We start from the raw sequence: 57671 nt of genomic DNA on the forward strand, positions 1-57671 counted from the left end.
GGGATTCCTGTTACTAACATAAGAATAGTGATAACTAATGGAGAAAAATTGTAGGGAGGAGATTGAACATATGCCAGAAGAAGAAAATCGGGAATGCTCATTAAAATGGTAGTAAAAATCCCTTCAATAAAGGCGATTATATTGGTTGGAGCCATAATTGTTTTTTTGACCATTTCCTTTGTCAATACATAGTTGTATTCTGCATTATTGGATTGTAAAACTTCTTTTAACTCATTTTGAGTGGCACCTCGTTTGGGTTCTAGCGCTTTAAAATATACAACTAATCCAATTACCATATTTATTCCACCAACAATCCAGAAATATTCACGCCAGTAATTATTTTGGAGAACTACAGCAGAAATAAGGCTTCCGAAAATTTGAAAAATTTGAAAGGAAGCATTAATAGCCCCGTAATACTGAGAACGCTCATCCTCTTCAGTAGCATCATTGGCATAAGAGGTGACTATTGGAAAAATACCTCCACTAAAGAAACTTCGAACAGCTAGGCATGTAAAGAAATAGTAATAAGTGGTCATACCTAATCCAGCAGGGACAAATCCATTTAATAAATATCCAAGCCCATAGAAGAAAGCAACAATCGCCAGCAAATTTTTGCGAGAAAAGCGATCGGCAAAGGCACCAAATAAAACTCCAGAAATACCCATAATCCAAGTGGAAATCCCGAGCATCAACCCAAATTCTTTAGCTCGAAAGGGTTCATTTGGGAACATAATCGTCGAAATGATGATGATATTTATCATTAAAACAGCAAAAGTAAAGGCAAAAGCATTTTGAACTAAAAAAGAAGGCCACATTTTCTTAAAAATTTTCGATTTCGTTTTGACCAATGGGTTAGATTCACTAGAAAGTGAATCATCAGAGTTTGAATCGTTTGTTGTCATGGTTATCACGTTTTTAACTATTTGGAATATTATGCAAAATTATAATTCATTCGGTATTTATTAATTTTTCCGAAGACTAATATACTTTGGATATTAAGAATATTTAAATGTTTGGAATTTTTTAGTAATACCGAAGACATACGGTATTTCTATCAATAAAGGAATGATCCCAATTTATGCCTAAAAAATCGATCAGCAATACTGAGCCGAGAAATCGGACAAAACTAGATAAAAATTCACATTCAATAGTAAATATATTAAAAAGTAAGTCAAAATTTCAAATTTATAGTCTTTTAGAGATGTATCCAGAGATCAGCCTAAATCATCTTTGCTTGCTTTTAAAAAAAAAAAAGCCTACTGTCCACGGCCATTTAAAAACTTTAATTGATGTGGGATTAGTTGCGGAACCCCATTTTAAGTCGGTTGAAAGTGATCCTTCACTAGGAAAATCCAAAAAAAATGTTCAAGCATTTTACAGTCTTGTTGAAAACTATCAGGATTTATTGAAAGAAGTTGATCCCAATCCAGAAATCTTAGATGACCTATCCTCCACCGTTATCTTGGATCAAATTGCAACATCTAAAGCGATTTCCAATATCAATATTATGAATTTAACTCGAGTTACTGAGTTTTTTAATAAGGTTGAAAAAAAAATCTTAAAAGAGGGAAAAGTATCTGAAGAATTAGAAACTCTATTTAAATCCATGGTAGGAGTTGAAACGGATAGAAAAGGAATCGATCGGATATATTCTGAATTTACAAATTCCTTTTATTACTTCACTGAAGAACAATTTCACAAATATCGTCTTGCTTATAATACTTTCATGGAAAATTTCTTGAATACAATAGAGTTCAATAAAACTGATTCAAAACGGGCCAAACCGAATTATATTATGTCGGTATCGATACCTATGAAAAAGATAATCGAATTTCTAAATCAATAATCTCTTAAATATTAATTACTGTAGTTGGATAGTAATTATTCAAGATGGTTAGTAAAACTCCAGCAATAATTGATCCTAAAAAAATAAACATTATTATTACTGATTTCAATATGCCGGATTTAAACAGAATTGAATTAGCAAGTGCAATTAAAAAGATTGATGCATCTGTTCCAATAATTCTAATTTCAGGGTCAGAATATTGTTTAAACCGATTGATCTGAAGAAATTAACTAAGGTTTTTTTAGTAATTTGCAAAAAAAAGGCGAATCTTTAGTAGCGAGTTATCATTAAAACAAGAATCACGGATGAAAAAAGAAGGTAAAAATTAGCTCTACAAACTTTTAACACTTTTAAATAAGATAATGAAGCAATTATGATGAATACCGGAATAAATATATATATATAAACATGAAAAAATGCTTGATCTAATACGTTAGGAACTAAATTTTCACCACATTCAATACAGATTTCCGCTTCTCTTTGATAGTTTGCTTCTTTTAATGGAAGAAAAATACTCGCTCTAATCAATCGATTCTTTATTGTTTCTTATAATTTTTTTTAATTGTTGAATTTGAAAGGAAAATTTTTCCTGACCTTTAGGAGTTATTCGCAAAATTTTCAATGGGCGTGGAGAAAATGTAATACGATCTTCAATCCACCCGGCTAAAATAAGCTTTTTCAAATGGTGATCCAAATTTCCAGGTGTACACTTAAGCAACTTCTTCAATTCGGTAAAACCCATTTGGGAATAATTAAATAATAAAAACATGATATTGAAGCGAAGAGGGACTTTCAATAATTCATTAGGAGTAAATAAAGGTAATGGGGGAGGAATTTCTTGTTCTTCCTTTGGTTTTTCTGGGATATTTTTTTTTGTCTTTTCCATGAGTTATTTTTCCCCTGTTGAAGTATCGAGTTCATCATCATGAAAAAGAGCCCCTAACCAACCAAAACCCCCCAATATTAGAAAGCTCCAGAATACAAATTTTCGAGTAAATTCAACTTCATCGGGATGGCTCGACCTAATTATATTTGGATCAATTAGTTTTCGTATAATACAATACGCAATAATTAAACCGATTCCCAAGATCCCGATTACAAACCATATTTTTTGATCCTTCTTATAAATTTTGAGGAGTAGATTCCAAAGAAAGAGCAAAGTAAATATCATCCCTAAAATTAATAGAATCCTTTCATAAGATCCAAAATAGACAAGTAGAAGCATAAGAATTTCGATTACAAGTAGACCTCCCATTCCAACCCAGATTACTTGTTTTTCCTTTGTATGGAGATTCATAGGAGAATCTTGAAGAATGGGAGGAGTTTGCTGGAGTTTTCGTAGCTTCCTATAAAAAAAACTTGTGAGGACTATACCAATGATCAAGATTTCAAGATTCACAAGAAAATGACGTAAAGGGACATCAGAATAATATTCATTATTCAGGAATAATCCAAGCATAATACGAACAAGTTGGCCATTGTAGAATAATTCTGAATAAACAAATGAGAAAAACAGTCCAAATAGTATTAGAAATTGGAAAGATACTATTTGAGTTATATTAGATTCATGTTTTTGCATAAGGGTGATAGCTTTTGCACCCGGAATTTCCTCATCCTCAATTGTATGATTCCGGTTTTTCTGGAGATTTAGGTTCAGGAATTTGAGTTTTTGTTTTTTTTTTCGTTGAATTATTAAAAATTTGATAAATATACCTCCAGAAACCAAACTAAATACCAAGAAGAAATAATGACCTACATGAAAAAATATAAAATTTCCTTGAAATTGGATGTTCGAGAGATTCTCTTTGAATATCCCTCTTCCAATCAAAATAATTGTATTACCTTTGATAACTTCTTCGTGAAAATTGGGATTATCAAACCAAATAGGCTCATAATCGTGATCATCTTCTTCTTCAAGATAGTAAATGTCGAAGATATACTCAGAAATAAAACGAAATGTATTTCCTTCTATCAGAAAGTTGTAGGAATTAAGAAATTTAATCCCAGTATTTGAATCTCGTATTATATTATCTAAAATTGTGGAGTTAATACCAAATAAAAAAGAAATACCCCCATCTATATCATTCTCTGTGAGATTTATGTTATTCGTAATATAGAATTTTAATCGGGGCAAGATATTTTGAACAAACGAGATATCCTGAGAAGAATAAAACTCAATCTCGGTATACTCCGCTGACACTTCATTACTTTTTAGAAAGCATTGAGAAACATTCCACCCCGTTATAGCTTCAACACCGAAATTGCTCGAAATGTAAGTATGAATTAAGTTATTGTTTTCTAAGATAATGTTATGCACATTTCGGAATTGAATATGTTCATATTTTTGATTCCACATTTCATTATGTGTGATGAAGAAATCGTTGCTATCGACGGCTATAATCCCATAATAATAAGCGGTAATATAATTATCTGTGATATTAATTTGACTTGAATATTCAAGACGTACAGCATTAGAATCACTTCCTGAATAAGAATTGAAGTAGCATGACATTATTTTAATATTTTGAGAGCGATTAAATAAAATGGAATAACTTTCTTCTCGATAACCGGGATAAAGATTTCGAAAAGCGCAATTTTTTATAATTAAATATTCGGAAAAATTTGTAAAGTTTAATCCAGCAACACTGGCATTTTGTTCCACAATATAATTTTCTAATATTAAAGGCGAAGTCCAGGAAGTGCCATCTCCAGATTCTGGACTAGTATAATTTTGAAGATCATCCTTAGAAGAAAAAGATTGAGAGGAAAGAGGAATTAAATTGTTCCAATCAATGGACTGAGAAAGAGGGACATAGTTACTTCTTCGACCTTTATCTTCAAATGAAATTTCCGCGAATGATGCAGCCAGACCACTCAATGTGCTGATAAAAATAATAGATAGCAAGAAAGTAAGGATTAATTGATGAGAGTCGGTTTTAGCTTGATGATCCATATTTTTCATTGGTTGTAGAAGCTTTTAAATCCCCAATATATTCTGTGTGACAGATTTCAAAGGTGAATTATAAAAAAATCTAATTGATGTTCTTTCGGATAGTAAACAGAGTTTCCACAGCATCGTCTTTTTCGAGAATTAGAGTTTGGATCAATTCTTCATCTTCAAAACGATTTTCTCTTAAGGAAATGATCTTACGGATGCATTCTTCAATTTTTAAATACAATGTGTAAGAAGGGTTTTGTGAATTTGAAAAATCAATCTTGGGAATAGGTAATGCCAAGACATTGGCTTGGATTAAATGGGGGAATGTTTTTTTCTTAGGATTAGCAAAATTATTATGATAATAGAGCTCGATTAGCTTAGATGAAATGATCCCGAATAAAAATTCAATGGAATACTTGCGAAGCAGTTCAGGGGAATAATCATTCACATTTCCTTTTTCATAGTTAATGGTGGAAGCAGAGTCTGAAACTTGCAAAGAAGAAGAAGAAAGAGTATATTTAAGAGAAAACTGATATATCACTTGAAGAGTATAAAAATTATTGTAATCCAGAGCACCGATAATTCCTTTTCCAGTTTTCCTTAGGAGAATTTTGGGGGAACGAAATTTATCAGGATGTTTATATTTAATTCCATCATACCCAAGCTTAATGGAAAATTCAGACTTCAATTTATAGCGATGGATATCTTCACCTCTTAATAAAGGTACCCACTTTGATTTATTGTCGGTTATAGGGATGTTATTTGTCGGCCGGATGATCATCGCTTGTTCAATCATTTGCTTCTTATATACAAATTCTTTGCATTGATTACATTTTGCACCCACTGCACTATTTAATTTGATAGATTTTTTAAAATGGGAAATCGGATTCCACTTTTTACAAAAAGGACATTGATAGATTTTTCCCACTTTCCCAATCTCAACTCCACGGCTATTAGATACAAAATCGCCAAAAACATAATGAGGGGTGTCTTCAACTTGTTGAACAATGTTAAGAGTCGCTTGAGCAGTGAAAATTGTAAAATTGCAAAAGGGATGTTGAAGAAATGTTTGTTGTGGTATTTCATCCGAGCTCCATTGTGGAAAATAATCTGAATCCATTTGAGAACCAGGTTTTTGGTCCAGTAAGTGGGAGATAATGACATTGTGGTTTGAGGCAGCGGGTATTTTTTTCAAGAAGAGAATAATCGAGGGAACATTTACATCCACAAACACATTTTCACCTAAGTATGATATTTGGAGAATTGTTGTGGTCTTAAGTAAAAATCTACGAAGGGGTTCATAAACCGGATTGAATAAAATGGTACTTGGAATGATTAAAGCAAGAAGCCCTCCCTTCTTTAATATCTTGAGATTTCGCACTACAAAAAGGGAATAAATATCTAATTGGTCTCGAATCTTATAGGGACGTTTCATCGGAGAAGTCGGACTTTTTCCCCCAATGAATTCTTGAGACTCTGTGACTGAACGAATCAACGCATGATAATGGGTTTTTAACAATTTCTGATATGAATCAATTGTAGTCCCCCATGGAGGATTTCCACAAACAATATTGAAAGGTGAATTTGGAACAGTGGACCTTAAACTATCCCGCGCATAAAAATGGTTAGTAAAAGGGGATTTAGATTTCTGAACTTTAGCAGAAAAGAGTTTAAGATTCAGATAGGCAATTTCAAGGGCTAAGGGATCAATATCAACCCCTGAAATATTTGCCTCTGAAAAAAAAGCAGGTATTTTTTGAAGAAAATTACCCGTCCCACAGCTGATATCCGCAATCGAAGGAGAAGATAAAGAGTCAGTTTTAGCTTGCTTGTTCCATTTTTGAGAAAGAATAGTTAAAATATAATCAATCATCCATGGGGGAGTGTAAAATGTGCCTCGTTGATGTTTAAAACTCACATAGGATTCATAGAGACGGGATAAAAAAGTGGAATCATTGACACATGGGCGAAGATGATCAATCAAGTTCTTCAATAATTTGCTAGAATACTCTGAAAAGGATTCAATGCCATTAACAAAGGATATTTTAGCCGATTGAATTGAAAATTGCTGTAGTACGTTATGGCGTAAGGCTGATAAAGGACTAATGGAGGGAGGATCATTCTGAATGTGAGAGCCTCCATCCAAACTTCGCACCAGATATTCGCGCGATTTTGATTCTTTAAGAACCATGAAAATATTTAGCATTAATCGCAATTGTTCTTGTTTACTTACTCGACTTTTTGAGTCAGAAGAACTTTGAAAAATAGCCCATAACGATTCCAGCATATATATTTAAATTCTCGAACCGTTTACATTTAAATGATGCTATTTTTCTCGGATCTGGCAAAAATTTGTAAGAAATTAAAACGGGAATTAGAATTAATCTCAGAAGAGAAATGGCAACTTCAAAATCATACCCTTATCCCATTCCCAGAAATCGAACGTGTTCCAATGAAGCATATCGCAGAGATATATGCTCAGTGTTGCGTGATTTTTTGTGTCCGTCAGAAAATCCTTCCTGATTTACAAAGCAAAATTATAGCAAATTTCTTAGATCTATTTTGGCAAAGGATGGAAATGTGCTCAAAAAAAAAAACCTTAGAAATCAGGAGAGAATTAGCCTCACTTATCGAGGAGGCACTGAATCATGGGAAATTACGGCGGAATAGTATGTTGTCGGAAACGGTGTTTTTAGAAAAAATATATACGGAATTTATCCGATATTATAATAAGAACCAACAAAAATTGCATGGCATAGTGTATACTCCGGATTATATCATCAATTTTATGATGCGACTCCTTCACACAAAGATTCAACAGCACTTTGATCTTCCTCGTGGCCTTAGTTCCCCAGAATTGATTTTGTATGATCCTGCAATCGGATCCCTATCCTTTGAATTGGGAATTCACAATATAGTTAAAAACCCGGATTGGATCAAGACTCAATTTCCGATTCAGTTTTATGGGAATGAATTAAATTATGCTGCATATTTCATCGGGCGGTTCCTTTTAGCTGACAGCATGAATTTTTCTTCCAAAGAGAAGGAAATTTCACTTCAAATTTCTTTTCAATCGGCTTTAACTCCTGAATTTTATGAAACAATTGAAAAACTTCCACACACGAGAACTAAACCGATTATCATCTTTGGTAACCCACCCTATGCGGTTTCCAGTACCAATAAAGATGCTTGGATATATCAGTTAATGACAGCATACGCAGTGAAGGAGCCCAATCTCACCCGTTTGTATGACGATTATGTGAAATTTATTCGCTATGGACAATGGATACTGGAGAAACAAGCTCAAGGCATCTTGGTTTTCATCACCAATCGGAAATATCTGGATGGAAAAGTATTCTATGGCATGCGACAATCCTTGTTGAAATCAATGTCGGACATCTATATCATAGATTTATTTGGGGATGCTCGCAATATAAAAGGAGTTTCGACAGGAACTAATGTTTTTGGAATTCAAACAGGAGTGGCCATCAGCTTATTTTTTAAGAAAAAAAATCTCGATCAAAAAACCGCTACACTTCACTATCTTGGGATTAGGAATGGAGAAGAAGAACTAAAAGAAGTATTGGCACATGAAATACAAAATTTAGGATTTGTGGAACTAACCCCTCAAGCACCTAAGTTTCTTTTTGTTCCAATTACCGTGGAACCAAAATATCAACAAATATGGGACATTCACTGCATTTCCCTTCCAAAATGTTTCATAAAAACAAGTCGAGCCATGATAAGCTCTCGTGACCGATTTATGATCCATGTAGATTCGGATCCATTAAAGGAAAATATCACCTTATTAGAAAAACGTGATTACATTACACTCCGAAAACAGGGTCGAATCAAACAAAATATCGATGCGCTATTTGAAAATGAACAAGTTCTATCACATTTTGATTTTAAAGAGATGAAACGATCAATTACCGCCGTAAATTACCGTCCATTTGATTTACGGCATACAATCTTTTATACCATTAATAGACGATGTGGTAAATCCATCATTTTAGATCATTTGAATCAATCCCCGCTGATTATTGAAGAAATCCTGAAAGGGAAAGAAAATCGAAATCTAAAAAACTCAAATTTAGCATTCAATTTTGTGCAATCAATGCAAAAGCCTCCCTTCACCCATATTTTATGCACTCAAGGGATTGTAGACTCGGGGATCTTCGGATATTCAACTTCTAAAGTCGCTCCGATATGGATAGACGGAAATTTGAATCTTTCGGAGATATATATTTCAAAATTAAAATATGTGTATCCTTCCATCACCGAGAATCAGTTGATTGGATATCTTTACGGAATTTTAAATTCCACAACATTAGCAAGTATCTTTGAACCCATGTTATTCCATGAATTTCCCCGTGTCTTTATTTCTGACAAGGCTGAGTTCATCCAAAAAATTGCTGATCTTGGATTTGAATTAATTCTTCTTCACACCTATAATTTTTCTAGGTTTCAACAACACAAGTATGAGGATTTCTATAAATCGTGGAAGGAATCACTCTCCCATGATATCCAATTAAAATCATGGAGATTCGAAAAAAATTCAATATGTTTCACTTCATTCCAAAATAAAGCCCAAAAATCAGGAAAAACGTATTATAATATTCCTTGTTCTGCAAAAGTTTGGAATTTCAGGATTGGGAGTATTCAAATAGTAGATCATTGGCTAAAAGCGAGAAAATTTAGTTCTTTACAAAGAGGATTAACTCCACCAGATTGGCATCAGTTCTTTCTCATGGTTTTTATTATTCAAGAAACCTTGCTACTTAAAAAGTTAATAGACATGGAACTCCAAAAAAACCCAATAACTATGGGATTTGCATCGAAGATGAATTAAACTTAAATGCTTGGATATAGATAGAAGCTTATGCAAGAAATCTCATTTTGTGGAATAAATTGTTTGAAATGCCCCGCATATATCGCCAAACGAACGAATGATAATGAATTACGGAAAAGAACCGCAATGGAATGGGGATCTGTGGGATTCGTCATTGATCCAGAGAAAATCAGTTGTGACGGTTGCCATTCCAATGGAGAATTACTCATGCATTGTTCAGATTGCAAAGTTCGAAATTGTGGATTGAAAAAAGGAGTTAAGACTTGTGCCGAGTGTCCAGATTATGCTTGTAATGATTTAGAAGAACTGTGGACGAATTTGCATGCCCCTGAAGCGAAAGTGCAATTAGATAACTTGCGTTAATTAATCTATTTTTTTCGATACCAATAACGATATTGCTCTTGAAATCCTAATTTTTCATAAAGGTGGAGAGCTGCGGGATTATTTAACATAACTTGCAAGTAGGCCTTTTGAGCACCATTATTTTTTCCTAATTCAAGCAAATATTGAATGAGCTGCGTCCCGATGCCTTGATTTCGATGATTTTTTGCTACAACAATATCAAACAAACCAATAAATATACCATCTTGAACCCCTAAACCGCATGCAACACACTCATTCTTGTTGTATAATAGTACATAGAATGCTGGAGTCACAATATTGGTTAAAATTCCTTTCAAATTCAACTGATTCTGTTCTGATACTCGATTCATGTGACAATAATGTTTCAACCAGGTCTCATTCACTGCTGTAAAATAATCCATTTTCAATCTCGATTTGGAGTTAAAATCATTAAGTAGGGAAACTTCTTGGACACTGGTTTCATCAATCTTAGAATAACCCCGTTTATCCAAAAACTCTTCAAGATTAAAGGGGGACGCAATTTTAGTTAGCTTAAAAACGCAAGGTAACCCTAGTTGGGAATACTGTGTCTCACACCGAAATATTTTTTCCGATATATTGTCGGTTGAAGGAAATATGGGATTCACTGAATTTGCTCGTTTAGTATAGCCTTTTGCGAAACGTAAGACCCATCCATCATCAATAATAGTCTGAAAACTCGGCCAAGCCCCCATGGTTCGCGATTCCATGTTTCGAATATAGAGTTGTTTTTCAGGAGAAATCATCACTTTGCTTTAGCTTGGAACTCATAAATTTTTTGGGAATTTTTTTTTATAAGTCTAATAATTGAAAAGTAGTACGTATATTCCATTTTCTTTTGATAGCATTTAAGGAAAAATTGCTAAAAACTGTCTACCCTCAACTATAAATATTAAAAAAATTTCATATTATTTAGTAATAATTTGAATACACTGATAGGTATTTAAAATGAATCGAATCGAAACCCGTTTACATTCCAATAATGGAATCCACTGCGCACTTATAATGCGCGCTACTATTGATAATCACAAGGATTATCCGATTGTGGCATTTAAGTGGTGCTAAAACGGCTTCCGAATCGGTTAAAAACTCTTCTTTTCCAAGTTTTTCCGGAATAGCTCTTAAAGTTTGTTGAGCGATTCGGAACTGTTGCTAACACCTTTGAAGCTACAATAGTGCGCAAAAGTTATAAAATGACAAACCCCAAAAAAGTGGATCCATCATTTACAAGGGGTACACACCAATAGGAGTAGCAACCGCACTCAAATTTTTTATATTAGGAATATATCATCCCCAACAATCATTTACTAAAAATCGAACAACGACAACTTTAAATAGGGAAATTTCCTATATAATATTAGAAGAAAACAACTCTTCTAAACATGCTAAAAAAAACCAATCCTGAATAACTAACCTGAACCGTTTGTGAAAAATATGATGTTTACCGAAAAGCTTACCGATTCCTATGATGGAATAAATAATGGTGCACTTGTATATATGCCCGCAGAATCTACTGTGAAGCATTTACGCATTTGTGACATTATTAATTGGTAAGTGTGTCTCGGCAAGCATCAAGAATTGCAACGCGTTCCAGAACCATTTCATGAAAAATGGCGGGATGGAAATGCATGGCTTCTTTTCCTCTGGTGCTTGGCACCGAGACTACCTTAAACTATAATAATTTCATTAAACACTAGAAAGAATTTCTTTCAGTCAGTGAATTTAACTCAGCCCCTTTTTTTCAGCATCATCTACCCAACAAAAACCTACAATACAGACACCAAAAAACCAACCAAAATCTATCCCACACTGAGGAAAAAAACGAAATGAGCGTATTAGAAAAAATCAAACCCCTAGACGACCAGGAATCATTTACCTACTTTGATTCTTTAGAAGCGGAACTCGAAGCCCTATCCTTATTGGATACAGAAAGCATAAGTACCTTCGAATTTAATAAGAATGAAGTGTTACAAGCAGACTTACGCTCTCGCGGATATCGTATTCCGACTTTAAGCGTCGAACGCTCATCACCGCTTCCTATGGGAATAGAAAAAGAGTTTCACTTACCAACCACAACCCATGACATCTACGAAGAAACTTCTTTCACGGAGCTATGCGGACTTTTGTCCAAACTTGAACCTGGGGAAGAAGTTTCTTTTCAATTACAATTGGATTATAAAAGTATCTGGAGGGGATTAACCGGCAAAGAAATGTAAATATACTAACACTTTCAGTCATATAAAAAAAATTCCTTGACCAAAAAAAAAATTAACATGAGGTGACCAGACGAGACCTGTAAAAGAAAAAAAAAAGAAAAACTGAAAAACATGATGTATCTCCTTGGTGGGATATAAAACTAATCAAGAATTCACCAAATAATCACAACAACAACCGCAAAAAAAAAACAATATGAGGTGACTCGACAAAACTAAAAAGGAAAAAAAACATAAAAAAAACGGATTAACTAACCAACTGTAATGGGATGGAGCAAAAACCAAATTTTATTCAATTCCATCCCATTACGCCAATCATTATCTTTATTTTTACTGAATTTTGCCATAAATTACTAACAATTCCTCTCTAGAAAGAATAATATAATCATCTCGCGATACCGATTGTGTCCGATTTACATAAAAATTCTTAATCCAAACCGCTTCACTATCGCGAATTTCATAACATTGGATATAAAGGTTCAATTCCAGTACTTTTAAAATGAGTGGTATCATCAAAATTTCTTCTTTGGTTAAAGGTTTTAGTCTAAAATATCCAGAAAGTAGAGGAACAACAAATTTTTGGATGATTTCGTCGTTTGATTTTAGGGTCATTATCGCATAATCTAAAATTAGAACGCTCAAATCCATAACAGGATGACCAAGAATCATATCATCAAAATCGATAAAGCCAATCTCTTGAGGATCTTTTTGGAGGACAATGTTTGCAAAATGCATATCACCATGAATCAACTGACATTGCATAGGTTCGTGGGACAATTTGTTGAAAAAAGAGTGGTATCGATCAACTATTGAATTATCAACTTGTCCAAAGTCGAACTGAGTAAAGAGATTTTCCTGCTGATTCCAAAGCTTATAATGGGAGTCAAATCCACCTTTAGATAATTCATTATGAAATCGAGCTAAGTTTTCTCCAAGGATTTCAACAACATTTGAAGTTAACAATGACATATGTTCCTCAATTACGTGCCCTTGGATTTTTTGGAAAACGGTTATTTGATAATTATTACCCTCAAATTGACAGAAGGTGTTACAATTTCCGTGAATATTCGGAATGGGGTTGCGCACTATAATATTTTTAGAAGCTAAATAAAATAATATTTGAGTTTGGATCTCTTCGGTTGGAGAAGATCGGGTTGTTTCAAGGATTTTTACAATTAATGAGCCTTGATTAGATTCAACATCAAATGTATTTGCCCAATTTCCTCCATTTAATTGAAGAATTGAAAGTGCATTAATATGGTAAGATTGTTCTAACCAAGAAATGATTGAAGATTCCATTTTCTGTAAAATATTGAATATTTCTTCTTCCTTATTTCTTCGTATTATATTTATAGTTTTAAACAAGTATACATTTTATTAAACTTAGAATTATGAGAAAAAAGATTGAAGATCTTTAAATTAGAGAGTAAAAATCTATGAGCTTTGATTTGGAAAATTAGTTCGAATTAAATGCTGAACCTTTCTCAACTTTAAACCCAACGATTCGTATTCCTCATAGTACTCTTTTGGAGAAATTTGATGACGCATGAATTTAGATTTTAATTCAGCAATTTCTCTTTCATACTTTATTTGTTTGGTATAAAGGGGCTTAAACTCATTAATTCTGATAACTTCTTCAATCATTTGATTGCTTTTTTTTTTCTTACGCATATAATTCATTTCCTTGAAATGTTTATTTTTCTAATATTTTTGCTTTTTTTAGTAGAGATTCATCAATTTGCATCAACCGACGTGAAATTTGCTCAAATTCGCTATAACATGCTTTATCAGAGAGGTCTTTATCAAAATAAGCATCCTTTAATTCATTGCACCGGAGTCGTAAAGTTTGTTTTTCATGTAATAATTCCAAATATTGGTGTTCGACCTGTTGCACGTCCAATTTTTCAGATGCAGTATCATTTGGTACGTTAAGCACTCTTACATAAACCTCTTTAATTTTTACTTTGTTGAATTGTTTTAGAAATGAGTAATTAAGTTAATAAAAAAAACTCGAATATTTAATAATATGGGAATAGAAATATTCCCAAGAAAGAAAGAATACAATTGGAAAATACGAAATTATTCAAAAAATATGATGATAAAATGGGATGAATTATTTTTGGAGTTGAACTGATTCGAGTAGTTTTGCATATTGTTCGGCTAAATTATCATAGGCTTCTTGCAATTCATTAATATGATTCGTTAGAAAGGTGATCATAGTTTGAGCATCATCTCGATTCATGATATTGGCATTAGGATCTTCCAATGCAACTTCTGTTCCTCGAATGGTCAGATTTTTGTCAATATAGAGAGTGGTAATTATATCTGCTCCAATTTTTTCGAAGTGTTTCTCAGGCTCTCCTTGAAATTTATGGATAAAGAAATGAACGAAGGGATAATGAGTTTTTCCCTCTGCAAAATCTATAGGAAGATCTATGGAATGGCGTTTCTTACAAATTGCGCAGAAGTACATTTTGGTCACAGTTTCAGTCATTGAGATCAATGATGTTCATCGCACCAATAAATGCTTTTTTTTTAAGAAAGAAAAAATTTGAACTTAATTGTGAAAAGAAATTTAAAAAAAAGGGTAGTTTAGAATTGGTTTACATTTTAACAATAACGGCTTCACCCATTCCGCCCCCAATACAAAGGGTAGCAAGACCATAGGTAGATTTGCGTTTCATCATTTCATAAAGAAGGGTGACGAAAATACGAGCACCACTAGCGCCAATAGGATGACCGATCGCAATTGCACCACCATTTACATTAACTATTTCAGTATTTAACCCAAGTTCTTTCACAACAGCAAGAGATTGAGAGGCAAAAGCTTCATTGGCTTCAATTAAATCAAGATCGTCAACTTTTAAATTTGCTTTGGCTAAGGCTTTACGGGTGGCAGGAATTGGGCCAGTCCCCATAATTTTTGGATCCACTCCAGCAGAAGCATGAGACACAATGGTTGCCATAGGAGTAAGGCCTAATTCATCAGCTTTTTCTTTGGACATTAATACGATTGCTGCAGCCCCATCATTGATTCCGGAAGCATTTCCTGCAGTGACGGTCCCATCTTTCTTAAAAGCTGGGCGTAGTTTGGCCAATTTTTCTGCAGTAGTGCCATCACGGATAAATTCATCAGTATCAAAAATAATCGGATCTTTGCGACGTTGTGGAATTTCAACAGGGACAATTTCATCTTTGAATCGGCCTTCATTTTTGGCTTTAGAAGCTCTTTGTTGACTAGTAGCAGCAAATTGATCTTGTTCTTCACGAGTTAATTTCCATTGAGCAGCAATATTTTCAGCCGTAATACCCATATGGTAATCATTAAAAACTTCCCACAATCCATCCTTTACCATACTATCATAAAGTTCACCCGGTCCCATTCGATATCCCCATCGTGCATTTTTCACAAGATATGGTGCCATACTCATGCTTTCAGTCCCACCAGCAACTACAATATCATTATCACCCGCGATAATCGATTGAACACCAAGGGAAACGGTTTTTAATCCCGATCCACAAATCATGTTAATGGTAGAAGCAGGTACTTCTTGGGGAATTCCAGCTCCCATCGAGGCTTGACGACCAACACCTTGACCATATCCGGCTTGAAGAACACAGCCCATAAACACTTCATCCACTTTATCACCAGGAATATTGGCGCGTTTTAACGCTTCCTTTATTACCAAAGATCCTAAAGTAACAGCAGAGGTCTGTTTTAAAGCCCCTCCAAAGGATCCAACAGCAGTTCGCACTGCACTTATGACTACAACTTCTTTCATTTTGATTTCCTCAAAATTTGATTGATTTTTTTAGAATAAGAGATATTCTTACTAAAAAATCATGAATTTCAAACAATACAAATCCCTTAAATGAATGAAAAAATATAAAGTTAGGAATATTTTAATGCGGGGATCAAAAAGGTGTTAAAAAAAAATTAGAGATAGTTTTCGCATTTAATACAAAAAGTCACGCCTTCTTTAATACTAGCTCCACAATGAGGGCAAGTTTTGGTCGGTTTTCCGTCAGATGACTGGGCACCATAGGTAAAGGACATATCACTAAATTCATCATTAGTTTTTTTTGATTTTTTAGAGGATTTTACCTTTTTCGGCTTCATTTCGTAATCTTGTTTGGTAGGATCAAATTTCAAAGCCCCAATCAAAGCCCCAAAAGCTCCCCCTATCAAACAACCTTCTAAACATGCCAAAATCAAAGAAAGAATTGGATGCAAATCTGTCAATCCCGCAAAAATACCATTGATAACTCCCGATCCAACGTTACCTGCACCAGCAGCACCTAATATATAGGTTAAACCAATATAAATGAGGGAGCCAAACACAATGTAACCAATAGCCAAGCGAACTCCAATCATGATGCCATCTTTAGCTTTTTTGGCAAAAAGCAGAGAGGTAATCCCAATACATAGGATCCATGGAATAAGTAACGCAATTGCCATTCCCGGTTCATCGGGTCGATAATAGAGCATCCAGTGGATCGGAAACATCAATACAGATCCAATTCCCATAAATCCACCAACCAAAAGAGAAATAAACGTGCCAGCCCCACTACCTGTCACAGTTTCAAGCAACCCTCTGATAGCGGCCCCTAAATTCACAAATAAACTTCCCGAAATCGCATTTCCAAGATCAAAGAAAACGAATGAAACCCCTGACATTAAAATTAAGCAACAAGAGGCAAGACAATTCACACAACAGTTTTTAAAACATCCCATCGTTTTTCATATTTCCAAGTTTTTTTTTATATATCACAATCAAATTGACCAATTTTATACTTTTGTCTTTGTATCATGACCAACTTATTTTGCTGAAAGAAATTTATAAATAGGTATATAGTCATGTCAGTCACGAGTACTTTCTATAAAGATACTAACGAAATTTGAATGTGATAAATTTGAATAAATCAAAATCAATTGATGGAAAACCCATCTTTATTATAAGCCTATTTCTTCTCTCCGTCTTGAGCAGCTCAACTATCAGTCTTCAAGCAGCTAGCGCAACAACAGAACCGCAAGGAGAAATATCGGCAGACCAGGCAAAAGAGGTCACCAATGCATTGGAGCAAACTTTTGGAATGTTTCGAGAATTTGGAGCCAGCGGGGAAGCCTTTGCCACGGTCTTTGAAATGATGTTTGAGAACTTCGCGAATATGTCGGCCACACAAGAAATGGCTGGTACATACGTGTTAAATGCCTCATATATTAGTGATCAAGAATCAGGTTCCTATGAATATGGAAGTGGTGATAGTTGGGAATATACACCTTGGGGCGTATATGATTTGGAAAACGCAACCGAAACTTCGGATCAAGATGAATATCCGTATTTGTTGGTAAATGAAACGGGAGTAATAAATTATAACCGAACTGAAGGAGCATCGGTAACTTTCATTATTTGGGATCAAGATGATTCCTTCATTAATGCAATTGATAAACTGCTTTCTACTTTTCAAGAATTTCTTCGATTGGATGAGCAACAAAGATCAGGAGAACTCGAAGATGATGAAGCTTTGGCTCAAGCGATCAGCACGTTAATTTCTGCTGTGAGTTATTTCTTGATCCATATAAATGATATCATTACTGGAGATGAAGTTATCATTTTCAATGCTATTGGGTTTACCAATTACGAAGCGGATTTCAATGGAACAATCCTTGCAGAATGGTATATAACTGAAGATTATGAAATGACAAATAATCGAACTTTGGATGAAGCCTATCCGGCATGGGAAGAGAATTATCGCAGTATTGCTCATGAATATAACGATGATTACATGCTATATATGATGGATATGCAAAATAATATCACCGAGGGAAAATTTGAACAACGTTATCAGAATTACACCACCTTTAGTTTTGATATTATTGAAATTTGGCTCAAAGAATTTCAAGTATCGATTGATGCTGAAGCAATTATGGGAGCAATCACCCAAAATGAAGAAGCTTTCGCAGGAAAAACAGCAACTGATATATTCCAAGAACTTTCTATTGAATTCTATATCTTCACTCATCATTTCTCGAACTTCTACCTTTTTGATGATACAAAGTATGAAAACCATCCAGATACCACAATTGCTGCGAATGCAGGGAATGGGGTCCCAGATGTATTATTTGAAGATGTTGGTGTTTTTGAAGGAGAAACAGTGCAACGTATTTCCGATACCGAAGTTGAAGATTACATCTTGTTACGGGGGGCAACCAAATGGACGTTTAATGAACCAACTTATGAAGGAGGAAAAATGAAATGGGGTATTCGCGCCGATGGGGTAGCTTTCAGAGTTATTCCGCTAGGCATGAAAGATGATGAAGTCAATGAAACCGTTGCTCCAACCGAACATATGGATTATTTAGAGCTTGGATTTAGTTTTGAGCCATCCAAACGATTGGATGTTAATACTGGGGAGTATTTCAATGCCCAAGGGGAACAAACAATGGGTCGTGCACAAGTAAAGCTTCTTCAAAGTTTTGGAGCTTGGGATTTAGACACTGATAATAAACCTTTCACTCCAAAGCTGAAAGACACTGAAATGGATCTGGCAGTAGTGTATATGAGCGCTATTTTACACTTTAAATTGCTCATTCAGAACAAAGAAATTGCTTCGGGATATGAAGAACCAGATCAGGCATTATTGAACGAATCAAATTATAACTCAGAAACCCATAAAGTGAATGTAGGAGATATCGACCAAGAATTACCTTTAGCAGAAATCGACATTGCTGGTCCAGCCTACGATCAAACTCCAGCAACAGGTGGAACATCGGTGGAACATCCTGCCAAAACTACAACAATCCCAACCGTCTTTGCTGAATGGGAAGGCCAAAATAGTGAAACTTACGTGCAAGAGGATAATTCTACTGGAAGAATAAATAGTACGGTCAACGTGGATCTTTCATTACTAATGTATGCAGTTAGTTATGATACCTTCGGTCAGAATGGATTTACATCAGGAGATGAAATTGTGCATGATCCGACCTTTTCAATTTTCATTACCAGAGAAATCACTGTCCCTTGGGCAGTTATCATCGTTGTTGCGGGAGTTGGAATGGTAGGAATTGCCGCTTTCATGCTTAACAAGAAAAAAATGAGTAAATTTTAGTCTTGAAGTATTATTTTTTTAGCTTTTTTTTAACTATTTTTTATTCCCCATTTATCCACTACACATTTTTCTCATGGATTAAAAAAATAAATTCTCCTTCTATCTACAGAAGACCAATCAATTAAGAAAATCAGTGCTTTGTGGATTCATTATTTGGGAGTTTTTTGTTCAATTCTGGATTCATTTAAAATTGTTGGAAGAAAATCTTTAATTGGACATTTACTAGAATCCTCTTTCCATTCACATTGATCACATTGTTTTTCCATAGAGCGGAATCGAATAAACGCAACTGGAATTATCAATACTGCGCAAATTCCCCAAATTAAAAAAATTATTTGGAAAAATGACTTAATCTCAAAGAAATTCAAAAAAAAACTAACAATTATTCCAATTCCAGTTCCATTGGTAATTTTTTGTCCAATTTTAATTACTTTGATTTCAGTTAATCTTGTAATACTTAAACCCAAAGTTCCAAAAAGAAGAAAACCTATAACTAAAAGCCAAATGTGAAGATTTTTATCAGTTATCGGAAATATTAAAAAATTGCTTATTAAAAATGATAATAAAATAGATGGATAACCAACAAAACAACCAATACAAAATCGATTTCTTCCTATATGAAGAACATGATCATGAAATTTCTCACAATCTGGATGATGACTTAATAATAATGGTTTAATTCTTCTAAAGACGATTTTTAACTCTTCTTTTGTAGTTAACTTATTGATATCCATTTAATGGATAAATCTATTATTATTTCTATATTCTTTTATTTTCTACAGTATTTTTGAAGTAAAGGTTTGGGTCAAATCTTTTAAATAAAAGAAGGCTAGATTTTTAAGCGAGGCAAAACCTCAAAGTGATTAAATAATGGAAATAGCAGATTTTCTTATCACCTTGTTTTTAGGTGTTCTAGGTATTCATAGATTCATGAAAGGGTATACAAAATCAGGAATTCTATATTTATGCACCGGTGGACTTTTAGGCGTTGGTTGGTTAATTGACATCATCTTTACCGTAACTGACAAAGAATTAATTATTGCAAAGTAGGATATTCAATCTATTACTGGATTTTTTTTTGTTTTTTTCATGAATTTTAGAAAGCACCATACTAAACCTTCCGAGTCTATATTTTGCAAGGTCAAGCGAAAATGTCAAAGCGATAGATAATCATCAAAGATAATGAATAAACTTGGTTAGAAGTCCAATCTTATGTTGTGCATCCCCACTAAATAACCTATCCCATTAGAATTTTTATAAAAATTGCTCAAGAACTTCGTAACTGAGCACACCAAAAGGAAGTATATCTAATAAAAAATATTTAAATTTGCAAATCACGAAGAATTTTGGCATTTTGTTCCGGAAGGGCATCACTAATAAACGTATTGGCACCTAATTCCACCCCAGCGAGAAACTTCCATTTATCTTTGCCCCGAAAAGGGGTGTAAAACTCAATATGGAAATGCCATCGGTCACGATCATCAACATTAACAGGAGCATTATACATGGCCATCACATAAGGCATTATACCACCATCACCAAACAATGTATCGTATCTTCGAACTACATTCTGCATAATGACCGCTAAATTGGATCGTTCAGATGGTGACAAGTCAGCAATAGATGTTACATGACGTTTGGCAGTGATTTGTACTTCAAACGCCCAATGAGCGTAGAAAGGAATTTCGGCAATGAAATCTTCATTTTGTTCGATAATGCGGGAAGAATCCTGCAATTCTTCTTGCAAAATATCGCACATTAAGCATGATTGGTTGGTTGAATAATAATCTTTGAAGGCGATAAATTTTCGCTCCATTTTAGGGGGAAGGTAGGGGAACGAATAGATTTGCCCATGGGGATGAGTCATGGAATTACCGATTTCTTTCCCTCGATTTTCCATAATAAATGGATACCGCATTTCGGGCATATTTTGGAGAGCAATATAGCGTTCTGCCCACAGATCAATCAGGGCAACAATATTGGCCATAGCCAAAGTGCCAAAAGATGTATCATGATCTTGGGAATAAAGAATTACCTCACATTTGCCATAATTTGATGCGGTTTGATAGTTATATAAATTTCCAACAGATTTCTGTACAAATTCAGGAGCGATCTCATTTAAAGATGCAAATCGATTGGGTAATTGTTTCACGGTCCAAATTCCAGCCCCTTCAGGAGCATCGGGACAAAATGGACAGGTCCAAGTTTTTTTTGGTTCATTTTTTGCAAATTCTTTCCCCTGAAATGGGCGCTTACTACGAGCAGGTGCATAAATCACCCATTCTTTTAAGAAAGGATCCCAACGCTGTTGAGGAGAAGGGGCAGAATTTTCATTCGTTTTTTCCATATTATTTTCATGAAATTTCAAGAATCCATTTAATTTATTGTTAATTTTTCTTTTTTTCTGAAAAACATCTTGAGGGAGATATACGACGATATGATCCCAATATCAAGTGTGTTGATTATCACTTATTCCAATATGATCATCATACGATGATCTTCGATTTTATTGTACTCAAAAATGGATTACCTATTGTCACCATTAATCTTCATCCGAACCGAGGAGTTTGCCAAGATAATCAAAAATTCACATTAGTTTCGGGTTTCTTCCAAGCAATAACCTCCTTCGCCGATTCAATCGAAAGTTTAGGCACGGTGAATGAATTACAAATGACAGACATAATGTTCTCCTTCCAACGCAAGATCATAGGTGAAAAAGAAGAAATCTTATTTATTCTGAGTTCGACAAATGATGTGTCTAAACCACTCCGAAAGGTAATTATTGAAGAATCTTCTTCAACATTTTTGCATATGTTCCGTCAAAATCTCACTAAAAAATGGAACGGCAATGTTACGCCTTTTAAAACATATGAACCCGTGTTTAAAGAAATATTAGAAGCAATTATGAACTTAGAAAAAACTCAATTCGAGGAACCAGATCTATCTGGTGAGACTCGAATCATTTCAAAAGAAAAACTCTCACAATTATATCACAATTTACCTATAGAGCCAATAGTGCCATCAGTTTTGGTGAATAAGACAAAAACCACTACAATCCCTACAGTTTCTAATCGATTCCAACGATATCAAACTTTACAACAGATACAAACTCAATCCAATCAAGCCCATAATATTTATTCCAGTTATCTTACCTCGAAGCCAAAACAAAAATTTGTCGGCACTTTCCACCCTTCCAGAAGAGAGCCTGTGCCCTCAAGTTCCGATGCACCAAAACAGATTCAACCAATGGTCAGTTTAGTTGCTCCAACGATTGATTCTGGAATAATAGGTCAAAATTTGGGTGGAAGCTCAATTTCTACAATCCCAGCAGTTCCAGCCAGAAGACAGATCACTCAAGAAGAATTTTTGAAACCAGCTAATTATATGTCTTATATCCAGCCGCAAATTCAATCCGAAGCCATGTATATGAATCGTGAAGATACTCCAAATGCAAATCTTTTGCATACTTCTATATTTGATTTAACTCCCACCAAGTTACGAATCACCGCAGGAACTTTTAGGGATCAAAGTACCGAAGAATGGATGAAAATTCTCATCGTGGCCATTGATGGACGAAAATCCATTTCTCAATTGGCTCAACAATTGGATGCTGCCCCGATGGATATTTTACAAGCCTGTCAAATTTTAGTCAAAAAAAATCTCATCCAATTTAAAAAATAATTTCAAAGTCATAGGTTAGTTTTTTTTCTCATTATCTTTTGAATCAATTTCTTTGAACATCTTTTCCATGCAATCTGGACATAATCCATGCGTGAATTCAACATCACTATGATCATGAAGATAACGTTCAATTTGGACATAATATCCTTCATCATCCCGAATTTTTTTACAGCTTGCACAAATGGGTAACAATCCTTGCAAGGTTTTCTTTTCTTGCTCCGCAAGTTTCCGTTCGGTGATATCTTCAAAAATGATTTGTAGAACAGGCTCTTTATATTGGATGATTGGAATGGTTATTTGTTTCACCCACTTAACTTCATTATCAGAACAAAGATATCGAAGTTCATAAAAATTATGAGGGATTTTATCCAAATTTTGAAAATCATAGTATTTTTTAACTTGGGGTAAATCTTGAGGGTGAATATGTGAAAAGAGGGTTTCTATATCCCACAAGTTTTGATTTTTTAGAGTCATTTTCATACATTTCTTCATTAAAGCATTAATATAAATAATTCGATTTCCTTTGATCAAATACATGGCCAGAAATTCTTCTTCGACTAATTTTTTGAAATTAAACATCCCAATTTTATTATAGTCATCGTCAATTTTAGGACTAACATCGATCGGTTTCTGAAAACCAAAATAAATGAAAATCGGGGAAAGTGTCCAAATGAAATGGCCTAGATAAGTAAAAAAAAACCGATTGGAAGTCCCGTGGAATAGTAAGGGAACCGCCCCTTCTAAAATTCCAAGAAAAAGCCAATATAAATTTCCAATTCCCATTATCAGCACACCCAAGATTAATGCGAGAATATGGTGTTTCATTTTATTAGAAGACTGAGCAAGAATTTCTTTCCTCAAGCTTGAGATTAATAATACAACGCCCCCAAAATAAATACAAATAAATAAGCCAATAACAAATCCCCCCAATCCTTGATATTCAGCATTAACTATGGGCAATCCATCAAGAATTTCAACTTTAATTTGGTCAAAGGCAAGAACTATGAGGGAAATAACTAATACTGTCATGCGAACGACCCAATTTCGGAAAATTTTGGATGCTTGTGCTTCCCCAAGAAGAATTGTCAGAGAAGCAAAGAAATACGACCATAACTGAATTAAAGCACCAGTAAATGCAATATCCCGTATCAAATTGACAAGGGTGAGCGAGAGATAATTTGAAAGATATCCTTTATAAATTCCATCAGGAGCCAAGCTCATACTCACGGGAGCGAACAAAAAAATGAATATATCAAGAAAAATATAAATAAACCATCCAATTAATCCGATGAAAAAGAGGCGTTCTACTAATGGACGGTCGTTCCAATTGTGTTCAGAGTATTTTTTATACGCCAAAATAATATTGAGGAAAAATAACGATGATTCAATCGCCTTCGGGATGATTAGTATTAATTGTAAGTATTCGAAATAAATAAGGGTCACCATTATTATTGTAATTCCTTTTGTTCACGTGACTTTAAAAAATAATGGGATAATTCACCCATGGTTAAAAATCTATCATTGTTCCTTCGAATGCATATTCAAGCAACTTTTGAATTTCATCATCGGATGCATCCCGTGGGCTCATAGTAATGCTGGCACTCTCATTCGTAAGATCTACCAGTCGACCCATTTGTGAATCAAGTTGTTCACGCGTAATCCCACATTCACTTAATTTAGTAGGAAAATTTAATTGTTTTTGGAGAGAAACAATATACTCAATTAATTTATGAGCTGCTTGCTTATTATCATCATTCCATTGGGCAATTCCAGTCTTTTTTGCTGCGATACCTAAAATTATTGTTGCACTATCATCGTCGGAATTGTTTAGGTAAAACTGAAGAATATAGGGGAGAACAACACCCACGCTAATTCCATGAGTTATATGAAACACTGCACCCAATGAATGTCCTAAGGAGTGTCCAATGGTGACTTGGGAATTTCCAAAACCTAAACCCGCAATCGTTGCTGCATTCGCCATCTTTTCCCGAGCAAGTTGATTTTTTCCATCTTCAACAACCAATGGGAGATATTGCTTAACAAGACTAATTGCATGTAAACACATCCCATCGGCAAGATCATTTTTCCATTCTGAAACCAAACCTTCGCAAGAATGGGCTAAGGCATCAAATCCAGTGGCAACAGTTAGAGATTGCGGTAAGTTGGTTGTAAAAATTGGATCCACAATCGCATAGGTGGGTAACACATCAAAATGTGCTTGCTCCAATTTTGATTGCAAGCCATCTTCATCGGTGCGTGTCACAATGACGGCCCAAGTTGCTTCTGCGCCTGTTCCAGAAGTGGTCGGAATCGCAACGCACTTGGCTTTGATTCCCATATGTAAATCTTCAAAGGGATTTAAATCATCGATTCCAAAATCATCATGTTCATAGAGAAACCAAACTGCTTTGGCTGCATCCAAGGAAGAACCCCCACCAAGACCAATGATTAAGTCAGGTTCAAATTTTGCACATAACTCTTTTGCTTTAAGAATAGTGTCTTCATGAGGATCTGGTTCCACTCCATCAAATATTTCCCAGGATTTCTCAAATTCTTGCAATTTATCGGTTAAAATTTTAACAATCCCCAATTTAACCAATATTTTATCTGTTACAATAAAACACTTTTGACCTTTAATACTTTCAAACTGATCAAGAGCATCTTCACCGAAGTAAACTGTTTTTGGACTAACAAATGTAGGCATTTTTTTACACCAACTAAAGGATAGATAATCAAAAAAAAAGAGGTTCCAAGAATTTAAGTTAAAATTTTTCGGTATCAACCATTCCAATCGTTTTAACGAGGTTTTTTGCGGCTTTCACAGCCCGCATTACCTTTTTCATGTCCCCTTTTAATTTAAACTTCTTTGACATCAATCCTTTGATAGGATCAAGTTTTCCATCGATTAATTTCGACCAATTTTCCCATTTTCCAGAAAACACAAAGGCAGCATCGACTTCTTCACCCTCAGGAATTGTTCGCATACTTCGTGCCTTTCCATGCCACAGATCTGCATAAAAGCGAATTTCATGATCTAAATTTCCTTCTGGTTGGACAATGAAGACAAAATCGCCTTCCCAAGTTTTAGCACTCTCTTCATAGGCCGCATTATTATTTAATGTCTCCATATAGGAGGAGACCCATTCTTGACTTCCAAATTTTAAACCCATATTATATTCACCAAATGATATTCGAATTCAATTCTGTCCTTAAGTCTAATATATTTTTGCTTAAAATTGCAAATCATAAATTTTGACCATTGAAAGGTCAATAAAAATACAATTTTAGATAAAGTATAATTTCAAAAAATTTAGAAATGAAAGAAAAAAGAATATTTTTATTATGAATTCGAATTGATTATGGATATGACATCTTCCACAGGATTTAGAGAGGATTTCTTATATTTAAGCTTGATTTTATCTTGAATTAAAGGGATGTAGATTTTTCCTTCTTTCAAAGCGGATTTATTGTTAATAACAAGAGATGATAATTCCAGTAACAATGCAAATCCTTCAGAATAAGTTTTCCGATACGATTCAATCTCAAATTCCATATAACCATAAAGATTTAATCCAATCGTATGCAAATAGTAAGTTCCATCATCATTTTTATGCCCTGTTGTTTTAATCCAAAGCATTAAAGGAAGTTTATTTGATGAGAGAAGGTTAGATTGTTCAATGAATAGTGAGTCTTGAATGACCTGGGATGAAGCCCCCCAAAATACACCAATAGAATCTGAAATTTTACATACAGAAGCCGTAACCCGAGTTAACTGTTTTGAAATTTCAATTGGATCTACTTCACCTCGGGTAAAGATTAGTATATGACTACTATGACTAGAAACTTCCGCTTCAGCTTCTTTCCAATGATATGCAGTCTTACTTGGCAGCTCAAGATCCTTAGAAGGAAAAGGTGTGGGGATTTCAGATATAATAAATTGGATCTTGTTCCAATCAAAAGAAAAAGCTTGACTTGTTCGCTCAAACTCAGAAATTTCTAAGCCACTTCCCCAATCATTCGCAATTTGTTCCACAAGTTTGGTTTCATTGATGTCCGACTTCGACTTCAACAAAATCATCGCCATTTGGATGTGAACCATGATATAGATTATATATTACATTATCTTCTCTTTAACTGTTTTGCTAAAAAAAAAATAAAGCATTAAGAAGATAAACAGCAAACTATATTCATAACTTTCACATACGAAGGGTAAAACCATGAAGGGATTTACAAAAACAATTCTTGAAATAAATCTATCTAAAAATTCCGTTAAAAAAACTCCGCTTAATGAAGACATTGCGCGTAAATTTTTGGGAGGGGCAGGATATGCATGTGCCACATTGTTTCCACTACTTTCAAAAGAGACTGATCCTTTGGGACCAGATAATAAACTATTTTTTATGACTGGACCACTCACAGGAACAACTGCCACATCTTCTGGGAGGATGGTTGTTTGTGCAAAATCACCCTTAACCGGAATTTGGGGAGAATCTAATTCAGGAAGTGATGCCTGCATCCAGCTCAAAAAGGCAGGATATGATGGAATATTAATCCATGGAAAAGCTAAAGCACCTGTTTATCTCGAAATATTAGATGAGCAAGTAGTGATTAAACCAGCTGACCATCTTTGGGGAAAGGGAATTTATGAAACTACCAGCCATCTGAAAAACTTAGAGAAGTTTAAAAAGCCTCGTGTTATGGCTATCGGCCCAGCGGGGGAAAATTTAGTCAATTTTGCCATTATTGGAAGTGAAGAACGCGCCTTTGGGCGAACTGGGATGGGGGCGGTCATGGGGTCCAAAAATTTGAAAGCGATCGTGATTCAAGGTAGTGGTAAAATTGAAATTACCCATCCCGATGAATTTAAGGAATTAACCAAGACAACTAATTCGGAAATGATGGAAATCTTTACCTATGAAATGATGCAAGAATTGGGTACCAGCGGATCTTTAGATATGTATTCAGTTTCTGGAGAACTCCCGATTAAGTATTATCGGGGCTCAGAATTTGAAAACACCGATGAAATTTCTGGATCAACCTTAGCAGAAAAATATTTGAAGAAGAACCATCATTGTTTTGCATGCCCAATTGGTTGTGGTAGAATAGTGGAACTTGGAGAAAATGGCCAAAAACTCCCAACTATTCCGTTTGAAGGTCCTGAATATGAGACCATGGCCGGTTTTGGATCTCTTATGATGAATGAGGACCTTGAAGCCATTATTAAAGCGAATTACTTATGTAATGATCTTGGATTGGACACGATCTCCTCAAGTTCTATGATTGCTCTATTAATGGATCTTGTTGAACGAAGGAAACTGAAGCCTTCAGATATAGATGGAATCTCCTTACAATTCGGTAAAATGGACGAGGTATTTGATTTGCTTGAAAAAATTGCATTAAGACAAGGAATAGGGAATATTATTGCAGAAGGAAGTCAACAGCTGATTAAAGATTTTGCAATTGATCCAGAGCAAGTGGCAACCATCCATAATTCTCATGTAACTTATCACGACATGCGAAGTACCAGCCCTATGGCTATCGCTTATGGGATTAGCCCTCACTATGGAGGATCCCATAATTCCTGTGATGGTTATATGGTGACGACAGGATTAGAAATTCCAGATTTGGGAATATCTCTTGATGGACCATATGAAGAACCCAAGGAAACAGCTATAGTTGCAGGAAAATTGATGGAATATCGCGCTTTTTATTCCGCGGCAATTTTCTGTGTATTTGCTAATCCACCTCCCAAAAATCTTGCAAAATATTTAGAACTCGCACTAGGAGAACCTTTTACAATGGAACGAATTGTCACAACAGGTCAACGTATTCTCACTTTGAAACGTCTTTTCAATTTGAAGATGGGACATACCCCCCAAGATGAACATATTCCGAAAATATTGTTAGAACCACTTCCTGAAAGTGGGTCTGAAGGTCAAGTCCCCGATGTCGCGACCTTATTTTCAGAATTTTATTCCTATATGGAATGGGATAAGGAGAGTGGAATACCATTGAAAGATAAAATTAAGCGATTGGAACTAGAAAGTTATTCAATTTAATTCTTTTTTACTACTTTGTAAATAAATAGCATTGTTACATTTAAATCGCTTAGAACCCTTTTTTCAATTAATTTGAATTTTTTCTTCGAGTATGGATTTATTAACAAATTTGACTAATTTATTTTTATCTTTTGAATGATGGATATGAAAAAAATGAAGACAAGAAAAAAACAAATGTTGATAATCACTACTATAATCTTCTTATTTTTGCAACAGAATGTCAAGGCAGCAAGTAATTCATCTCTTGCATTTTCTGAAGGAACTCAATTAGTTTGGAGGGTTAATAAAACAACAACAACTAATGGAACAGATGTTGAGGAAAAAACATTTTATCAGCGATTAAATATTTCTAAAATTGTAGAAGATTCAACAACAGTAAACGTTACTTTCAATTCATTAGAGAGTAATGAAACAGTAACTGAATCAACTATAAACGCTGCGAATTGGACGGAATCACATTTTGGATTAACCACAGGAAATCAAACCAATATATTCGATCGTTCTGTTGATGGAGGCGATATATTTCCATTTTTCTGCTTATTAGATAGTAACTTATCAAAAATTCAAACTTTTAATGAAACTACTACATTGAATTTCTTGTCTGAAATAGCTATGAAGCTATCTATTGAATATCTCATTACTCTTTTTGTGATGGCTTTTTCAACCATTTCTAGCGACATTTCAGAATTAACAAATTCAAGCCAAATATTAACATGTACAGATACAAAATTGGTTGGATCATATGCTTACAATTCAACTGCATTTTTTTCGGGTACTAATGCATGGACAAACATGACTCTAGAAACAACAGTGGATCTTAATTACGATCCAGTCAGTAGGGTTCTTATTTCTGGAAATATAAATACCGCAACGAACATGACAATGTGGAATAACACATTGATGAAATATGTGTCTACTGATATGACATATTTAAGCGAATTTCAATTAATCGCCCCTATGAATTTAGATACAAGTGATTCAACGACCACAACCTCAACAACTACAACTTCCCCAGATGAGACAAGCACTTCGACTTCCACAAATTCAACAATTGAAACGAGTCATGGGGAAGAAGGCGGAATTCAAGGATTACTAGATTCAATTCCAGGTTTTACTGCATATTATTTAATAGGTTTTAGTATTTTAGGGATTATTATCCTAATTAAGATAAGAAAATACCAGTAAAACATTTTTTCAACCGTTTTTTTGTTTCTATTTTATTTTATTCTGAATGATTTCTATTAAATAAGATCGCGGTTATAATAGGAAGAACTAAAAAATAGTAAAAACAAACCATAACTTAGCTTATGTCATCAAAATTGACTGTCGAAAATATTTTGCATGAGTTAGTAAAAATCCCATCTCCCTATCCTTTCGAAAATCAGATAGTAGAATGGATTGCCAATTTCATAAAAGAACGCAGTTTCACCATCCATAAGATACCAGTAGAAGATCGGTTTTGTCTTGTAGCAAAACGAGGATCAGGAAAAAGTTTACTTCTATTTGGTCATTTAGATACAGTCCCAATTCAAGGAGTTGAAGATGAAACCCCACATCAACCAGAAGGACGCAATAAAATAGCCGAACATGCTAAAACTCTGGGATGGTTTCAAGATCCGTTTATCCCATTGATTAAGAAGGGGAGAATGTATGGAAATGGAGCCGTGGATATGAAAGCGGGAGTGGCATCAATCTTAGCCACAGCGATATCACTGCCAGAGGAATGGTTTAAAACCAATGAATTAATATTAGCCTTCTCTGTTGATGAAGAATTTGTTGATAAAGGCATGTACCAGTTACTCCAAACAGATTTGATTCGCCATGCAAAAGGTTGTATCTGTCCTGAAATTGCGGATATTTCTGAAGTGGTTGAAATGGGTGAGACACCCGATGTTGGAACAATTCTCCTAGGTCGGAGGGGAAGGATAGCCATAGAAGTATTAGTGAAGGGAAAAGCGGCCCATGCGGCTACACCTAAAGCAGGGATTAATGCGATAGAACTTGCAACAACAATGATAAATCATGTCATGAAATCTGTAGAATCGGGGGAGTTACCTCTGGGAAAACATGAAATTTTGCCGGAAGCATCCATAACCCCCCTAAAAATTCATGCTGGTACAAGTTCCCTTTCTGTACCCGATTCTTGCTTGGTAGAATTTGATCGTCATTTAGTACCTCCAGAAACACCAGAATCTGTCCTAAAACAAATGGAAGAATGTATCAAACAAGTGTTAAAACCCTCCGAATTTGAAATTCGGAAAACGAACCGTCCCACACCATTTCTCCTTCCTTTCGTGACATCGAAGGATTCGGATATCGCTAAAGTGACCATATCAACTCTTGAATCTTTAGGATATACTGTCAAAATTTCGGGAGGAAATTCTGTGGCAGATGAAAACATGCTTAGTTCCTCTGACTATAAACACCCTATCCTTCATGCAATCCCCACAATCGTCTTAGGTTGTAAAGGAGGAAACTACCACAAGGAAAATGAATGGGTAGATTTGAGATCCTTAGAAAAACACTACCAAGCTTTACTCAAAATTTGCGAAAATTGGTAAGATAGAAAAAAAAGAATTATAATAATTGTGGAAAAATTCGAGTGTAATGAACTGCTGCAACATGAACGCCTGCGGCATATCCCTTTTTTTGTAATTCTTTCATCATCGGTTGGTACAAGTCAACATTAATTTTATCGTAAGCTGCCTTTTTGGCTTTTTTTTCCAATCCTTGAGCTTTCACATTTTTGAATTGGGATAAAATATCTTTAGGAACAGAAACCCCTGGCACGTATTTATCAAAATCCCGAGCTGTGGAATAATTTCGCATTGGAAATATGCCAACTAAGACTGGAACACCCAATTTTTTTAATTCTTGAAAGAAAGGTTCAGTGGTTTCCAAATCATAAACGACTTGAGTTTGAATAAATTCGGCACCCAATTCGACTTTTTTCTTCAATTTCAAGAGTTCAATTTCAGGATGGGTCGAATTTGGATTTGCACCCATTCCGATATGAAATTTAGGGGGTGCAATGTCAGCATCTTCAATTGGAATGCCATAAATCGTATGTTGATCTACCATTTCTCGAGCTAACATGAGCAATTGGGTAGAATCCAAATCAAAGGCAGGTTTGGATTGAGGAATATCCCCCACAGAAGAATGATCCCCCGACAAAACTAAAACGTTTCGGATTCCCGCTGCTGATGCACCTAACAAAGATGAGGCAAGACCAAGTCTACTCAAATCTCGACAAGTTTGCTGATAAATGACTTCGACAGGAGTTTGATGTTGAATCGAGATCGAAGCCGCTAACCCACTCATGGAAACAAAAGATCCCGGAATATCTGTTACATTCGCTGCAGCAACATAATCTTTAATTTCCAAGGCTTCTTTAATCAAGGGTGCCATATTTGCACTGCGACCGGGTTCTAATTCTCCGGTAAATACGAATTTACCTGAATTCAATTCTTTCATTAACCGAGAGTAAGCGGGTTTATTCTTCGCATGCATAATAATCTTTCATCTCCTTACGTTGATTTACGGTAGATCGTTTCGTCACTAAAGACCAATCTCGAGGGGGCCGTACTTTACTGAACAATTCCAATTTATCTAGTTTCTTCAACCGATTATAAATGGCGACCCATCCACAATCATTTTGATACCCTCCCATTTCACATTTTCCATCAATAACACCGCCACAAGGACCATTCAGAAGGGATTTTGCACAAGCCGTAATAGGACAGATCCCACCAGTTTCATTTAACACACACTTTCCACAAGCTCGACATTTTTCATGATAGAGACCAATTCGCTCGGTCTGGCTCATCATGATTGTGTCAGTAGTAATGATTACTGGTTTATCAGTCACTTCGCGAACCGTTTGAGCACCCATTCCACATGAAGCCACGATATATCCATCAATTTTTTGAGTCTCATTTTGAATATGTCGCAAATCGGTTTTCACGAGACGTTTATCACAAGGTTCTTCAATTACAATAGAAGCAGCAATTTGAATCCCATCTTGTTCTAAAGAATCCACTATTTTTTTTAATCCTTCGGTCCCTCCAGTTCCACATTGGGCAGAGCAAGATCCACAGGAAATTACAGCGACTGTTTGTAAATCCCATTGCTTACATGCATCTCGAATTTCTGACCACGGTTTTGATACGGTTAAAATCATATATTTAAAACCCAATTTGAGTAATTTTATAGAAATCTGATCTTCTTTGTTAATTCCAAAATAAAAAGTTGAACATTTTAAAAAAAAATACGGAGAGTATGTATTTTTTGTTAAGATCTGGTAAAAAAAACCATTAAAAACATCTAAAAAAGACCAAATTACGTAAATTTTTTTCAAATGCAAAATTAATAACAATGAGTTTTAATGGTTAATGCAGTCATGGATTTATCAAAGGTAGTAGGCGAATTACAAAGGAAATATAAGATCATCGGGCGCAAGCAAGAATTAACATTACTGCTTCTGGCTTTGAATGCTAAGAAACACATTATTTTAGAAGGTGCGGTTGGAACGGGAAAAACCTATTTAGCACGCGCATTAGCAGAATATTCCGATGCTAAATTTTATCGAATTGATGGTAGTGAAGATGTTCTTAGCCATACCCTCACAGGCTATTTCGATCCACCTGTAGTAATTGCCAAAGGTTATACCGAGGACGCATTCATTTATGGGCCTCTTAGTAAGGCGATGCAAGATGGAGGATGTCTATTTATCAACGAGTTGAATCGAATTCCAGAAAGTACTCAGAATGTTCTTTTATCTGCTTTAGATGAACACACCCTCATCATTCCTAAACTCAAGACCATTTCAGCAAATGGTAATGGATTTATTACGATTGCAACTCAAAATCCTGCAGCTCATGTTGGAGTTTCCGCTTTAGGAGAAGCTCTAAAAGACCGGTTTGTTTGGATTCATGTTGATTATCAAACAGAAGATGAAGAGATCGAAATCACTGAGTTAAATTTGGATAAAACAAAAGATCACTATCACCTTTATGCAACAATTGCCGTTAAAATTGTGGACTTAACTCGAGAACACCCAGATATTCGTCGCGGTTCGTCTATCCGTGGGGCGATAGATCTAGCCCAATTAATCGAGGCTTACGGTAAATCACCAGGCATGAAATTATGGAAGGAAGCTGCCGTAATGGCTCTTCATTCTAAGATAGAAATGATTGATGGTACAGACCGAAATCCTCGGGAAGTTATTATTGAAATTGTAGAGGCCGTCCTTGAAAATTTTCAGTAGAGGCTGAGGATCCCGAGCAATCTCCATCCAAGGAAGCCATCGCAGATATTAAACGTCTTCGTCTATCTTCAATTAAAGAGAAAGATTTACTGAAATACGAAATTCTTCGGAAGCAGACTAGTCGTAAGAAGTACAAACAGATGGCTAATGAACTCGGATTTCAAGATGTCAAAGCTATGACGGGTTTATCAGTTAAACAAGGAAATATTGATGCCCTAATGGGAATGGCACAATCAAATGTCTATGCGGTCACGGCAGAATTACAAAAACCAGAATATACGCAATTCTTCGCCAAAAAACATAAAAATCAGAGTGATTCTTTTATTCCTCAATTGTATTTCATGGTTCGATCTCATGCACCTCCGCATTTCAAAGTTATGTTACAGCGATTAACCCGATCCATCATCCTACGAACTTCTTTAAATATCTCTGGAAGAGGTAGTAAAGGAAAATCACGCCATCGCGTTCGTTATTATCCAGGCATGCCTGAATTTGATTTGGATGCAACACTTTTCAATTATATTCAAAACGGGGCAAATTATCTCAAGCACTCAGATATTGTAGGGTATGAACGACGACAACGGAAACGAAATGTAGTACTTATTTTAGATGTTTCAGGATCCATGTTTGGTAAACTGTTGCTTAATGCAGCGTTGACAACGAGTGTTCTTTCCTATGCTATGGCTAAGGATTTCACTTCAGTTATTTTATTTAATTCAGAAGCCCATGTTCTCAAAGGAATCAAAACCCAAACGAAGATCGTAGAATTAATTGACCAAATTTTGGAAAGTGAAGCGGTCGGATTTACGAATATTTCCCGAGCCTTACATCGGGGGATAGTGGAATTAAAAAAAAATCCTGGAAATCGACAAAAAGTTGGAATCCTGATCACCGATGGAGATTTCAATCGCGGAAAAAACCCCTTATTTATGGCTCGACAGTTTCCTAAACTTCATGTGATTAATATGCCTCCAGAAGAAGTTAAACTGAAGCAAACTCGAGGTCAACAAGTATGTCGACAAATAGCGGCAGCAGGGCGGGGTTATTATGTCCCAGTTAAAGAATTTGATGAAATCCCGAGAGCATTAATGCAATTATTAGCAAAAATATAAAAAATAACTCATGTTTTATCTCAAGAAATTTTAATCTCCGACCCAAATAGATGGAATAAGTACAAAAAACACCTAAAAGGATAGATCATGAAAATGGTTTATTCATTAAATCTTCCTTAATTCTATTAGAATTAATCTCGTAGCAATTTTTAATTAATAATATCAATATTTTAAGGTTTCAATAAACTTTCCCCAATATGGAAGGAGTTGACTTCTACAACAATTCAAAATTGTGGTATTTTTATAAAGAGAATATTCTTGGAGAAGCTTTGAAGCAGATTCAAAAGGAACAACCTTCAGATTTCCTATCTTTAATTGAAGAATATCTCAATTTAGAAAGTGAGATTAATCAACTTCAAAGCTATGGAGAATGTACTACCAAGCTATATAGTTTAAAAGAAAAATTAGATGAAAAGAACGATCCAATATTATTTTCCCATCTTCTTCTATCTGAAGGAGAAATTCTTAGAAAGAGGGGTAAGCTAATCGAATCACGGGATATTATTACTGATGCAATTACGAATTTTGAGAAAATCAAAGAACAATATCAATTTGGAATAATATTTGCTTGTCGAAAAATGATTCATGTTTTATACTTACTTGGAGATTATAAAGCTGCGAAAAAATTTTGTGAAATGGGAATGTCGTTTATTACTGATAAAAAGTTGTATGTTGATTCGTACATTGCTTTTTTGAATAATATGGGAATTATTATGCAGGCTCAAGGTGAAAGTAGTAGAGCAGTGGTTTTTCTGGATGAAGCATTTAAGCTTGCTAAATTGGAAAAAAAATACGATATTTTTGCAAGTTTAGCTAATAACTTAGGTGATTTTTATCTAAATCAAGGGAATTATAAAAAAGCCCAAGAATATTTAATAATAGGAATGGAAACCGCTAAGGAATTAAATTATACAGACATGTTATGCTATCTTTATATCAATCTTGGATTGCTAGAATCAAATAAAGGAAATTGGGCAAATGCAGAGAATTATTATAATGTGGGAATGAAAATTGCCCAAAAATCAGTAAAAGCTCTGCATTCAACATACTTATCAGAAATAGCACTTCATTATAGAAGAAAAGGTAATTACTCAGAATCCATCAGTAAGTTTAAAGAAGCAATAGCATTATATCGCTTAAATCAAATAGAGAATAATGAATTCATTAAAACCTTGGGTAGTTTAGCGGAGTTGTTAGGAATTATTGATGATTTTGAGGCCGCTTATGCCTACTTAAAGGAAGCAAGAAATTTAGCGAGACAAAAGAAGATGCAACTAGGAAATCTACAAATTAGTTTGATTTTAGCGAAACTCTCACTACTTAAATCCGATTATATTTTCGCTGATTATGTACTTTCCGACATTTCATTCTATTTATCTGATGAAATTGAGAAGAATTTCATAATAGAATTTAAATTGACGTTAGTGGAGTGTTTCATCCAGAATTATAAAGTGACGAAAAATAAAGATATAATTGACAAAGCAAGCAAAATATTGGAAGAAATTGTTGAAATTAGCGAAGAAAATCAATTACTACCTTATTTAATTCATGCGAAATTTTTACAAGCCGTTTTAATTTCAATTCGTCCAGAAAATCGAGATGAAGCAATCAAGAATTTAAATTTTACTATAAAACTGGCTAAAGAAAAGGAAATTGAATCTCTAAAAAGAATTGGTAACGTAATATTGGAAGATCTAGAAAGAAAAAAATACAGTAGCGAAGAACTAGCAGATCTGTTTATCCAATATTTCAACACCTTGAATTATACAATAAAAATTTCGGATGATGAGAGAGAAATGATTGAAAAAATCGGAATTTTGCTCATATCTATATCGGATTTGGGACCTGATATTATAGCAGGTATTGATCGACCTGAAGAATTGGATGAGATACAAGGAATGCGTATGGCAACGTTTATTTCAGTATCTATTGGGCAAGGAGGCGAATATCATCAAGGATTATTTGGACCATTACCAATTTCGGCACCAAACCAATCTTTAGCTTTGATTTCTTCCCATATAATAAAAGATAAGACAAATAAAGACAAGCGGTTAGCGGATTCAAATTTAGCATTGATGACAATACTTGTTCCAGAAAAAATAATCCGATTTTTTAATGATAGATCCATCATTCAAACAATCATTAGCAATAACCTTGAAGAAATAACTTCCTTAGCAGAGATTACAGAAGAAATCTTGTATAATGTGAAAACAGAAATAATTGAGAACATTTTGCCTACAATTCCTTCGAAAAAATGAGTTTAATTTGATGCAAATGCATGAAACATTTTTCTGGAGAGAATTGGAAGTAAAAAAAAATTAAAGATCCATTTCATCCAATTTTTGATGGATAACTTTCATTTTTTCTGGATTCAAAGTATTCATTTTCCAAAATATTAGAACCCCAAGCAACATAAAAATAATCGGGAGGATTGCTGAATGAATTCGAATCCCCCATTGAGCAGGAGTCGATTGATCTACATTTGGTCGATTGTCAAAGTTGGTAAGGGTATGGACAATCGCAAAGCTGGATGCTTGAACAGCATAAGAAAGACGTCCAAAAAAGGCACGGAAACCCATATAAATACCATCGTTACGTTTTCCCGTATTTACAACTACTTCATCTATCACATCAGCCATGCATGGAGTAATTAAGAACCAATAGCCTCCAAAACCCATCCCAAAAATCGTGATTGCAATAGTATAGGCAACATAGGTTTTCGCAAATATCATTGGAACTAAACCAGCAATGAGAACAAAAGCGGATAAAATTAAAGCTTTTTGATTACTTTGAATTTTTTTAGCAATAAAACCCCAAAATGGGACCGAAATTAGAGCACCCACTAGCATTCCAGCAAAAATAATGGTGGTATCACTTTTCTCTCCAGGTAGAAGATAATCGGCAATATAATCAACAGATGCTGAAAGACTCATAGTGCAAGCTTGATAAAGGAAATAGAATAAAATAAAGGCTACAAAATTTTTCTGTTTAAAAGCCCCTTTTAATTGAGTGAAGAAGGATGCTTCTTTTTCTTCGTTTGATTTCATGTCTTCCAGAGATTGTAAATATCTCTCTATCATGACGGGATCCTCCCGTACACCCGGAAGCATTAGAAAGAATATAACTAGCGCTATTGCAGCGAAAACAATTGCATTCAGCACATATCTGCCTGTATCTTCATAAGAAGGAATAATAAAGGTGGGGAGCAAGTTTCCTAAAGCAATCCCCAATACACCAACAATAGTGGCAAGCCCAGCAGCCTTAGAACGAATGTTATTACCTCGAAACTTATCTGGAAACAATGATTGATAATTTAATTCCCAAATTGAGAAGAAAGTATCATGAATACAGACGCTTAATGCCATCCATAGGAATATACCGAATTGATGGTTTTCTGGATTTGTTTTATACGAACTTGGGACGATGAAAATTAAGATTATTGTAAATACCCAGATAAAACACCCGAATACTATCCAAGGAAATCTTCGACCAAATTTTTTAGCAAATCGAGTTGGTCGAATTGTGAAATATCCAACAATGGGATCATTAATTGCGTTATAAATGGAATAGATTATAATTCCCAATCCTGCCAATAAAGGATCCAATTGCAAGTTAGTTTCATAATACTTGAAAACTAGCACCGAAAAGGCTGCAGAAAAGAATTCAACTAAAAATTTCCCGGAACCATAGGAAAGCATAATATTAGTTGAAGGTTCTGATGGGTTTTTTGAACTTGTTTCTGTCATGATTTTTCATACCTTCTGAAAGTTTTGAACTGAACTTGTGTTTTTCAAAATCTCTTAATCCTATTTCGTGAAGCTTCTTCAAAAAGATTGAGTTTCCAAAATGACATCATAGTCTACTAATTGAAGGTTGTGAAAAATTCCAAAAACTCTTTTTAAATTCTAAAATTTCTATACCTCATGACATTAAAGGGTTCCCGAAAGAAATCGAAATCCCTATCACCGAAGGATCAAAAAAATAAAAAAATTGCACAAATTCTCTGCATTGCTGGCATTGTGGGGATTCTCATCCAATTTCTTTATTTTTTTATTAAATATGGGAGGCTAAGCGATTGGTGGTGTATCGTAATTTATTGGATTATTTTTATCATGCCTGGTTACTTAGCAGATGCCATGATGGTGGTAGTGGGAGGCGGCAGACCATTAGATAATGGGAAGCTTGCGAAAGATGGACGACGTTTATTTGGTCCAGGTAAATCTCTTCGAGGATTTCTCTTAGGTCCTCTCACAGGTGGACTAATTGCCTTGGGGATTCATACTATCCTATACTGGCAATGGGGAACCATTGAGACCGCAGTGGTAAATTTTGTTGCGGATCCCAATGTATTCTATAATTTCTACAACAACGATCCTGATTTGCTCCTAGCTGATCTATCCTTATATCTCCTTGGGGACAAATCCTCAAATCCTTCACTACTTACATTTCTAAAATTAATCCCGAGAGTGTTTTTATGTGCGTATGGTGCTGCTCTTGGAGACCTTTTTGGGAGCTGGGCAAAACGGCGTAAAAATATTGAACGAGGACAGCCCTTCTGGATAGTGGATCAAATTGATTTCTTAAGTGGATGCCTCATTTTAGCAGGATGGTTTGTATTTCTTCCAATTTCAGCCCATGTTCCTCATGTCCTAATTATGATGATAATCATTACTCCAACCATCACAATTTTGGCAAATAATCTTTCATATATGACGGGTCATAAAAGTGTTCCATGGTAGGGGAAAACGATGGAAATTTTTGGTAAAAAGGAAGCAGGTATCATATATATTAATCGACCTGGAGTTTATGTTATTATCCAAAATGAATTACATCAGATTGCCTTTGTACGAACTGTAAAGGGATTGTTTTTACCAGGAGGAGGAAAAGAACAAGAAGAATCGGATGAAGAATGTTTACTCCGAGAATGTCGTGAGGAATTGGGCTGGGAGATTCAGATAGGAAAAAAAATCGCAGAAACAGGAGAATATTTTTCATCTCCCCACCAAGGACAATACTACTTCATCCAAGGAGTATATTATTTAGGAGAAAAACTTACTAAAAAATGGGATCCCATTGAAGATGATCATCTCTTAGAATGGAGAAGCCCAAAACTCGCACTTCCTCAGATTTATCCCCAAGGACAAAAATGGGTTATCCAACAAAATTTTTAATTAATATACTGCCCATGATAAGACTATAATGCCAAAACATCAAAGTAAATATGGACACTTTTCGAATGGATTAGAATATGTGGCTTTGGGAACGGGTGAAAAAAAAGTATTATTCTTTTTGGGTGGACCAGGAAACGAAATACCCCATGGAATAATGTTACAATTTTATTCCAAACCATTTACTCCGCTTATTGAAAATTATACATTGTATCTTATCAGCCGAAAATCGGATCTTCCCTCAGGATATACAACAATTCAGATGGCTGCAGATTATGCTGAGATGATTAAAAACGATTTGGGGGGAAAAGTGCATGGGGTTATTGGATTTTCGTATGGAGGAATGATATTACAACATTTTTGTGCTTTATATCCAAATTTAGCAGACAAATTTATATTATTATCTGCATCCCATAAAACCTCAGAAATTGGTCTCCAGCTTGATTGTAAATATGCACGTCTATTGAGTAAAGGTAAATTTGGGAGTGCTTTCGCATTAATCGCTACAGCTGTATATCCTAAAGGATTAAAACGAACTGTTATTAAACCTTTGATCTGGTTGCTAGGAACCTTTAGTAAGAAACCAAGCAATAAAACCTATTCTCAAGATGTGTTAATAGAATACCAAGCGGAAGAAAATCATAATGCTGATGAAAATTTACGTAAAATTAGAGTCCCCGTCGTAATTGTCTGTGGAGATCAAGATTATTATATGCCATTAGAAGGTTTCGAGGAGATGTATGATCTAATTCCTGAAGCAAAATTGAAGATTTTTCACGGAAAAGGACATGATGTTTTTGAGGATCCACAGGCTATAAATTATATTTTGAAGGAATTACAAAACATTTCTTAATACATCTTTTTTAATATCTTCTAATCTCTACTTCATCATAGAAGAGAGGTCAATCAAATTTTTCCATTTTTCACTTGTTCGAGGTTTTCCCATTCCTCAAATTGATTATCTAAAACCGAAACAAATTTTGTTAGATCTTCCACAATGATTTCATCTTTATTAATTTTAAAAGGATATTGATCCCCCCACTGAATTAAGCGTTGCAAAAGTTCTGATTCCGGAATAGATAAAGCCCGAGCAACATCATTTCGTTTTATTCGCTGAGAAATGCGCATAACATTCTTGAATTGATATAAAAGATCTTGATCCCGTTGTCGTTCTTTTTGTCTAAGGTCCAATTGGATATTTTTCCTTCGTTCGATACGTTTTTTTTTTCTTTCGATTTGTTTTGACTTAATGGTTTGCTTAGCCTGTTCCAAATGTTTTTCAATAGATTTCATAAAATGATTACTATTTTCTTCAATTTTCTTTTGGATATTAATGACATTATTCTTTTGCACAATAAACCACTTATTGAGATCAGAACCTACATGATCAAAAAATGTTTTAATGGGGGTTGTTTGTATTTTATTTGCCGGATTAATAGATTCATTAGAAATTAAAGCATCCATGTTTGGAAGAAATATATCCTCTAATTCTTCTGATTTTTGAGGTAAAGAAGTTATTTTATCTAGTATTTTGGATCTTGCGATTTTGATCATAGCGGGTGCTACCACTAACTGAAAAATACTTAGAAAAAATAAGGAATCAAATAGATTTTGTCGTGATATCGCGGGGTTAATGTAACTATTTTCTTCTGACTGGTTGGTAAAATCCATATAGTGTGAGAGAAAAAGATCATTTAGTTCTTTTTTCTGCAATTTTTTTAGTTGTTGGATATAAAGTTGTATATTGGGGATGATTTCATCCTGGAATTTATTTAAAAGATTTTGTATTGTTTTTTGGTCTTCTACATCTAGTTTACTAAAATTTTCATCGTTTTTGTAGTTTTTTTGAAGAATCGAATGAATTTTCAGCCAATTGATCAAATAATTTAAAGTATTTTTATCATTTTTTATGGAAATATCAAATTTATTAACGTTTTCAAGTAATTGAATTAATAATTCATGGTTTTGCATATTAATCCTACACATTTTTTTTAATATATTATTATGGATAATTACTCCATATAAAGATATGATATCTTTTTCCAGAATTGCCTTTACCCCCTATTACCTTTTTAGGAAAGGGATTCCTTATTTAGATAGAAATCTTTATGATGATCGTTCCGGGACATTATTCTGATATTATTGAACTTATGCGCGTGGAACTTTTCGCCTTTGAACAAGACGGGTATGATATCAATACCATCAACCGATTAATTAAAGATTCAATTCTATTTTTGAAAATGATCAATCCGATAGATATGAGTTTGGTAGGATTTTCAATCTGTTCCAATATGATGGGAGAAGAAAATGTTAAGGAAACCCAAGCTGTAGAATTGATTACGTTAGCGATTCATCCTAAATTTCAAAGGCAAGGATTTGGAAATCGACTTCTCCAACGAACTTTGGTCGATTTACAACGGTTTAATGTACAAGTTGTGCAACTGCATGTGAAAGTTAGTAATGAAAAAGCGATTAATTTATATAAAAAACATGGCTTTAAAATTGTTGAAACCATCGAGGAATACTATGATGACAGCAAGGAATCGGCATATACCATGATCTTGATGCTAACTAAAAAGTCGAAGGCTGATTAAATTGGTTGTTAATATCGAGAAACATTTCCTTATAAGTGTGTAAAACTTAATAGGGGAAAAAATCAAAGTAAAAAATAAGATATTTATTGTGGATCTTACAATAAACAATTTTGATTATACGGTGAAAAATATGAGCGAAGATGAACTTAAAAGAGAAATTGAACAGCATGATAAATCTGCCATGAAACACGTTTCCGATGAAGAAAAAGCGGCTTATGAAGCTGAAAAGAAAAAACGTGCTGAAGAATTGGAAAAATTGAAAGAAAAATTAAAAGCCGAAGGTAAATGGGAAGAATAATCCCGCTTCAAATTACTACGTTTTTTTAACTATTCTTTTTATCTGGTTGATCTTTTTTCTTTTTATAGGAAACAAATGTCATTTTATCTGCACTTGTGGGTGTAATATAGGAACCCCCATCTGTATCCTTTAAAACAACATTAAAGACCATTTCTCCAGCCATACATTTTCGGAGACGCTTTATGGATTCGTTGCAATTTTTCCATTCAATGGAATCAATCGGATTAGTCTCTAAAAAGAACTTCAACTTCTCTTCGATTTTTAATAAAATCCCTTCAATATTTGTAAAATCAAAATTTGCTGCAGGACCTCGTTCAATAGAAACGCCAATTTCTTCAATATCAAGATTTCCAGTGGCTCCACGAAATATTTTGTGAGTAAGGTCACCATCATCAACACAAAGGCGGTATTCACCTGGTTGAAACGCTGTAAACATGCTGATCATATCGGTTTTTCGATAATTACACTCATTGCATTCGAGGAGTAAAATAAAGATATCATCGCCATCTGGAAGCTTATATAATGTACGGGACATTTTTAACGTTTTTTTACCACATACCGGGCAAGATAGATCATCAGTGATTTCAGGAAGTTCATAAGTCCCTTGACTTCGTTTTAAGGATGTTTTTTCTTCGATGGAATTCCCCATAGGACAATGAGTTAGGCATTATGGAAAAATTTTTTGTTTATATAAAAAGCCTTTTTTTTACAAAGGTGAAGCTTTTTTTTTTCTAGAGTATATATACAAAATCAATAAATATCGATAAAACGTCGCCTTGATATTTTAATGGTGTTAAAATGAAAATTTTAGACACAAAAACCCCATTTAAAAATTGTGACGTTTTTCAAAAACTAAGTGAATTTTTTACTCGAGGAATTTTTATGACCAATGAAAAAATCTATGAAATAACTTGCCACGGCAGGGGAGGTCAAGGTGCAATTACGGGAGCCTTACTTCTCTGTGAAGTTGCATATGCGGATGGATACAAAGATGTATTATCTATTCCTAAAATTGGAGCTGAGCGACGAGGTGCTCCAATTAAAGCATTTTCCAAAATATCGCGAATTCGTGAAATCAAAAATTTTGCCGCTGTAGATGACGCCGATATTACAATTATCTATGATTCTTCTTTATTGGCACTACCTGGTGTGGCTGACGCAATTAAACATGGAACAGTGTTAATTAACACTAATTCAGAGGTTGATTTAAGCCAATTTCCGGAAAATACAAAAATCTATACTTCTCCAGTGACCGATATTGCATTAGAAATGAATCTATTAGCATCGGGATATCCAATTTTAAATGTCCCATTGTTAGGGGCACTATCTAAAATCAAATATAAAGACGAATCTGGCGAAAATACCTTAGGTTTGAATTTAGAAACAATTCGAGAAATTGCCACGAAGAAGTTTGGTTCCAAAGGTGAAGCCAATTACAAAGCCGCTGTAGAAGCGGCAAAAAGAATTGTGGAGTTGCGATAAAATGACAGAAGAAAAATGGAAATCTATTAATAAATGTCGAGACGACCGTCCAGAAATACAATGTTGGGATAATTATTGGGAATTACCTCCCGCTTCAGTCTCGTTCCCCATAAAGGGAAGTGCTGGAAAAACTGGAGCTTGGCGAACTTTTCGACCTGTAATTGATCAAGAACAATGTATCAAGTGCTACTTCTGTTTCATGTATTGTCCTGAAGGGACGATCAAAGTTAATGATGAAACCAAAGAAGTATATGTCGACTATGAATATTGTAAAGGATGCGGAGTATGTGCAAATAATTGCCCAAAGAAATGCATCGACATGAAAAAGGAGTCAAATTAGGTGAAATATTATGGTATTTAAAGAAGGTCCATTAAAAGGAAATTTAGCCGCAGCATATGCGGCTATGGATGCAGATATCGATTGTGTGACTGCATATCCAATTACCCCTCAAACAACTGTTGTTGAAAAACTGAGTGAATTGGTCGGAGAAAAAGAATTTCTTGACCGAGGGCAAAAAGTTGAATATATTCGAATGGAATCGGAACACTCTGTTGGAGCAGGATTGGTTGGAGCAGCATTTGCAGGAGCTCGAACTTATTCCGCAACAGCGGGACAAGGACTTCTCTATATGTCCGAGATGGTCCATTGGATGGTGGGTGCACGTATTCCCGTAGTACTTTCAATCGCTGCTCGTGCATTAACTGGTGGAGGATGGAATATTTGGGCAGATTATGGAGACATTATGAACCAGCGAGATTCTGGGATTTTAATTCAATTTTTAAGCTCCCATCAAGAAATATATGATACAATCTTAATGAGTTATAACATTGCCGAACATCCTGATGTAATGCTTCCGCTTTTCCCCGCCTATGGTGGCTTTGTTTTAAGTCACACCGCGAAACCCGTGAAACGAATATCTTGGGAAGAAGCACAACAATTTGTGCGCCCAAAAACCGAAGAATGGCCACACATTTGGGTTGATGGAGATCGCCCTATTATGAGTGGTGCCATGATTATGCCGCAAACTTATGCGGAATTCCGGATTAAAGCTCAAGAAGCACAATTACGGGCTAAACCAGTCATAAAACAAGTGATGGCCGATTTTAAAGCCAAATTTGGGAGAAGTTATGGAAATGGAATGGTCGAACCTTATATGACCGATGATGCCGAAGTTCTGTTAATTGGCTACGGGGGCATTGCCAAACAAGCCGAAGATGCAGTGGACGCAGCCCGAAAAATGGGATTAAAAGTAGGAGCTTTACGCATTCGCACCTATCGACCGTTCCCAACTGAAGATATTTTATCGTATATTAGACGGATTCCCGTTGTCGGAGTCGTTGATCGAGCCATTGCTTTTGGAAATCCAACCGCCAGTCCAGTGTGTACTGATATCATGGCAGTATGTCAACGAGATCCTGAAGCCAAAAATGCCCACATAATCCCCTTTGTTGCGGGTATAGGTGGACGCGATACTACATTTGATCAACAAATGGAACAAATCAAAATATTATTTGAATATAAGGACACCGGTGTGGAACCAGCCCGTAAACATAAGATGTTTGGCACCTATTGGACCGGATTGATGACTGGAGAAGGCGAAAAGCCCGCAGACTTTTCAGAACCTTACTTTGGAGATATATAGGAGAGATTAACATGGCAAAATCAAAAATAAAAGATTTAATCAATATTCCCGAAGCTCGACGCGAATATTTCCTTGCTGGTAATTCAACCTGCCAAGGCTGTGGATTAGACATGGCCCTCCGCTGGGCCATGAAAGCTCTGGGACAATATACCGTTACTATTTCCCCCGCCAGCTGCAGCAATGTTGTCACTGGAGTGTGGCCCAAATCCGCCCCTGATTGGCCTTGGTTTAACATGGCTTTTGCAGGTGCAACCGCTGCCGCTACGGGTATGAAACATGGTTTGATCACGAAAGGTAAAGGCCACTACAATGTTGTGGTTTGGGCCGGCGATGGAGGCACTACCGATATTGGCCTTCAAGGATTAAGTGGCGCCGCTGAGCGCAACGAAGACATCATTTATGTCTGTTATGACAATGAAGCCTACCAGAATACCGGAAATCAAAGAAGTAGTTCGACCCCTCATGGAGTTGTTACAACAACAACACCTTATGGAAAAGAACAACACAAGAAAAATTTGCCCATGATCGTGGCAGCCCATAATGTCCCTTATGTTGCGACAGCTTCCGTGTCAGATCCAATGGATTTGTATGATAAATTTAAAAAAGCCAAGGACATCAAAGGATTCCGCTATATTCAAATTTTGAGCCCCTGCCCTCCAGGATGGCGCTCAGAAGCGAAGGATACAATTCAACATGCGCAGATGGCTATTGATTGCGGCATTTTCCCACTCTATGAGATAGAAAATGGGAAGTTGACTTTAAACGGTAAAAGTGTACGAATGCATGACAAAACCAAGCGCAAGCCCTTGGGAGAATATTTCAATAAGAAGAACCAAGGACGCTTCAAAAAGGTGGATGAAGAAGTCTTGAAAGTATTACAAGAAGACACTGACAAGTGGTGGGCGTGGATCGATCGTCACTTAGTGTATCAAGAAGAAGCCGAATTGTAAAATCTGGTGTTTTTTCTTATTTTTTTCCCTTTTGACCATTTTTATTCCGTTTTCTTCGAATTTTAAGCTTATCTACCAATGAAATAATTCTTATAAAAAAATCAATTCACCAAAATAATTGATTTTCGTAAATAAGGCTTTTTTAACTACACCGAAAATATTCCAATTACTGTAATTTTGAACTAAAAAATTATTGTATAAAGTGAAAAATATGACATTTAAAGAATGCTACATGGTCGATTATGTGCGCACACCATTCTCACGTGCACGACCCACATCACGAGAAAGAAGTGCTTTTAGTGAAGTTTCAAGCCATCAATTAGTCGGATATACACTCCGTAATATGTTTGAAGAACGATTAAAAGGAAAAGTTCAACCAGAAGAAGTGTCCGAATTTACCATTGGATGTTCCGTTCCTGTGGGCCACAATTGGAGTTACGCTGGACGAAATTCATGGTTTGCTGGCGGCATGCCTGCAACAGTCCCAAGTTTATTCTTTGATCGAGCTTGTGGATCTGCTATGTCTGGAATGCATCATGCAGTCATGTCGATTATGACGGGTTATGGTGACATTGAAGTATGTAGCGGAGCCGAACACATGTATCAAGAATCAATGGATATGCAACTTCAAAAAAATATTAAACCTCCAACTTTCTTAGTGCAAGAAACAGAGGGTAATATTTTCTATCGTGGAGATCTTGACATTATGACAGGATTTCAAATGCTTCAGACGGCACAAAAACTTTTTGAAGAAGAAAGTGACCATATTACAGTAGAAGATATGGCAAAATTGGGAGTGAGAAGTCATAATTTAGCATCTAAAGCCTATGATGAGGGATATTTTAAAGGAGAACTTATTCCGGTAATGGGTCATAAAGAAGGAAATCTTGATGAGCCAATGTTAGTAGAACGAGATCTTGCAGTTCGAAAAGGAGTTACCTTAGAAAAAACAATGTCTTTACCACCTGCCAGTAATCCAGGATTCCGAGGTGGATATAAACATCCAAAGTTCAAGAAAAAGGAATACAAAGAACGCTTTGGAACTACCAAAGGAGTAATCACCGCAGGAATGGCATCTCCATTAAATGCAGGTGCTGCGACATGTGTGTTAATGTCCAAAGAAGCTATGGAATCACACGATGTAAAACCAATGGTTAAAATCATTGGAATGGGATGGGCGGGTGTAGATCCTTCCGTAATGGGCCGTGGTCCAGTACCAGCATCAGAAATGGCCTTAAAGCATGCGGGATTAAAAGCAGATGATATTGATTATTGGGAAATTAACGAAGCGTTTTCAGTCGTTGCTCTCAATTGTATGCACCACTTCAACATTCCAATGGAAAAAGTGAACGTCAAAGGGGGATCCACAGCAATTGGTCATCCCCTCGGAGCATCAGGTATCCGATTACCAGCAACTTTAGCCCGAATTTTGAACGAGAAGAAAGCCAAATACGGATTAGCCAACCTTTGTTGTGGTTCTGGACAAGGTGTTGCCGTTATAATGGAAAATACCAATATTTAATCGTCCAAATATGGATGAAATCCTTTTTTTTATAATTATATATTAACAACTTCGTAAATGTGAAAAAACATGGGAAGATTTGAAGGGAAAACCGCACTTATTGGAGGAAATCTTGGAAAACTCAAGAAAGATAAATTCAAGATGGGCCTCGGCGGTGTTATAGCAAAGCAATTGTTAGATGATGGTGCGCAAGTAGTGCTTGTTGATACTGATTTTGCAATTGCTCAAGAATGTGCCAAAGCACTTGGTGGTCAATCAAAGGCAGTGGAATGCGATTTGATGAAAGATCGAACGTATGAAACTGAAGAATATACTGATCATCGAGGCAATAAAAAAACGAAAGTAGTATGGAAAGATAATCCAGCCTTAAAAATGGTTGAAGACATCGCCCAAGAATATGGAAAATTGGACATTTTAATTACAAATTTCGATAAATTTGAAAAAGCTCGTTTAGATTCAACTTCCGAGGAAATGTATAATGATCTACGTGAACAGAACATCACTCCTACCTTCCATTTATTGGCAGCAGTCCGAGAATTGTTTTCTGCCCAACGTAAAACAACTGGATCCTATGCAAAAGTAGTAATGATCACCAGTATGGTAGGAAAAGCCGGAATGTCAATGGGGGCCATTTATTCAGCATTTAAAGGTTCAATTGTTGGCTTGACAAAAAGTTTAGCAAGAGAATTTGGAAGATTTGCAAATGTAAACACTATTGCTTGTGGACCCTTTGCTGAAAAGAAAATGCAAGGTCCTCGAGAAAAAATCCGTGATGGGTTCATGGCCACTCAAACTGACATGGCAAATCAACCAATTACATTTGATAAAATCGCCCCACTGGCCGCCTTTTTAGCATCCGATGATGCAATTGTTATAAATGGGCAAATAATTAGCGCCGATGGAGGACTATGGCTCAAATTGGAGCAATAATTAGGAGGAATGAAGATGGAAAACTTACTAAAAGGAAAAGTAGCAATAATTACTGGAAGCGGTCGTGGGATTGGAAAAGGAATTGCGACATTATTTGTTCAACAAGGATGTAAAGTTACAATTAATGATATCGACCCAAAACCTTGTGAAGAGACAGTTGCCGAATTGAAAGCTCTTGGTGGAGATGTAATTGCCTGTCCAGCCGATGTTACTAATGTTGAACAAGTATCGAAAATGGTTGCAGATACCGTTGCAGCCTTTGGAAAGGTGGATATTCTTGTTAACAATGCAGGAACTAGTCGAGATGCCTTAATTCATAAAATGGATGATAAATTGTTACGATTTATCATTGATGTAAACTTGAAAGGGACTCATGTATGTACTCAAGCTGTTTTGGCTGAATTCTTAAAAGAAGATCGCGATTTAGAATTTAAGAAAATCGTGAATTTCTCAAGTACTACTGGAGTGTCTGGAAACATCGGTCAAGCTAATTATGCAATTGCCAAAGGAGCAATTATTTCCTACACTAAATCTTGTGCCCGGGAGTTAGCCAGACATCGAGTCTGCGTAAATGCCCTAGCTCCAGGATTTGTAGAAACCCGAATGACTGCCGAAAAGAAACCCGGGATGAAATTAGGGATGCCCGCTGCAATTCGAGGAATAGCAATTAATGCAATACCATTTTCACGCAATAAACGGGGAGGATTACCAGAAGATATAGCACGAATCGTGTTATTCTTCAGTTGTGATCTCTCTAATTGGGTAACTGGCCAATTATTATTGGGTGACGGTGGAGCAATGATCTAGTTCTTTTTTTTTCTACCTTTTTATACTTCCAAAATTTATTTACAAGCCATATACTTACAAACCATATATGGGATTATTGGTCAAGCTAAAAAATAGCCAAAAAAAGCAATGGGATTTCTTACTTCAGTGTGCAAAAGAATCGCATTTAGAAGAAAACTTAATTGCATTACCCTTTAATAGAGGAGGTTATGGTCTAATAGCCAACCCAGAACAGTCATCTTGGCAATCTTCCTTTACAAGTGTGAATTGGGGATTGTTTCCAGACCAAATAATATTTATATTAGATTCACTTGAACAAGCAATGGAAATTGGCATTTTTTCTCCTATTGCTATCAAAATGGCTCAAGAATTTTGGCCCAAAGAATTGATATTGCAAGTTCCTATAAATAAATCCCACCCTCTATTTTCTAAACTCCAAAAAACTGTTTCACCTCAAATTTTAGATACCATTTTTCCCTCTGAGACAATCAAGTTAATGATCCCGAACGATCTTGTGTTTACCGCTTTTATTCAATTACTAAAAATCCATAAAGCTGTGCCGATATTAGTGGGTATATATGCTCAAGATGGTTCAGGTGTTCCATGTGTTGATTCAACAAGATTTGCAGAATTATATACAGATAAACGAATAGGAATGATCTTGGATCATGGCACACTTCAAAAGGGAAGGAACTTAAAAAGTGCCACAATTGTTGAATGTTTAGATGATGTGAACATAGATATTATCAAAGAAGGGTTAATTTCTACCCAAGAGATTTCAAGTTTTATTGAAAAATGTGATGAGGAAGAATCTACTGATGATGAATTTTAATTTAATCGTATCCACTGCACGATCTTATGAGCGACAAGCAGAATGTGAATTATGGTTTAATCTCTTAGCGATCGGAGATGAAAATCCTATTTTTACTCAAACAGGCAATCCCGGACTAATTTTAGCCCAAACGGATTGCGAACCCCGAAAATTAATCAAGCATCTTAAAGAAAGTGTGGAAGTTCATGATCCAAACTCAGTGAACTTCTTGCAAAAAATTTATCCAATCGATGTGGTTGTTCCAACCGAAATTGATCTTATCAGACAGGCAACTATTGATTTAGCAGCCAACCACCCGATAGCTAAGGATTCTAATTCCAAATTTCGAATCACCATCCGAAAACGACAAACACGCTTGAAAACAAATGAAATTATTCCTGTGATAGCTGAAAGTTTTTCAAACCCAGTTTCACTCAAAGATTTTGATTGGAATATACAGATTGAAATCATTGGAGAAAAAACGGGGATTTCCATTTTAACGGATCATGATTATTTCAAGTTAGTTAATGAAAACTAGATATACAATTTTTTCCTATCTTATTGACTCAATTTTACAAAAGTGAAATTTGAAGGATTGAAAGCAAGCCAAAAAAAGAAAGGAGAGAAGGCCCCGCATGAACAGCGAACCAATATGGTTCGTAAAAGGAGGAAACCCCACGAAGGGGCGAAATCAAGGTGACGTTTTCCACATCACCATCCAAAAAGACAAAATAAAATTCATGCGGCGACCATAGTTGTTTGTATGATTTATTGTTCCATTGATCAAAATTCAGCACTACTTGCGAGATTTAACCAATTCAAACAAAAATCTGGGTTTTTTTTTAAATTTTTTCCTCCATCATTTTTTGGAACGTTGCACCCTCGTTTTCAAGAGTCTAATACTAATTAAACAAGTTTTTCTAATAAATATTGACAATAGCCCAAAACTGACACTATAGAACAAAAAAATTTTGAATTTTAGCTTTAAATACTCGAATATGACTTTTAGATTCATATTCAAAAATATGTGTTCATGTGAATAGGAATGGATCTTAATTAAAACAGCATTTTTTATATCTTACAAAGAATACCATGACGCAACTTTTTTGAATTTTCCCTCATTTGAAGGAATAATTAATGTTTTAGAATCTAGGAAATGATGGTCAAAAATGGAAAAAATGCGAATTGGGATTTTAACTGGAGGAGGAGATTGCCCCGGATTAAATGCTGTTATTTACGGAGCTCTATTACGAGCATATCGTGAAAAAAACATAGATGTGGAAATGGTCGGGATAATAAAAGGGTGGAAAGTCTTTGCAATGAATAAAGAAGATATTACACCTGAAATGGTAGATCATTATACACAGGTTTTAGAAATTGGGGAATTGGATGATTTGCATACAAAAGGAGGGACGATTCTTTATACTTCTCGAACTAATCCTTTCAAAGCTCTAGCAAAAATCAAGGATCCTCAAGAGAAGGAAGCAAAATCGATTGAAATCGGCAAAGATCTCGCATCCAAATTTAAAATTTTAGGGATTGATGCGTTAATTAGTATTGGAGGAGATGATACCCAAGGAGTTGCTGCCGCGATGTACAAATATGGTAATGCAAAAGTCTGTGGATGCCCAAAAACGATTGACAATGATTTAGCTGGAACAGATTTCACCTTCGGGTTTTTCAGTGGAGCCCAACTTGCCAGCAATACCCTCGATAATTTAACCACAACAGCTCATTCCCACCAAAGGATTTTTATAACCGAAATTATGGGACGCGATGCAGGATGGTTAACCTTGTATAGTGGTTTATCTTCTGGAGCGGATATTATTTTGCTTCCAGAAACTCCCTTCGATTTTGAAAAAAATATTGTTGATGTATTAAAAAAACGGGCAAATTCGGGCTATAAATACCACATGATTGCATGTTCTGAAGGTGCTTATCCTACAAAAGAATCTCTTGAGAGAGATTTCACCGTCATCACTCAAGAAGATATCGACAATTTACCTAAAGATTCCTTTGGTAACCCTGAACTACCAAAATTGGGAATTGCAGACAAAATTTCGAAAGAATTAAAGAATCGAGAAGATCTAATGAAATATTTCAATGATCGTCATGCTCATTATGAAATTCGGTCTGTTGTATTAGGACACACTATGCGAGCGGGTACCCCAAATGTGTTTGATCGCGTTCTTGGGTTAAGATATGGATGGCATGCTTGTGATTATATTTTACAAGGGGATTATGGAAAGATGGCCGCTTTGAAAGGAACAGAAATTGTCCCTGTGGATTTAGTACAAGGTTCGAAAAAGGGATTAATTGATCCAGATTCAGATTTAATTCAAATTCGTAATGCGATGACAAGTGTGAAACACAAATCCAAAGAAAAATTATTCAATTAATTTTTTCCTTCTCTTTTTTCACAACATTTTGTAGATTCGATTTGTAATGAAACACTATTAAGGTTGATTTTTTAAATTAAATACAAGTGATATATTATGAGTGATGATAAGAATAAACCTACAACCGAAGAGGATGCACCAACTAAATCGCCTTTACTTTCAGCAGAGAAAGCAGAAGTTGCGAAAAAAGTCATTGTAAAGTCAATTCTTTGGATAACTATGCTCGGATTATTTGTAACCGTAATCGGAGGCATTTGGGCAATTGGAGATATATTTTCTCAAGAGAAATTCTCAAATTTCACAGAATTAACAATTCAATCACAGTTATTTATAACTGGTTTAATATTGTTAGGTATTTTCTTCTTAGTTCTGTTTTTAGTTGTGCTGTATAAGCGTGGAAAGAAGAATTTAATGGAAAGTCTTTTCAAGGAAGCTCCAGAAAAAGAAGTGAAAACTGCAGATGAGTATTTACCTGCAAAAATAATTACTGCAGGTGCTTTAATTTCATTTTTCACAATATTTGTTGGTTTAATAGTCGCATTTCTTATGTTTTTAATTGATGCAACAGTTTTTACTGACGAGTTAGGTTTTTGGAGTTTCATGAGAGAATTAACCGGAGGTTCCATAGTTTTGATAATTGGACTAATTGTTCTTCTCTTAGATGGGTTAATATATGGTATGATTTATATTTGGCAAAATGGATATTATCTTCTAATCAACAAAATCCTACGTTATAACCAGAAAGTAGAAGAAATTCATGATTTTTCAAAGAATGAACGGATTACAGGCAAAATTGTTTTTGGAATATTGGTTTTGATTCTTGTTGGAATCGTATTTGGTATTGTGTGGACTATAATTGAATCATTTTCAAGCGATTGGGGAACGACATTCCGTGAAGATTATATCTTTGGGGTTCAATTATCAATAATTGGATTTTTTGGAACTCTATCATTTGGAACCATGATATCAGCTATGTTTATCTATAAATGGGGGAACAATGTGATTATGAAAGCACTTTTTATCCAATATACCCCTAAAGCTACTACTGAAGATAACCTTCCAGCTAAAATTCTCGCAGTTGGGATATTAATCGCCATCGTTTTACTTGCTTCATCTCTGATCATTTGGATAATCACTTTGATCATCGATGCCTTAAGTTCTGGAAGCGGAGAAAATATTTTTGCAGCACTGGCTGCTTTGAGTGGAGGGTTGGCTTTACTTGCATATTCACTCATTACCGAAATATTTGTGATTTTAATACTGCTTTTTATTTTCTTCCTCCATAATGGTTACGCTTTCACTCTTCTAAAAATAATGAAAACAGAATCAATTATTGATTCTGGATTAGAAGAAAGCAAAATTCGAGCTCAAGAAAAGAAACAACAGCGTTTGAAGAAACGGGAAGAGAAGAAAACAGAAAAAAAGCCCTCTAAAAAGTAATTTGAGATTTTATCTCATTTTTTTTCATCTTTATCATTACAATATTAAATAAATTGCAGTATTCCATTAGTTTTATTCCTTGAAGTATCGAGAAAAATTCAAACTGAAATCAAACTAGTAGTTAAAGTAAAGATAGCTCCGCGTGTTTAAATCAACATATCCCCATCATTTATATGGATTGGATCTTTTCAAATCACGAAACCATTTCTACCAAAAATCTTCCGATTTACATTAATGATACGTGATAATAATGAGTGACCCACGAAAAACACCTCTTTCAGCCATGCATGAAAAACTAGGGGGAAAGATGGTTGATTTTGAAAACTGGTATATGCCAGTTAAATTTGATGGAACAAGTGTCAGTGATGAACACTTATGGACTCGTGAACATTGTGGAATCTTTGATATTTGCCACATGACCGAATTCATGCTTGAAGGTCCAGATTGCATTCCATATCTAAAACATATGATGTCAAATAGTATAAATATTGTTGATAATCAAGCACAATACCAACATATGTGCTATCCAGAGGGAGGCGTTGTCGACGATTTATACATCTACCGAGAATCTGCAGAAAAATTCCGAATCATTGCCAATGCTCAAACATATGAAACCGAAGGAAAAGATTTCAATTGGTTAACTGAACATATTGAGAACTTCAAAGTATCTTTGGAAGATTTATCTCTTAAACGAGCAAGATTTGCCGTTCAAGGGAAAGAAACAATAAAACTATTAAATCCATTGACCGATGTAGATTTATATCCTATGAAACGTTTTAGATGGACCTATGCCAATCTTAAAACATCCGAGGGAGATATCCCAATATTTTGTTCACGAACAGGATATACTGGAGTAGATAATAATAAAACTGGTGAGGAAGCAATTGCCTCCTACGAAATATCTTGTGATGCTAAATTTGCTGAACTCCTATACCAAACATTCCTAGATATGGGAGCAAAACCTATAGGTTTAGGAGCGCGCGATTCATTACGATTGGAATGTTGTTTTGCACTTTATGGCAATGATATCAATCGAAATATCACTTCTATTGAAGCTAATCTTGGTTGGGTTGTTAAACCGAAGGAGGACGCTCATTTTATTGGTGAAGAGGTGTTATTGAAACAAAAAAGTGAAGGAACTGCACGAATAAGTGTAGGGTTAAATTTAGTTGGTAAAGGTATTTTGCGGGATGGATATAAGATTTTTGCAGGTTCAAATGAAATCGGTTTTATCACATCTGGGGCTTATGGACCAAGTGTTGGCAAAACGATTGCCCTTGCATTAATTAAAAAAGAATATTCTAAAGTTGGAACAGAATTAGAAGTAGAAATTCGATCCAAACGGAAAAAAGTGGTAGTTGTTACAACTCCATTTTGGAAACAAGAATAAACATGATCAATACCGATCATCTTAATATCTAAAAGATATAAATGATCTTTAATTTGAAAATTTAATACTTAACTTTTTTTTTTTGTAATAAAAAACTAGGTGAATTACATGGTTAACATCCCAGAAGATTTAAAATATGCTGAAACCCACGAATGGGTGAAAGTTGAAGGCGATATCGCCATTGTCGGAATTTCAGACCACGCTCAAGACCAATTAGGTGAAATAGTATTTGCTGAATTACCTGAAGTCGGAGATAATGCAACTGCCGGAGAAGGAATTTGCAATTTAGAATCTGCTAAAGCTGTTGGTGAAATCAAAGCACCAATTTCTGGAGAAGTCATCGAAGTGAATGAAGATCTTGATGATGAACCAGAAAAAGTCAACTCAGATTGTTATGGTGAAGGTTTCCTTTACAAATGCAAAATTGCTGATGCTGGTGAATTAGACAAGCTTTTAGATGCAGCTGCCTATAAAGGTACACTTTAAAACTTAAATAATTCAAATTTGAATTCTTTTTTTTCTTTCCACCATTTTTCTTAAATACGTGATGTCCATTCTAAATTGAGAAAGAGGCCAAAAAATTGGATTACGTTCCCCATGATAAAAAAACAATGGAAACCATGCTAGCCAAAATTGGCGTATCAAGTATGGAAGAATTGTACGAAGACATTCCTAAAAGTTTACTTTTAGAGAAATTAAATTTACCCGAAGGTTTATCTGAAGCAGATCTATTAAAAAGAATGACTGTTTTATCAAAAAAGAACCACTTATATCGAACCGCCTTTATTGGAGCAGGATCT

The 57671-nt window shown here is 35.2% G+C and carries 55 protein-coding genes (2 of these 55 cut by a window edge); 33 read left to right on the top strand and 22 right to left on the bottom strand.

Features of this window, described 5'->3' with window-relative positions; translation table 11 throughout:
* Positions 1–902: the 5' portion of an MFS transporter gene (locus NEF87_RS11865; protein WP_371806782.1), read on the bottom strand. 574 nt of this gene lie to the left of the window's left edge; only the first 902 of its 1476 coding nucleotides appear in the window; its start codon is at positions 900–902; the stop codon falls past the left edge of the window.
* A 176-nt stretch (positions 903–1078) separates the two neighbouring features.
* On the opposite strand from NEF87_RS11865, the gene NEF87_RS11870 reads away from it, so the two are divergent.
* Both NEF87_RS11870 and NEF87_RS11875 read left to right on the top strand, forming a co-directional pair.
* Positions 1079–1846, top strand: a complete 768-nt coding sequence (locus NEF87_RS11870; RefSeq protein WP_371806783.1) for a hypothetical protein — start codon at positions 1079–1081, stop codon at positions 1844–1846.
* 44 nt (positions 1847–1890) lie between these two features.
* Entirely contained in the window at positions 1891–2067 is a 177-nt protein-coding gene (locus NEF87_RS11875; protein WP_457919977.1) for a response regulator transcription factor, read from the top strand.
* Between the two features lie 299 nt (positions 2068–2366).
* Here the strand turns inward: NEF87_RS11875 and NEF87_RS11880 are convergent, their stop codons facing one another.
* The 3 genes from NEF87_RS11880 to NEF87_RS11890 form a co-directional block, all read right to left on the bottom strand.
* Positions 2367–2732 carry a transcriptional regulator gene (locus NEF87_RS11880; protein WP_457919978.1) on the bottom strand — a complete coding sequence of 122 codons (366 nt, stop codon included), beginning with the start codon at positions 2730–2732 and terminating at the stop codon, positions 2367–2369.
* Positions 2733–2735: 3 nt separating this feature from the next.
* Positions 2736–4799 (bottom strand): right-handed parallel beta-helix repeat-containing protein, encoded by a 2064-nt coding sequence (locus tag NEF87_RS11885; protein WP_457919979.1) that lies wholly within the window; start codon positions 4797–4799, stop codon positions 2736–2738.
* Between the two features lie 79 nt (positions 4800–4878).
* A complete protein-coding gene (locus tag NEF87_RS11890; protein ID WP_457919980.1) occupies positions 4879–7071 on the bottom strand; it encodes an Eco57I restriction-modification methylase domain-containing protein in 2193 nt (730 codons plus the stop codon).
* Between the two features lie 33 nt (positions 7072–7104).
* Between NEF87_RS11890 and NEF87_RS11895 the strand changes: the two genes are divergently transcribed.
* Both NEF87_RS11895 and NEF87_RS11900 read left to right on the top strand, forming a co-directional pair.
* Positions 7105–9636 carry a type ISP restriction/modification enzyme gene (locus NEF87_RS11895; RefSeq protein ID WP_457919981.1) on the top strand — a complete coding sequence of 844 codons (2532 nt, stop codon included), beginning with the start codon at positions 7105–7107 and terminating at the stop codon, positions 9634–9636.
* Between the two features lie 30 nt (positions 9637–9666).
* On the top strand, positions 9667–9999 hold the full coding sequence (locus tag NEF87_RS11900; protein ID WP_457919982.1) for a DUF3795 domain-containing protein: 333 nt from the start codon (positions 9667–9669) through the stop codon (positions 9997–9999).
* A 5-nt stretch (positions 10000–10004) separates the two neighbouring features.
* Here NEF87_RS11900 and NEF87_RS11905 read toward each other — a convergent pair whose 3' ends face one another.
* Complete coding sequence (locus NEF87_RS11905; RefSeq protein ID WP_457919983.1) at positions 10005–10763, bottom strand: GNAT family N-acetyltransferase; 759 nt, start codon at positions 10761–10763, stop codon at positions 10005–10007.
* A gap of 1080 nt (positions 10764–11843) precedes the next feature.
* Between NEF87_RS11905 and NEF87_RS11910 the strand changes: the two genes are divergently transcribed.
* Complete coding sequence (locus NEF87_RS11910) at positions 11844–12233, top strand: hypothetical protein (RefSeq protein ID WP_371806788.1); 390 nt, start codon at positions 11844–11846, stop codon at positions 12231–12233.
* A gap of 327 nt (positions 12234–12560) precedes the next feature.
* On the opposite strand, the gene NEF87_RS11915 is transcribed toward NEF87_RS11910, so the two are convergent.
* The 6 genes from NEF87_RS11915 to NEF87_RS11940 all read right to left on the bottom strand — a co-directional run bounded on the left by NEF87_RS11915 (position 12561) and on the right by NEF87_RS11940 (position 16908).
* The gene (locus NEF87_RS11915) at positions 12561–13529 is read right to left on the bottom strand and encodes a phosphotransferase enzyme family protein (protein WP_457919984.1); all 969 of its coding nucleotides are present in this window, start codon (positions 13527–13529) and stop codon (positions 12561–12563) included.
* 135 nt (positions 13530–13664) lie between these two features.
* Positions 13665–13901: a hypothetical protein gene (locus NEF87_RS11920; RefSeq protein ID WP_457919985.1), complete on the bottom strand. Its 237-nt coding sequence runs from the start codon at positions 13899–13901 to the stop codon at positions 13665–13667.
* 22 nt (positions 13902–13923) lie between these two features.
* Positions 13924–14166: a hypothetical protein gene (locus NEF87_RS11925; protein WP_371806791.1), complete on the bottom strand. Its 243-nt coding sequence runs from the start codon at positions 14164–14166 to the stop codon at positions 13924–13926.
* A 177-nt stretch (positions 14167–14343) separates the two neighbouring features.
* On the bottom strand, positions 14344–14724 hold the full coding sequence (locus NEF87_RS11930; protein ID WP_371806792.1) for a hypothetical protein: 381 nt from the start codon (positions 14722–14724) through the stop codon (positions 14344–14346).
* A 109-nt stretch (positions 14725–14833) separates the two neighbouring features.
* Positions 14834–16012 (bottom strand): acetyl-CoA C-acetyltransferase, encoded by a 1179-nt coding sequence (locus NEF87_RS11935; RefSeq protein ID WP_457919986.1) that lies wholly within the window; start codon positions 16010–16012, stop codon positions 14834–14836.
* Between the two features lie 155 nt (positions 16013–16167).
* On the bottom strand, positions 16168–16908 hold the full coding sequence (locus NEF87_RS11940; RefSeq protein WP_371806794.1) for a zinc ribbon domain-containing protein: 741 nt from the start codon (positions 16906–16908) through the stop codon (positions 16168–16170).
* Positions 16909–17144: 236 nt separating this feature from the next.
* Here NEF87_RS11940 and NEF87_RS11945 point away from each other — a divergent pair, with 236 nt between their 5' ends.
* On the top strand, positions 17145–19340 hold the full coding sequence (locus tag NEF87_RS11945; RefSeq protein WP_371806795.1) for a hypothetical protein: 2196 nt from the start codon (positions 17145–17147) through the stop codon (positions 19338–19340).
* 149 nt (positions 19341–19489) lie between these two features.
* On the opposite strand, the gene NEF87_RS11950 is transcribed toward NEF87_RS11945, so the two are convergent.
* Positions 19490–20074 (bottom strand): hypothetical protein, encoded by a 585-nt coding sequence (locus NEF87_RS11950; protein WP_457919987.1) that lies wholly within the window; start codon positions 20072–20074, stop codon positions 19490–19492.
* Positions 20075–20210: 136 nt separating this feature from the next.
* Here NEF87_RS11950 and NEF87_RS11955 point away from each other — a divergent pair, with 136 nt between their 5' ends.
* Positions 20211–20390: a TM2 domain-containing protein gene (locus NEF87_RS11955; protein WP_457919988.1), complete on the top strand. Its 180-nt coding sequence runs from the start codon at positions 20211–20213 to the stop codon at positions 20388–20390.
* Between the two features lie 271 nt (positions 20391–20661).
* On the opposite strand, the gene galT is transcribed toward NEF87_RS11955, so the two are convergent.
* On the bottom strand, positions 20662–21687 hold the full coding sequence (gene galT / locus NEF87_RS11960; RefSeq protein WP_457919989.1) for a galactose-1-phosphate uridylyltransferase: 1026 nt from the start codon (positions 21685–21687) through the stop codon (positions 20662–20664).
* 146 nt (positions 21688–21833) lie between these two features.
* Here galT and NEF87_RS11965 point away from each other — a divergent pair, with 146 nt between their 5' ends.
* Positions 21834–23021 (top strand): hypothetical protein, encoded by a 1188-nt coding sequence (locus NEF87_RS11965; RefSeq protein ID WP_371806799.1) that lies wholly within the window; start codon positions 21834–21836, stop codon positions 23019–23021.
* Between the two features lie 15 nt (positions 23022–23036).
* Here NEF87_RS11965 and NEF87_RS11970 read toward each other — a convergent pair whose 3' ends face one another.
* The 4 genes from NEF87_RS11970 to NEF87_RS11985 all read right to left on the bottom strand — a co-directional run bounded on the left by NEF87_RS11970 (position 23037) and on the right by NEF87_RS11985 (position 27120).
* Positions 23037–24467 carry a hypothetical protein gene (locus tag NEF87_RS11970; RefSeq protein WP_457919990.1) on the bottom strand — a complete coding sequence of 477 codons (1431 nt, stop codon included), beginning with the start codon at positions 24465–24467 and terminating at the stop codon, positions 23037–23039.
* 61 nt (positions 24468–24528) lie between these two features.
* Complete coding sequence (locus NEF87_RS11975; protein ID WP_457919991.1) at positions 24529–25725, bottom strand: iron-containing alcohol dehydrogenase; 1197 nt, start codon at positions 25723–25725, stop codon at positions 24529–24531.
* A gap of 58 nt (positions 25726–25783) precedes the next feature.
* Entirely contained in the window at positions 25784–26191 is a 408-nt protein-coding gene (locus NEF87_RS11980; protein ID WP_371806802.1) for an SCP2 sterol-binding domain-containing protein, read from the bottom strand.
* A 170-nt stretch (positions 26192–26361) separates the two neighbouring features.
* Positions 26362–27120, bottom strand: a complete 759-nt coding sequence (locus NEF87_RS11985) for a hypothetical protein (protein WP_457919992.1) — start codon at positions 27118–27120, stop codon at positions 26362–26364.
* Between the two features lie 118 nt (positions 27121–27238).
* Here NEF87_RS11985 and NEF87_RS11990 point away from each other — a divergent pair, with 118 nt between their 5' ends.
* The 3 genes from NEF87_RS11990 to NEF87_RS12000 all read left to right on the top strand — a co-directional run bounded on the left by NEF87_RS11990 (position 27239) and on the right by NEF87_RS12000 (position 31641).
* On the top strand, positions 27239–29080 hold the full coding sequence (locus NEF87_RS11990; RefSeq protein WP_457919993.1) for an aldehyde ferredoxin oxidoreductase family protein: 1842 nt from the start codon (positions 27239–27241) through the stop codon (positions 29078–29080).
* 153 nt (positions 29081–29233) lie between these two features.
* Positions 29234–30265, top strand: a complete 1032-nt coding sequence (locus tag NEF87_RS11995) for a hypothetical protein (protein WP_457919994.1) — start codon at positions 29234–29236, stop codon at positions 30263–30265.
* Between the two features lie 122 nt (positions 30266–30387).
* Positions 30388–31641 (top strand): M20 family metallopeptidase, encoded by a 1254-nt coding sequence (locus tag NEF87_RS12000; protein ID WP_457919995.1) that lies wholly within the window; start codon positions 30388–30390, stop codon positions 31639–31641.
* Positions 31642–31657: 16 nt separating this feature from the next.
* On the opposite strand, the gene NEF87_RS12005 is transcribed toward NEF87_RS12000, so the two are convergent.
* Both NEF87_RS12005 and NEF87_RS12010 read right to left on the bottom strand, forming a co-directional pair.
* Positions 31658–32590, bottom strand: coding sequence for a methylenetetrahydrofolate reductase (locus NEF87_RS12005; RefSeq protein ID WP_371806808.1), 933 nt, complete (start codon positions 32588–32590; stop codon positions 31658–31660).
* Positions 32574–33260 carry a methylenetetrahydrofolate reductase C-terminal domain-containing protein gene (locus NEF87_RS12010; protein WP_457919996.1) on the bottom strand — a complete coding sequence of 229 codons (687 nt, stop codon included), beginning with the start codon at positions 33258–33260 and terminating at the stop codon, positions 32574–32576. The genes NEF87_RS12005 and NEF87_RS12010 overlap by 17 nt, the downstream gene beginning before the upstream one ends.
* 204 nt (positions 33261–33464) lie before the next feature.
* Here NEF87_RS12010 and NEF87_RS12015 point away from each other — a divergent pair, with 204 nt between their 5' ends.
* The 3 genes from NEF87_RS12015 (at position 33465) to NEF87_RS12025 (ending at position 37716) form a co-directional block, all read left to right on the top strand.
* Positions 33465–34346, top strand: coding sequence for an AAA family ATPase (locus NEF87_RS12015; protein WP_457919997.1), 882 nt, complete (start codon positions 33465–33467; stop codon positions 34344–34346).
* 140 nt (positions 34347–34486) lie between these two features.
* Positions 34487–35458 (top strand): vWA domain-containing protein, encoded by a 972-nt coding sequence (locus NEF87_RS12020; RefSeq protein WP_457919998.1) that lies wholly within the window; start codon positions 34487–34489, stop codon positions 35456–35458.
* Positions 35459–35655: 197 nt separating this feature from the next.
* Complete coding sequence (locus tag NEF87_RS12025) at positions 35656–37716, top strand: tetratricopeptide repeat protein (protein ID WP_457919999.1); 2061 nt, start codon at positions 35656–35658, stop codon at positions 37714–37716.
* 60 nt (positions 37717–37776) lie between these two features.
* On the opposite strand, the gene NEF87_RS12030 is transcribed toward NEF87_RS12025, so the two are convergent.
* A complete protein-coding gene (locus NEF87_RS12030) occupies positions 37777–39204 on the bottom strand; it encodes an MFS transporter (RefSeq protein ID WP_457920000.1) in 1428 nt (475 codons plus the stop codon).
* A gap of 177 nt (positions 39205–39381) precedes the next feature.
* Here NEF87_RS12030 and NEF87_RS12035 point away from each other — a divergent pair, with 177 nt between their 5' ends.
* Genes NEF87_RS12035 through NEF87_RS12045 form a run of 3 tightly spaced genes read left to right on the top strand, consistent with a single transcriptional unit; the run spans position 39382 to position 41479 of the window.
* Entirely contained in the window at positions 39382–40197 is an 816-nt protein-coding gene (locus NEF87_RS12035) for a CDP-archaeol synthase (RefSeq protein WP_457920001.1), read from the top strand.
* Positions 40198–40206: 9 nt separating this feature from the next.
* Positions 40207–40629, top strand: a complete 423-nt coding sequence (locus tag NEF87_RS12040; protein WP_371806815.1) for an NUDIX domain-containing protein — start codon at positions 40207–40209, stop codon at positions 40627–40629.
* 28 nt (positions 40630–40657) lie between these two features.
* Positions 40658–41479 (top strand): alpha/beta fold hydrolase, encoded by an 822-nt coding sequence (locus NEF87_RS12045; RefSeq protein ID WP_457920002.1) that lies wholly within the window; start codon positions 40658–40660, stop codon positions 41477–41479.
* 53 nt (positions 41480–41532) lie between these two features.
* On the opposite strand, the gene NEF87_RS12050 is transcribed toward NEF87_RS12045, so the two are convergent.
* Positions 41533–42597, bottom strand: coding sequence for a hypothetical protein (locus NEF87_RS12050; protein WP_457920003.1), 1065 nt, complete (start codon positions 42595–42597; stop codon positions 41533–41535).
* 137 nt (positions 42598–42734) lie between these two features.
* On the opposite strand from NEF87_RS12050, the gene NEF87_RS12055 reads away from it, so the two are divergent.
* Both NEF87_RS12055 and NEF87_RS12060 read left to right on the top strand, forming a co-directional pair.
* Positions 42735–43220 (top strand): GNAT family N-acetyltransferase, encoded by a 486-nt coding sequence (locus tag NEF87_RS12055; protein WP_457920004.1) that lies wholly within the window; start codon positions 42735–42737, stop codon positions 43218–43220.
* Between the two features lie 130 nt (positions 43221–43350).
* Entirely contained in the window at positions 43351–43518 is a 168-nt protein-coding gene (locus NEF87_RS12060; RefSeq protein ID WP_371806818.1) for a hypothetical protein, read from the top strand.
* 25 nt (positions 43519–43543) lie between these two features.
* Here NEF87_RS12060 and NEF87_RS12065 read toward each other — a convergent pair whose 3' ends face one another.
* On the bottom strand, positions 43544–44167 hold the full coding sequence (locus NEF87_RS12065) for a ZPR1 zinc finger domain-containing protein (RefSeq protein ID WP_457920005.1): 624 nt from the start codon (positions 44165–44167) through the stop codon (positions 43544–43546).
* Between the two features lie 233 nt (positions 44168–44400).
* Between NEF87_RS12065 and NEF87_RS12070 the strand changes: the two genes are divergently transcribed.
* The 14 genes from NEF87_RS12070 to gcvPA all read left to right on the top strand — a co-directional run.
* The gene (locus NEF87_RS12070; protein WP_371806820.1) at positions 44401–45000 is read left to right on the top strand and encodes a 2-oxoacid:acceptor oxidoreductase family protein; all 600 of its coding nucleotides are present in this window, start codon (positions 44401–44403) and stop codon (positions 44998–45000) included.
* A 55-nt stretch (positions 45001–45055) separates the two neighbouring features.
* Positions 45056–45340 carry a 4Fe-4S binding protein gene (locus NEF87_RS12075; protein WP_371806848.1) on the top strand — a complete coding sequence of 95 codons (285 nt, stop codon included), beginning with the start codon at positions 45056–45058 and terminating at the stop codon, positions 45338–45340.
* Between the two features lie 10 nt (positions 45341–45350).
* Positions 45351–46643 (top strand): ferredoxin oxidoreductase, encoded by a 1293-nt coding sequence (locus NEF87_RS12080; protein ID WP_457920006.1) that lies wholly within the window; start codon positions 45351–45353, stop codon positions 46641–46643.
* Positions 46644–46654: 11 nt separating this feature from the next.
* Positions 46655–47593, top strand: coding sequence for a thiamine pyrophosphate-dependent enzyme (locus NEF87_RS12085; RefSeq protein WP_371806822.1), 939 nt, complete (start codon positions 46655–46657; stop codon positions 47591–47593).
* A 211-nt stretch (positions 47594–47804) separates the two neighbouring features.
* The gene (locus NEF87_RS12090; protein WP_371806823.1) at positions 47805–49115 is read left to right on the top strand and encodes an acetyl-CoA C-acyltransferase; all 1311 of its coding nucleotides are present in this window, start codon (positions 47805–47807) and stop codon (positions 49113–49115) included.
* A gap of 69 nt (positions 49116–49184) precedes the next feature.
* A complete protein-coding gene (locus NEF87_RS12095; protein WP_371806824.1) occupies positions 49185–50045 on the top strand; it encodes an SDR family NAD(P)-dependent oxidoreductase in 861 nt (286 codons plus the stop codon).
* A gap of 15 nt (positions 50046–50060) precedes the next feature.
* Complete coding sequence (locus tag NEF87_RS12100) at positions 50061–50852, top strand: SDR family NAD(P)-dependent oxidoreductase (RefSeq protein WP_371801619.1); 792 nt, start codon at positions 50061–50063, stop codon at positions 50850–50852.
* Between the two features lie 67 nt (positions 50853–50919).
* Positions 50920–51663, top strand: coding sequence for a hypothetical protein (locus NEF87_RS12105; protein ID WP_457920007.1), 744 nt, complete (start codon positions 50920–50922; stop codon positions 51661–51663).
* A complete protein-coding gene (locus NEF87_RS12110; RefSeq protein WP_457920008.1) occupies positions 51650–52180 on the top strand; it encodes a THUMP domain-containing protein in 531 nt (176 codons plus the stop codon). Before NEF87_RS12105 ends, NEF87_RS12110 begins: the two co-directional genes overlap by 14 nt.
* Positions 52181–52811: 631 nt before the next feature.
* Entirely contained in the window at positions 52812–54041 is a 1230-nt protein-coding gene (locus tag NEF87_RS12115; RefSeq protein ID WP_457920009.1) for a 6-phosphofructokinase, read from the top strand.
* Between the two features lie 96 nt (positions 54042–54137).
* Positions 54138–55481 (top strand): hypothetical protein, encoded by a 1344-nt coding sequence (locus NEF87_RS12120; RefSeq protein ID WP_457920010.1) that lies wholly within the window; start codon positions 54138–54140, stop codon positions 55479–55481.
* Positions 55482–55731: 250 nt separating this feature from the next.
* Positions 55732–56871, top strand: coding sequence for a glycine cleavage system aminomethyltransferase GcvT (gene gcvT, locus NEF87_RS12125; RefSeq protein WP_457920011.1), 1140 nt, complete (start codon positions 55732–55734; stop codon positions 56869–56871).
* Between the two features lie 108 nt (positions 56872–56979).
* Positions 56980–57357, top strand: coding sequence for a glycine cleavage system protein GcvH (gene gcvH / locus NEF87_RS12130; protein WP_371801625.1), 378 nt, complete (start codon positions 56980–56982; stop codon positions 57355–57357).
* Positions 57358–57452: 95 nt separating this feature from the next.
* Positions 57453–57671: the start of an aminomethyl-transferring glycine dehydrogenase subunit GcvPA gene (gcvPA, locus tag NEF87_RS12135; RefSeq protein ID WP_457920012.1), read on the top strand. 1098 nt of this gene lie beyond the right edge of the window; the window shows 219 of its 1317 coding nt (coding positions 1–219); the start codon lies at positions 57453–57455; its stop codon lies beyond the right edge, outside the window.

Source organism: Candidatus Lokiarchaeum ossiferum, from assembly GCA_025839675.1.
Classification (GTDB): Archaea; Asgardarchaeota; Lokiarchaeia; order Sigyniarchaeales; family Promethearchaeaceae; genus Lokiarchaeum; species Lokiarchaeum ossiferum.

What these genes read in the sequence shown, in the direction of transcription:
- NEF87_RS11870 (WP_371806783.1), top strand. Translation starts at nt 1,079, where the DNA reads ATGCCTAAAAAATCGATCAGCAATACTGAGCCGAGAAATCGGACAAAA.
- NEF87_RS11875 (WP_457919977.1), top strand. Translation starts at nt 1,891, where the DNA reads ATGGTTAGTAAAACTCCAGCAATAATTGATCCTAAAAAAATAAACATT.
- NEF87_RS11880 (WP_457919978.1), bottom strand. Translation starts at nt 2,732, where the DNA reads ATGGAAAAGACAAAAAAAAATATCCCAGAAAAACCAAAGGAAGAACAA.
- NEF87_RS11885 (WP_457919979.1), bottom strand. Translation starts at nt 4,799, where the DNA reads ATGGATCATCAAGCTAAAACCGACTCTCATCAATTAATCCTTACTTTC.
- NEF87_RS11890 (WP_457919980.1), bottom strand. Translation starts at nt 7,071, where the DNA reads ATGCTGGAATCGTTATGGGCTATTTTTCAAAGTTCTTCTGACTCAAAA.
- NEF87_RS11895 (WP_457919981.1), top strand. Translation starts at nt 7,105, where the DNA reads ATGATGCTATTTTTCTCGGATCTGGCAAAAATTTGTAAGAAATTAAAA.
- NEF87_RS11900 (WP_457919982.1), top strand. Translation starts at nt 9,667, where the DNA reads ATGCAAGAAATCTCATTTTGTGGAATAAATTGTTTGAAATGCCCCGCA.
- NEF87_RS11905 (WP_457919983.1), bottom strand. Translation starts at nt 10,763, where the DNA reads ATGATTTCTCCTGAAAAACAACTCTATATTCGAAACATGGAATCGCGA.
- NEF87_RS11910 (WP_371806788.1), top strand. Translation starts at nt 11,844, where the DNA reads ATGAGCGTATTAGAAAAAATCAAACCCCTAGACGACCAGGAATCATTT.
- NEF87_RS11915 (WP_457919984.1), bottom strand. Translation starts at nt 13,529, where the DNA reads ATGGAATCTTCAATCATTTCTTGGTTAGAACAATCTTACCATATTAAT.
- NEF87_RS11920 (WP_457919985.1), bottom strand. Translation starts at nt 13,901, where the DNA reads ATGCGTAAGAAAAAAAAAAGCAATCAAATGATTGAAGAAGTTATCAGA.
- NEF87_RS11930 (WP_371806792.1), bottom strand. Translation starts at nt 14,724, where the DNA reads ATGACTGAAACTGTGACCAAAATGTACTTCTGCGCAATTTGTAAGAAA.
- NEF87_RS11935 (WP_457919986.1), bottom strand. Translation starts at nt 16,012, where the DNA reads ATGAAAGAAGTTGTAGTCATAAGTGCAGTGCGAACTGCTGTTGGATCC.
- NEF87_RS11940 (WP_371806794.1), bottom strand. Translation starts at nt 16,908, where the DNA reads ATGTCAGGGGTTTCATTCGTTTTCTTTGATCTTGGAAATGCGATTTCG.
- NEF87_RS11950 (WP_457919987.1), bottom strand. Translation starts at nt 20,074, where the DNA reads ATGGATATCAATAAGTTAACTACAAAAGAAGAGTTAAAAATCGTCTTT.
- NEF87_RS11955 (WP_457919988.1), top strand. Translation starts at nt 20,211, where the DNA reads ATGGAAATAGCAGATTTTCTTATCACCTTGTTTTTAGGTGTTCTAGGT.
- galT (WP_457919989.1), bottom strand. Translation starts at nt 21,687, where the DNA reads ATGGAAAAAACGAATGAAAATTCTGCCCCTTCTCCTCAACAGCGTTGG.
- NEF87_RS11965 (WP_371806799.1), top strand. Translation starts at nt 21,834, where the DNA reads ATGATCTTCGATTTTATTGTACTCAAAAATGGATTACCTATTGTCACC.
- NEF87_RS11970 (WP_457919990.1), bottom strand. Translation starts at nt 24,467, where the DNA reads ATGGTGACCCTTATTTATTTCGAATACTTACAATTAATACTAATCATC.
- NEF87_RS11975 (WP_457919991.1), bottom strand. Translation starts at nt 25,725, where the DNA reads ATGCCTACATTTGTTAGTCCAAAAACAGTTTACTTCGGTGAAGATGCT.
- NEF87_RS11980 (WP_371806802.1), bottom strand. Translation starts at nt 26,191, where the DNA reads ATGGGTTTAAAATTTGGAAGTCAAGAATGGGTCTCCTCCTATATGGAG.
- NEF87_RS11985 (WP_457919992.1), bottom strand. Translation starts at nt 27,120, where the DNA reads ATGGTTCACATCCAAATGGCGATGATTTTGTTGAAGTCGAAGTCGGAC.
- NEF87_RS11990 (WP_457919993.1), top strand. Translation starts at nt 27,239, where the DNA reads ATGAAGGGATTTACAAAAACAATTCTTGAAATAAATCTATCTAAAAAT.
- NEF87_RS11995 (WP_457919994.1), top strand. Translation starts at nt 29,234, where the DNA reads ATGAAGACAAGAAAAAAACAAATGTTGATAATCACTACTATAATCTTC.
- NEF87_RS12000 (WP_457919995.1), top strand. Translation starts at nt 30,388, where the DNA reads ATGTCATCAAAATTGACTGTCGAAAATATTTTGCATGAGTTAGTAAAA.
- NEF87_RS12005 (WP_371806808.1), bottom strand. Translation starts at nt 32,590, where the DNA reads ATGCATGCGAAGAATAAACCCGCTTACTCTCGGTTAATGAAAGAATTG.
- NEF87_RS12010 (WP_457919996.1), bottom strand. Translation starts at nt 33,260, where the DNA reads ATGATTTTAACCGTATCAAAACCGTGGTCAGAAATTCGAGATGCATGT.
- NEF87_RS12015 (WP_457919997.1), top strand. Translation starts at nt 33,465, where the DNA reads ATGGTTAATGCAGTCATGGATTTATCAAAGGTAGTAGGCGAATTACAA.
- NEF87_RS12020 (WP_457919998.1), top strand. Translation starts at nt 34,487, where the DNA reads ATGGCTAATGAACTCGGATTTCAAGATGTCAAAGCTATGACGGGTTTA.
- NEF87_RS12025 (WP_457919999.1), top strand. Translation starts at nt 35,656, where the DNA reads ATGGAAGGAGTTGACTTCTACAACAATTCAAAATTGTGGTATTTTTAT.
- NEF87_RS12030 (WP_457920000.1), bottom strand. Translation starts at nt 39,204, where the DNA reads ATGACAGAAACAAGTTCAAAAAACCCATCAGAACCTTCAACTAATATT.
- NEF87_RS12035 (WP_457920001.1), top strand. Translation starts at nt 39,382, where the DNA reads ATGACATTAAAGGGTTCCCGAAAGAAATCGAAATCCCTATCACCGAAG.
- NEF87_RS12040 (WP_371806815.1), top strand. Translation starts at nt 40,207, where the DNA reads ATGGAAATTTTTGGTAAAAAGGAAGCAGGTATCATATATATTAATCGA.
- NEF87_RS12045 (WP_457920002.1), top strand. Translation starts at nt 40,658, where the DNA reads ATGCCAAAACATCAAAGTAAATATGGACACTTTTCGAATGGATTAGAA.
- NEF87_RS12050 (WP_457920003.1), bottom strand. Translation starts at nt 42,597, where the DNA reads ATGCAAAACCATGAATTATTAATTCAATTACTTGAAAACGTTAATAAA.
- NEF87_RS12055 (WP_457920004.1), top strand. Translation starts at nt 42,735, where the DNA reads ATGATGATCGTTCCGGGACATTATTCTGATATTATTGAACTTATGCGC.
- NEF87_RS12060 (WP_371806818.1), top strand. Translation starts at nt 43,351, where the DNA reads ATGAGCGAAGATGAACTTAAAAGAGAAATTGAACAGCATGATAAATCT.
- NEF87_RS12065 (WP_457920005.1), bottom strand. Translation starts at nt 44,167, where the DNA reads ATGGGGAATTCCATCGAAGAAAAAACATCCTTAAAACGAAGTCAAGGG.
- NEF87_RS12070 (WP_371806820.1), top strand. Translation starts at nt 44,401, where the DNA reads ATGACCAATGAAAAAATCTATGAAATAACTTGCCACGGCAGGGGAGGT.
- NEF87_RS12080 (WP_457920006.1), top strand. Translation starts at nt 45,351, where the DNA reads ATGGTATTTAAAGAAGGTCCATTAAAAGGAAATTTAGCCGCAGCATAT.
- NEF87_RS12085 (WP_371806822.1), top strand. Translation starts at nt 46,655, where the DNA reads ATGGCAAAATCAAAAATAAAAGATTTAATCAATATTCCCGAAGCTCGA.
- NEF87_RS12090 (WP_371806823.1), top strand. Translation starts at nt 47,805, where the DNA reads ATGACATTTAAAGAATGCTACATGGTCGATTATGTGCGCACACCATTC.
- NEF87_RS12095 (WP_371806824.1), top strand. Translation starts at nt 49,185, where the DNA reads ATGGGAAGATTTGAAGGGAAAACCGCACTTATTGGAGGAAATCTTGGA.
- NEF87_RS12100 (WP_371801619.1), top strand. Translation starts at nt 50,061, where the DNA reads ATGGAAAACTTACTAAAAGGAAAAGTAGCAATAATTACTGGAAGCGGT.
- NEF87_RS12105 (WP_457920007.1), top strand. Translation starts at nt 50,920, where the DNA reads ATGGGATTATTGGTCAAGCTAAAAAATAGCCAAAAAAAGCAATGGGAT.
- NEF87_RS12110 (WP_457920008.1), top strand. Translation starts at nt 51,650, where the DNA reads ATGATGAATTTTAATTTAATCGTATCCACTGCACGATCTTATGAGCGA.
- NEF87_RS12115 (WP_457920009.1), top strand. Translation starts at nt 52,812, where the DNA reads ATGGAAAAAATGCGAATTGGGATTTTAACTGGAGGAGGAGATTGCCCC.
- NEF87_RS12120 (WP_457920010.1), top strand. Translation starts at nt 54,138, where the DNA reads ATGAGTGATGATAAGAATAAACCTACAACCGAAGAGGATGCACCAACT.
- gcvT (WP_457920011.1), top strand. Translation starts at nt 55,732, where the DNA reads ATGAGTGACCCACGAAAAACACCTCTTTCAGCCATGCATGAAAAACTA.
- gcvH (WP_371801625.1), top strand. Translation starts at nt 56,980, where the DNA reads ATGGTTAACATCCCAGAAGATTTAAAATATGCTGAAACCCACGAATGG.